Consider the following 57,671-nt stretch of genomic DNA (forward strand, 5'->3'; position numbering starts at 1 on the left):
GTCACGGACAGTGATTCTATTGCTGACACGTTAGCGGCCATTAAAGCTGATTTCGGCGATCTTGATGTGCTTGTTAATAATGCCGGTATCACCCGCGATAACCTCTTAATGCGCATGAAAGACGATGAGTGGCAGGACATTATCGACACCAACTTGTCGGCTATTTATCGTTTATCGAAAGCGGTGTTGCGGCCAATGATGAAGAAGAAGTCAGGGCGTATTATTAACATCGGCTCGGTTGTTGGCACCATGGGTAATGCTGGGCAAGCAAACTATGCCGCTGCCAAAGCGGGTGTTATCGGTTTTTCAAAATCCTTGGCCCGTGAAGTGGCTTCGCGCGGTATTACTGTAAACGTTGTGGCTCCAGGTTTTATTCAAACAGATATGACTGATGAGCTGACTGATGAGCAAAAAGCGGCTACGCTTGCCAATGTACCGGCAGGACGTTTGGGACACCCGTCTGAGATTGCCGCTGCGGTTTGTTATTTAGCCTCTGATGCGGGCGCATACGTTTCTGGTGAAACTTTGCATGTAAATGGCGCAATGTACATGGTGTAAAGGCTAAAACAGCCGTAAAAAGGTCGCAAAAACTCGGCTCAAAACGTTGAAGTTTTTGTGATCTTGCTTTAAACATACTTGAAATCGCTGTGAAAATGGGCGATAAAAGGGCAACTTTTGAATCTTAGAGGTTTGACCAGCCAAAAAACTCTGGGCAAATCCTTGAATCAGACAAATATGCTGCGTAAACTACGCCGCAATCTGAAAAATAACGCAATAGCGTTTAAATAAAGGAAAGAAGAATGAGCGACATCCAAGAACGCGTAAAGAAAATCATCGTTGAGCAGCTAGGTGTTAAAGAAGAAGAAGTAAAGCTTGAAGCGTCTTTCGTTGACGATCTAGGTGCGGACTCTCTTGATACTGTTGAGCTAGTAATGGCGCTAGAAGAAGAATTCGATACTGAGATCCCAGACGAAGAAGCTGAGAAGATCACTACAGTTCAAGCAGCTATCGATTACGTTACAGCTCACGCTGAGTAATCAACGCATTTCTATTTAAGGGCAGCATTCAGCTGCCCTTAGTCTATCTGAGACTCCCATCACATATTCCCTTTTGGAGGACACCGTGGCTAAACGTCGAGTCGTAGTGACTGGCTTAGGTATGCTAACGCCGCTGGGTAACGATGTAGCGTCTACCTGGCAAGGCTTATTGAATGGACAAAGCGGCATTGGCCCTATCACCCATTTTGATACAACAGATTTTGGCACCAAGTTCGCCGGTTTAATTAAAGATTTTGATGCCACTGATTACATGGCAAAAAAAGATACCAAGAAAATGGATTTATTTATCCAATATGGTATCGCTGCAGGCCTTCAGGCGTTGGACGATTCTGGCTTAGAAATCACCGAACAAAATGCTGATCGCGTTGGTGTAGCTGTAGGTTCTGGTATTGGTGGCTTGTCTCTGATTGAAGAAAACCACGAAAAGCTGCTAAATGTAGGCCCGCGTAAACTGTCGCCTTTTTATGTGCCATCGACCATTATTAATATGATCTCTGGCCATCTTTCAATTATGAAAGGTCTGCGTGGACCGAATATCTCTATTGTTACTGCCTGTACGACCGGTTTGCACAATATTGGTCATGCAGCGCGTATGATTGCCTATGGCGATGCCGATGCCATGCTTGCCGGTGGTGCTGAAAAAGCATCTACGCCAATGGGTATGGGCGGCTTTAGCGCCGCACGAGCGCTCTCCACTCGCAACGACGACCCGCAAGCGGCGTCACGTCCGTGGGATAAAGACCGCGATGGTTTTGTACTCTCTGATGGTGCAGGTGTGATTGTGCTCGAAGAGTATGAGCATGCTAAAGCGCGAGGCGCTAATATTTATGCTGAGCTCGTCGGTTTTGGTATGAGCGGCGACGCTTTCCATATGACTTCGCCGCCAGCGAATGGTGCTGGCGCCGGTTTATCAATGGCCAATGCTATAAAAGATGCAGCCGTGAACCCAGAACAAGTGGGTTATATCAATGCCCACGGAACGTCGACTCCAGCAGGTGATAAGGCAGAGACCCAAGCCGTGAAAAACGTCTTTGGTGATGCCGCCAATAAAGTCATGGTCGGCTCTTCGAAATCGATGATGGGCCACCTTCTAGGTGCGGCGGGTTCTGTTGAATCAATCATCACTATCCTATCGCTGCGCGACCAGCAGGTGTCACCGACCATTAATTTGGATAACCCGGACGAGGGCTGTGATCTTGATTACATTGCCCATACTGCGCGAGATGCAAAACTTGATTATGCACTGTGTAACTCGTTTGGCTTTGGTGGTACTAACGGTTCATTGTTATTCAAAAAAGTATAAAGTGAATCCCTAGTTACGGCGTAGACCGCACTAGGGCGATACTGGTACTATAAGCTCGGTTATGACCGAGCTTTTTTATATGGATAAAACAATAATAAATGGCCAAGTGGCCACTTCTTTAAGTATCAATGATCGTGGGTTGAATTATGGTGATGGTTTTTTTAGCACCGCTAAAGTCAGCCAGCGTGAGGTTGAACTGTGGCCTTTGCATATTGCTCGGTTGCAACAGTGTGCAACTCGCTTAGGTTTCCCTGAATTAGACATAGCTGCGCTCGAAGTAGACGTAGATGCTTTAATAGCAATGGCTCCAAGCGATGACCATGTTCTTAAAATAGTGTACACACGCGGCAGTGGCGGGCGTGGTTATGCTCCTCCAACAGATGCCCACATCCAGCGTATTGTGCGATTAATGCCGTACCCCACTCAGTATCAAACATTGGCAGAGACCGGCTTGAGCTTGTCGATTGCGCAGACCCGTTTAGCACAGCAGCCGCTGTTAGCAGGGTTGAAAACGCTTAATCGTTTGGAGCAAGTATTGGTGAAGCAAGAAGCCGCAAAGGCACCCAGTGATGATATGCTAGTACTTGATACAACCGATAATGTTATTGAGACTTCCAGCGCTAATTTGTTGCTGTATCAACAAGGCCAGTGGCTTACCCCAAAACTTGACCAAGCGGGAGTAAAAGGGGTGTATTTAACGCATTTAAGTCAACATTTAGCTGTGCGCGAGCAACGTGTAAACTTGGCCACACTCTTCAGTGTGGATGCCTTGTATTGTTGTAACAGTTTGATGGGAGTGATCCCTATAAAGCGCTTGGCACATCACGACTACAATGTAGATATTAGTAAAAGCGTGCTCACCAAAGCACTGAATAATAAGGGATTGGGTTAATGTTACGGGTGGTCATATCGGTGTTGTTGTTAGCCATTGTTGCGACGGCAACGGGTTACTATCAAATTAAACAAGCTATGGTGGCACCACTGCATTTACCTGAATCTCAGTTGGTGGAGGTACACAGTGGCACCGGGTTCAATCAACTGTGCCGCCAGTGGCAGCAAAAGCAATGGCTTGATAGCTGCTGGCGATTCCAAGTATTAGCCAAGCTTGACCCCACGTTAACTGATCTTAAAGCCGGACTTTATCAGCTCAATCCGGGCACTGCACTTGCCGCATTTAGACAAATTAGCCAAGGCAAAGAGCACCAGTTTAGCTTCACCATTATTGAAGGCGACAACCTGCGCCAGGTGCTAAGTCGACTTCAGCGCGCTCCCTATATAGAAAAGCCGTTGCATTGGGGCGACGAATTTCTTGGAAAGCCACTGGATGAGCAGTTGGAAGGGCGCTTTTTTCCCGATACGTATCATTATCATGGCGGAGACCATGCCGTGCAGGTGCTGACTCGCGCCTATCGTAAAATGGAAATTGAATTAGACCAAGCGTGGCAGCAACGTAGTAGCAGTTCGCCACTCAATAGTGCTGATGAGGCATTAATTTTAGCCTCAATTATAGAGAAAGAAACCGGTGTTGCTGGGGAGCGGCCGTTAATTGCATCGGTGTTTGTTAACCGTCTTAACAAAGGCATGCGCTTGCAGACTGATCCTACGGTTATCTATGGTATTGGCCCTGAATTCGATGGCAATATTACCCGCGCCCATCTACGTGAAAAAACGCCATATAATACCTATCGTATTGATGGCTTGCCGCCTACCCCCATTGCCATGCCGTCAAAAGCAGCCTTAGTGGCTGCGGTGCAACCGCAACAATCAGACTATTATTATTTTGTCGCCAAGGGCGATGGCAGTCATCAGTTTTCTAAACGGCTTGAAGATCATAACCGAGCCGTACGTCAGTATCAGTTAAAGAGTCGAAATGACAGCTAAGTTTATTGTAATTGAAGGCCTTGAGGGGTCGGGAAAGTCGACGGCAATGAAAATTTGCGCCGACACGTTGGCACGCGCCAACATTGACTATATTACTACCCGCGAGCCCGGTGGCACGCCCGTGGCTGAGCAGCTGCGCACTATTGTTAAACATGCAGAGAAAGAATCCATTAGTACGCAAACCGAGTTACTATTGATGTACGCTGCACGCTCGCAGCTATTGGAAAATGTGATTCGCCCGGCGCTTGCCAGTGGCCAATGGGTGCTTGGCGATCGTCACGATTTATCATCACAGGCTTATCAAGGTGGCGGTCGACAAATTTCTTGTGAAGTAATGAACTTCCTTAGCCAGTATGTACTGGCCGGTACTCGCCCTGATCTTACTGTGTATTTAGACATCGAACCTGCTTTAGGTTTGGCTCGTGCTCGAGGCCGAGGTGAGTTAGATCGCATCGAGCGTGAAGACTTAAGTTTTTTTGAGCGCACACGCGCGCGCTATCTTGAACTTGCTGAACAGGATGAACGTATTGTTGTTATTGATGCCTCTCAAGCAATTGAAAAAGTGCATCAGGATATTGAGCAAACGCTCTGTGAGTTTATAGCGAGACGATAATGTACCCATGGTTAAGTGCTATTGGGCAACAGTATGCCCGCCAGTTTGCGCAAGGGCGTTTGCACCACGCACATTTACTCTACGGTCCACAGGGCGTTGGTAAAAGGGCACTTGCTGAGTATTTAAGTGAGGCGCTGTTATGCCACCATAATGAGGGCATGCACCCCTGTGGACAATGCAAAAGCTGTCAGCTCAACCAAGCAGGCACACACCCAGATAGCTTAGTGTTGAGCGATGAGGGGGCCTCTATCGGGGTCGACAGTGTGCGCGCCATTAGTGATTTCGTGCATCACAGTGCGCAGCAAGGCGGGGCTAAGTGTATCATTGTCCCTGAGGCTCAACGCATGACGGTGGCGGCCAGTAATGCTTTGTTAAAAACCTTGGAAGAGCCTAACGCGCACTGTTACCTGTGGCTATTAAGTTCAGACAGTGCCACGTTGCCGGCAACGATTCTAAGCCGCTGTGCTAAGCAACACGTATATGTTGATGATGAGCATGCAGTGCAGCAGTGGCTAACTCACCATGCGGCGATGGCAATGGCAAGCGCCTTTGCAAAGCACTTTATCTCGCAACCTTTGTTACTAAAGCACTGGCAAGATAATGATGAGCTAGAGCAAATTCAAACCTTGTATCAGGCAGTTAGCCAGCTACAAAATGGCACAGATGGGCACAAGTTAGTTGATATTTTGACGCAAAACTCACAATATATTGCTATCTTTAGGCTGTTTGTCAGCCAATTTTTATTGCAACAGTCTCAAAAAGGGGCCAGTTTTGCGTCGCTGCAACGTTGTGAACAGCAATTGCAACGCTTTAGTGAAACGTTAACACAGACCTCAGGACTAAATATTACTTTGGCGGTGTCGCAGTTGCTGCGCACCCTAAGACGAGAATTCCAATAATAAAGGAGCCAATGTGCAAGAGCTACTTGTAGAATTAGACGATTTGGATGAGTTGTATCGTTGTTATATGCCTTATATAAAAAGTGGCGGCTTGTTCGTGCGTACCAACATGAATTACGAAATGGGCCAATCGCTGGCGCTACGCGTTACCTTGCCAGACTCGCTCGAAGACGATGTGGTCACCGGGAAAGTCGTATGGGTGACGCCGATTGGCGCGCAGAGCTCTAACCCCCCGGGTATCGGCATCGGTTTTATCGACGACAAAACGCATGTGCGCGACAAGATCGAAAAAATGCTCGGCACTATGTTAAACTCCGGCAATCCAACGTACACCATGTAAGGCCCAAGGCCTTACATCAACCAAGCAGTATTCCATGATTGTAGATTCGCATTGCCACCTCGATAAACTTGACTTTGATAAGCTAGACACAGACTTAGACGGTGTTTTACAACAGGCGCGAGAGCGTGATGTTGAACACTTTTTGTGTGTTAACGTGACCTTGGATAAATTTCCACAAATGCTTGAGACGATTGCTCCTTACAGCGATGTATCGGCATCTTGTGGGGTGCATCCATTGGACCAAAAAGACGCGCTCAATATTGACCAGCTCCGACAATTGGCTGCCAGTGATAAGGTCGTTGCCGTTGGTGAAACCGGTCTTGATTACTATTACAGTGCTGAAACCAAGCCAGTACAACTGGAGAGTTTTGTCGGCCATATTGATGTCGCCAACGAGTTGGATAAACCGCTTATTATTCACACCCGAGATGCGCGCGAGGACACCATTAACCTCATGCGCGAACACCACGCTGAACGCTGTGGTGGCGTGTTGCATTGCTTTACTGAAGATTACGAGATGGCAAAAAAAGCCATGGATTTGGGCTTTTATATCTCTATCTCCGGAATTGTGACATTTCGCAATGCTGAGCAGTTACGTGATGTCGTTAAGCAAATTCCGCTCGACAGGTTACTGATTGAGACCGACTCGCCTTATTTGGCACCTGTGCCGCATCGTGGGAAAACCAATCAGCCTGCGTATGTGCAGGATGTAGCTTACTTTATTGCTGAGCTTAAAGGCATCAGTTATAAAGAGCTGGCAACGGCCACTACAGACAACTTTTATCGCTTGTTCAACCGTATTCCTCGGCGTTAATTAGGGTAGGGCCGGCGCAATGACATCGTTACCAGTGTTGCTTTTAGGCCCTGTAGTGCGCCGCGCTGAGAAACAGCAAATCCGCATCCAGCTAGCGACTTCCCAGGCGTTAGAGCCAGTGTTTAAGCTTCATCAGCACCCCACTGAGCAACACACCGAAACACTGCGCCTGGGAGAGCATTTATACCTCCATAACTGCACCCTTACGCCAGTGAGTGGCGCATTTAGTACCGATATCCACCTCGCTTACAGCCTGTATTTTGGTACTGAAGCCCATGATTTGGCTGATTATTGTTACGCTGATACCCGGGCGCCAAGTGTACTTATCCCGGAGCAACTGCGCTCTGTGCTTCATGGCTCCTGCCGCAACCCTCATCACTACAGTGAAGATGCCCTCGTGCAGGGCGATAAGTTAATGCAGCAAAGTCATAGTAATGCCGAGAAAAGACCCCAGCTGTTGCTCCTTAGCGGCGATCAAATTTATGCTGACGACGTGGCTGGGCCGATGCTGCTGGCTATCCACCAGCTGATTGAGCGTCTCGGCATTTATCGCGAGGGTGAGCAGCTGATAGCGCTCAGCCAACAAGTACAAGATGACTTGTATAACCGTGCTTGTAAATTGCCCCATACGCCATGGCAAAAGCGCTCGAAGTGGCAATTAGGCTATTGGCTGCGCCGCGACGAGCCGCACTTTAGTAGTGTTAAAAGTGCCAACCACTTGGTGTATTTTGAAGAATTCATAGCGCTTTACCTATTGAGCTTGGGAGCACCGTGTTGGCAACTAATCGACACCGAGCAACTCCAACTCAGTGACAGTCACCCCCATTACCAAACCTTCCAACAAGAGCGCATCCACGTGCTTGAATTCGCTGCCTCGCAGCCTTATGCAGCGCGGCTATTTGCTCATGTGTCGAGTTTGATGATTTTTGACGACCATGATGTGACTGATGATTGGAACCTTACCGCAAATTGGGAGCAAGCGGTGTATACCCACCCGGCTAGCCGCGCGATTATCGGCAACGCCATGCTCAGCTATGCGTTGTTTCAGGGTTGGGGGAACTGCGCCAGTGACACACCATGGCCGTTCTTTGAGGCATTGAAAAAAGCCCGAGGGGATGGCTTTTGGCATTTAGCACCACTGTATAAGCCATTATTAAACTACGACTATTGGCACTATGAACTGCCAACCAGCCCTAAGGTTGTGGTACTTGACACGCGTACCCATCGCTGGCGTAACGAGCAAGATTTTAACGAACCTTCAGGGCTATTAGATTGGCAGCGACTACTGGAGTTGGAGAACAGTCTTCAGGGCTCGGAGCAAGTATTACTGGTATCGCCCGCGCCGGTATTTGGGGTTAAGTCCATTGAAGCTATTCAAGCTGTGTTTACTCTGTGTAATCAGCCGCTGGTGGTGGATTGTGAAAACTGGATGGCACATGAGGGATCAGCTAAAAAGCTGCTGAATATTTTCCGCCGTTTGGATACGCCCCAAGAAACCATCATTCTCTCTGGCGACGTTCATTATTCGTTTTGTTTTTCGGTGCGGGCGCGTTTCTCTGAACGAGAAAACCGCATTTGGCAACTAACCGCTAGCGGCATTAAAAACGAATTTCCACGAAAGCTTATTAACGTGCTCGACAAGCTTGATTCGATTTTGTACTCACCACGAAGCCCACTGAATTTATTCACTAAACGCTGGCAAATGAAAGTTGATAAACACGACACCACCTCGGGGCCACAAAAGCATTTGGTCAGTCATGCAGCGATTAGTCTTGTGGAGCTAGAGCACGGCAAATTGTGTCGTTATCGACTGTTACACAGTGACAACAGTGTCACCGAGTATGAGCTTGATTAGCCCTTAGCTACGCTGTAGGCACTGAATGATGCTTTGCGCCAAAACTAAGCTGGTTTGCGGTAAAGTGCTGAGAGAGTTTGCTAGCGGTTGATAGTTTTCGTCGCTGTTATTACAGGTATCTAGAAGAGTGAGCTTGGGCGCTGCAGCAGAATAGCTGCGCTGCTGTAAAAATGCGTAACTGTCTGAGTCTTTGCTGTATTTGGGCGCCACTTGCGCGTGCATCTGTGCATCAATACTGCGCTCAACCAAAATTGGAGGGATCACACCGATAAGACCAAATAGACCAAATGCGTACACTGTGTTTATTATTTTATCCTTCATCGCTGTTTTCCTCTGTGTTTGTAAAGTTTTCGCGGACATTGAAATTTTTATCAATAAATGTCGCTAAATAGCGACATTTTTCGCCTTTGCACGGTTAAGTATCAAAAACAGTGCCAACTTAGTTCAACGTGTTCTATTCGCGCTGATAATAGTGTGAAAGCTCCTGTTGGCGACCTGGATAAAGTGGCAAAAGCTCGACTTCCCCCCAATGTGCTGGTGAAAAGGCCAGCAAAGTGCAAACATAGATTGGTGATGTACGCATTTCATTCGCTGAAGATGATCAACCAGAGGCTAAAGCACAAGTGATGCGCTTTGAAAATGGTGAAACAGCGATGCAGGGAGATATGACTATTGTGCTCAATAATGCCGTGGCGTTAGCAGGTAAAGTGACGTTTAACTTTAAGTGATTGGCAACGCCTTGACTAAGGTGTACGCATGCTCGCAGCATTAGTGCGAGCGATAAGACAATATAACTAGCTGAGGATATGGCCATAACTGACTAAGTTCAGTTTGGACGCCTTATTAACCTGAAGTCCAACCGAAGTTATGGAGCCGTACGATTACTGCGTACATAGTCGGCGACCTCGCTAACAGTGCCTACCCAAAAGCCATTGTCGGGGTCGTTAATATACGCGAGCAGTTGCTCCAACGCTTGTGTGTCGACGGTATAAGGGCCCCGTTTGCCAATATCGTGGCCCGCTAAGATAATCCAGCTGTTATTCTCGCGATAGCGCTCCAGTAACTTTTTGATTTGCGCAAAACGCAGACCATCAATACGTATACCAGTGAGCTGGGCAAAGTCGGTAAAGTTGGGATTGTTAGCAGTTTCATCATTCCAAGTGCGGCCGGTGTCAAACAGGGTCGCTACCAAGGGCACATAGCTTTGTGTGTCTTTACCCCGGCCAACAAAAGTATGACCACAGGGATAGGCAAACGCGCGAGGGGTGACACCTAAATGTTTCTTAAAATAGTGGTTAGCCTCTTGAATGTCGTTTTCTAACCAGGCTAGGGTGGTCTGCTCTAGAGACAGGCCTTTTTTACGCAGCCATTCAAAGTTACCAGAGCATAAATGGTGGCTTGTGTGATTGCCTAATTCATGGCCATTGTTAATCGCCGCTTGCCACTGCGCTAAGCGCTCAGCAATGGGCTCAGGCTGGGCATAGAAAGTCGCTTTTACTTGGTATTTGTCTAAAATGGCCATGCCCACATCAACTTGAGAGTGGCGACCATCATCAAAACTTAGACTGATGGCATTGGGCTTCCCATTGGGGTAGCTAAACCCGCTATAAAGACCGCTTTGTTGATCTTGGGCCTTTGCTTTTGCGTCACTCATTCCCAGCGCAGCACTCAGCATAGCAGTTACCAACAAAACTTTTCGCACAACCATAATAACTCACTCCCCATCAGAACCTTATGCCACTATATTAAGGGAGTGTGGGCGCGGCTAGAGAAAAAGGGTAAAAGCAAAAAATTTCATGTTCGCAGTGCCTTTTAAGGGAACGGGCGCACTGTGTTATTGCTCAGGTAAGGAGTAGACTGCTATGGGCGGCTAGACGTGCCCAAGCAACCGAAGGTTGAGGGAAGTTGCTTTAACTTTCAATGCTTTAAAATATTAGAGTCGGCTTTCAAATAAGCGTAAGGCGAAAAAATGCCCAGGACGAATCCGCATTGTCCTGGGCCCAGGGGAATGGCTCATGATGAGCCGTGCGCTAACTAATAAACTTTACACATTCATACGGGAGAAGCGAAAGTTCTTATAATTGTAGTTAACGCCGGGCAAAAATGGAAATAAAAACCTAGTATTAAATTACTATAAAAAACAACTTATTAACTAAACTCTGTAAATAATTGTAAAAAACTGGCCAGTGTTTCTTAACCGTTTATTACCAAGTTATACCCAAGTTATTAACTGCCCATCCATCACTAAATCGCGGGCCAGCGCATTCTTAATTTTCTGCCCTTGCCATTTCCCTAAGCCTACGGGCGCGCCGTTAAGCGTGAGGATCACCTCACCTTTGTGCTTGCTCGGCTCATCTAAGCGGATATCCTGACCGTGAAAGTACTGCTGAGCTTGCTGTGGGTTTAGCGCCATGGTATTGCGCGTTGCATACTGGCCTAAACAGGTTGCGAACTCATGCTCTAGCCGCACCCCATTTCTGTGGGTGGTGCCTATTTGAATACCAATGCGCGAGTATTTTATGGCTGTAAATAATTGCTCATCGTCGATGTCGGGGAACAACCATACTTCCTTATCGCGTTGCATCAGTCGGCCAGCTAATTTATCCATGGCAAATTGTTGCTGCACATATTGCTGCAGCTGCTGTTGGGCCTTTTTCTCCATTGCCTTAAAAGGGAAGCGACCTTTTTTGGTTTTCGGCGTACAGCTACTTTGACTGCCCAATTTTTTAAAGCGGGCGATAAAAAAACCTTCACTATCGAAAAGCTGTGGCCACACATGTAAATAGCCTTGCTCAGTGCAGGCTTTATTGGCATCAGGGAATAGCCCATGCAAGGGTTCAATCTCGATAAGCCCTGGAAACTGAGCGAGCAAATACGCGCATACCGCATGATTTTCTACCGGGGTGAGTGTGCAGGTAGAATAAACTAGTGTACCGCCGGGTTTTAAAGCATGAAATGCGCTTTTGATCAGCGTTTTTTGTACGTCGCTAATATCAATATTGGATTGCAGTGACCAGTTCTTTAATGCGTCTGGGTCTTTGCGCACGGTGCCTTCACCGGAGCATGGTGCATCGAGCAAAATGGCATCAAAGCTTTCCTGCATATAATCGCCAAAAACGGCACCATCAAAGTGCGATAAGCCAACATTGCGAGCGCCCACTCGTTTGAGTGTGGCACTGAGTGCTTTTAGCCGCGATGATGACAGTTCGTTAGCCACCAGCAAGCCTTGGTTATCTAATAGCGCCACTAATTGCGAGGTTTTACTGCCTGGTGCCGCCGCCATATCGAGCACCGTTTCAGCGTCTTCAAGGGCATCGGCTAGGGCCATCGGCGGCAACATGGAGCTGGCCTCTTGCACATAAATACAGCCACTTAAGTGAACGTCGGTGCGGCCAATGGGCAACGCCTGTTCTTCCTCTTGCGGGCGAGTGAGCCAAAATCCCTCAGGGCACCATGGAATAGCAGTAATGTGCCACTGTTTGTCGGCGCAATAATCGCGAAATGCTGCCACCGACATTTTTAATGTATTCACCCGTACCGCACGTTTCAGCGGGCGCTGGCAGGCAGCAACGAAGTCTTGTAATTGCAAGTGTTCGGGGAAGTAGGACGCAACGTCGTCCAAAAAGGCATCGGGAATATAAGTATGCTTATCCATCGCGATTTTAACTACAGCGGCTGTGACGGTGAGCTATAGTTTATCGCATCCGCTTTGGCATTGCTTTGCTTTTTAAGCTGTCGACACTTTTATGTCATAAAGCGAGTTTACAGTGTGTATAACGCTATAAACTGTGTTTATGTCGACAATTAAAGGTAAGGGTTATTGACAATTACCGGCATCGATCCCATAGTACAGGCCTAGATTGTCGACAATTTCGAGAAAAGCCGTGAGCGAACAGCTGCATTCACATCAACCTATTACCACTGCTGCCGATCAAGTGTTTGTTGATCTGCGCCGCGCTATTGTCGAGGGCGATATTGAGCAGGGCTCAAAAATATCCGAGCCCGAGCTGGCCAAACGCTTTGGGGTGTCACGTGCCACCCTGCGCGATGCTCTTAATCGCCTAGAGGCCTGTAATCTGGTCGAGCGCAAAGCCAACGTCGGTTGTCGCGTGGTGGCGCTTACGCCGGAGCGGTTAATTGAAGTCTATCAGGTACGCGCCGCACTCGAGGGGCTAGCCTGTCGCCTTGCCGCCGAAAACATGGCTGATGAAGAAATTGCCTCGCTGAAAGGCTTATTGAATAAACACCTTAACGAGCAACGTGTTAAAGAAGGCGAATCCTATTACCAAGAAGCGGGTGACTTGGATTTCCATTATCGCATTATTAAAGGCTCTAAAAACGAGCATTTATTCAACTTGTTATACAACGACCTATATCAGTTGATCCGCATGTATCGGGTGCAAATGGGAATGACAGGGCCAAGGGTATCCAAAGCCTTCGACGAACACCTTGCCATTATTAATGCCATTGACAATCGCGATGGCGAGCTTGCCGAGTTGCTGATGAAACGTCATATCAGCTACTCCATGAATAATATTGAAAATAAGTTTAACGCGGCCCACTCAGGGTAACCGCGCATCTAACAGGAGAACCCCATGTCCGCAGGAAAGAAATTTAGACAAGCATTGGCGGCAAACAAGCCGTTGCAAGTAGTGGGCACCATCAATGCTTACTGCGCCATTATGGCCAAACAACTGGGTCATCAGGCAATTTACCTCTCAGGTGGTGGCGTAGCCAACGCCTCTTATGGGTTGCCCGATTTGGGCATGACCTCATTGAACGACGTAATTGCCGATGTGCAACGTATTACTTCGGCCTGTGACTTACCTCTGTTGGTTGATATCGATACCGGTTGGGGCGGCGCATTCAATATCGCTAAAACCATTCGCGATATGGAAAAAGCCGGGGCCGCAGCGGTGCATATGGAAGATCAGGTGGCGCAAAAGCGCTGTGGTCACCGCCCGAATAAAGAAATCGTCTCAGTTGATGAAATGGTTGATCGCATTAAAGCTGCCGTTGATGCGCGCACCGACCCTGACTTTTTCATTATGGCGCGCACCGACTCGTTTGCTCAAGAAGGTTTAGAGGCCGCCATTGAACGGGCAAAGGCCTACGTGGCCGCCGGTGCCGATGGCATATTCGCAGAAGCGGTGCAAACCGAGGAGCACTATCGCGCCTTTGCTGAGGCCCTTGATGTGCCGATTCTCGCCAATATCACCGAGTTTGGTAAAACCGAGCTTTGGAATCGCAAAGAGCTAGGCGAGTGGGGCGTGGATATGGTGCTTTACCCGCTGTCGGCGTTCCGTGCCATGAATAAAGCGGCGGAGAATGTGTATAAATCAATTCTTGAAAATGGCGATCAAAAAGCGGTGCTAGATGAGATGCAAACACGCATGGATTTATACGATTATTTGGGCTATCACGAATACGAGAAAAAGCTCGACGCCTTGTTTGCCGAAGGCAAAAACAAGTAACGCATTGACAGTTTCAACAGGAAAAAATTCAGGAGCAAGAAAATGGTAGATAAAGCATTAGGTGGCGCAGGCTTGCGCGGACAAGTGGCCGGCGAAACGGCGTTGTGTACAGTAGGCAAAAGTGGCTCAGGGCTGACCTATCGTGGCTACGATATCAGTGAGCTGGCTGACAAGGTGCAATTTGAAGAGGTGGCGTATTTATTATCGCGCGGCGAGTTGCCTAACCAAGGCCAGCTGGTTGAATACAAAGCCAAATTAAAGTCGTTACGGGGCCTACCGCAAGCGCTGAAAAGCGTGTTAGAGACCATCCCTAAAGATGCACACCCGATGGACGTGATGCGTACCGGCTGTTCTATGCTCGGTAACCTAGAAACCGAAACTGATTTTGCCAATGCCGATGATGCTATCGACCGCATGGTGGCTATTTTCCCAAGCATTATCTGTTATTGGTATCGCTTTACCCATGACGGTGTGCGTATTGACGTAGAAACCGATGATGACACTGTGGGGGCGCACTTCTTACATCTGTTACATGACAAAGCGCCATCACAACTGTTTGCCGACGTAATGAATGTGTCGTTGATCCTGTATGCTGAGCATGAATTTAACGCCTCAACCTTTACCGCTCGTGTGTGTGCCTCAACCTTGTCAGACATTCATTCATGCGTAACCGGTGCCATTGGCTCATTGCGTGGTCCACTGCATGGCGGTGCCAATGAAGCGGCGATGGATATGATTGAAGGCTTTAAAGACGCCGAACATGCCGAGCAAGAGTTAATGGGCATGCTGGCACGAAAAGACAAAATCATGGGCTTTGGCCACGCCATTTATCGTGAGAGTGACCCACGCAATGTGATCATTAAGAAATACTCAGAGCGCTTGGCGAAAGAGGTGGGCGATGATGTGCTTTATCCCGTGTCGGTGCGCTGTGAAGAAGTAATGTGGCGCGAGAAAAAGCTGTTCTGTAATGCCGATTTCTTCCATGCCTCGGCGTATCACTTTATGGGCATTCCTACTAAGCTATTCACGCCTATTTTCGTGATGAGTCGCGTTACTGGCTGGACTGCTCATGTTAAAGAGCAGCGTGCCAATAACCGTATTATCCGTCCAAGCGCCGAATACACTGGCCCGGATTCTCGTCCCGTGCCCGCGATGAGCGAGCGCTAAACACCGTTTCTTTATGGCAGCCTTTGGGCTGCCTTTTTCTGCAATGTAGAGCGAATTATGAATTCTTTATACCGTAAGCCGCTGCCCAACTCGGATCTGATTTACTACGATACCCAAGAGGCGGTGGATGCCATTGAGCCGGGGGCTTATGCCAAGCTCCCTTACACCTCAAAAGTTCTGGCTGAGAACCTTGTGCGTCGCTGCGAACCAGCGCAGTTAACCGCGAGCTTAGAGCAACTTATTTACCGTAAACGCGATTTGGATTTTCCTTGGTACCCAGCTCGGGTGGTGTGTCACGATATTTTGGGGCAAACCGCGCTGGTGGATTTAGCTGGTTTGCGTGATGCTATCGCCGCGAAAGGCGGCGATCCGGCCAAGGTTAACCCTGTGGTGCCAACCCAGCTGATCGTTGACCATTCACTGGCGGTGGAACATGCAGGGTTTGAAGAAGATGCCTTTGAGAAAAACCGCGCCATTGAAGACCGTCGCAACGAAGATCGCTTCCACTTTATTAACTGGACCAAAACAGCGTTCAAAAACGTCGATGTGATCCCCCCGGGCAACGGCATTATGCACCAGATTAATCTGGAGAAGATGTCGCCGGTGATCCAAGCCCGTGATGGGGTTGCCTTTCCAGATACCCTAGTGGGCACCGATAGCCATACCCCGCATGTGGACGCGTTAGGCGTTATTGCCGTAGGCGTTGGCGGCCTAGAAGCCGAAAGCGTGATGCTCGGGCGAGCTTCCTATATGCGCTTGCCTGATATTGTTGGTGTGGAGCTAACCGGTAAGCCCCAACCTGGCATTACCGCAACCGACATTGTTCTGGCGCTCACCGAGTTTTTACGTCAGCAGCGTGTTGTTTCAAGCTACTTAGAGTTTTTCGGCGAGGGCGCAAGCCACCTTACTTTGGGCGATCGCGCCACCATTTCCAACATGACACCAGAATATGGTGCCACGGCGGCAATGTTCTATATCGATGAGCAAACCATTGATTACCTTAAACTCACCGGTCGTGATGACGAGCAGGTACAGTTAGTTGAGCAGTACGCGAAACACACAGGTTTGTGGGCAGATGCGATGACCCAAGCTCAGTATGAGCGGGTATTGCGTTTTGATTTAAGTGCCGTGGGTCGCAACTTAGCTGGGCCATCAAACCCTCATGCTCGCCTTGCGACCGCCGATTTGCAAGCACGAGGCATAGCCAAAGAAGTTGAGCAACAGCCTGGGTTAATGCCCGATGGAGCGGTGATCATTGCCGCCATCACTAGTTGTACCAATACCTCAAACCCACGTAATGTGATAGCTGCCGGGTTGTTAGCGCGTAACGCCAATAAACACGGCTTAATGCGTAAGCCTTGGGTGAAAACCTCACTGGCGCCGGGCTCAAAAGCGGTAAAACTCTATCTTGAAGAAGCCAATCTACTACCCGAGTTGGAGCAGTTAGGTTTTGGTGTGGTCGGTTTTGCCTGTACATCCTGCAACGGTATGAGTGGCGCACTCGACCCGCAAATTCAAAAAGAAGTGGTGGAGCGAGATCTTTACGCCACAGCGGTGCTCTCAGGGAATCGTAACTTTGATGGTCGTATCCATCCCTACGCTAAGCAAGCGTTTTTAGCATCACCGCCTTTGGTGGTCGCCTACGCCATAGCCGGTACCATTCGCTTTGATATTGAAAAGGATATTCTAGGTCATGATAGCGATGGCAATGCCATTACCTTAAAAGACCTATGGCCAAGCGATGAAGAAATCGATGCGGTGATTGCCAAGAGCGTTAAGCCGGAGCATTTCCGTCAGGTCTATGAGCCGATGTTCGATTTAAGTGTCGACTATGGCGAGAAAAACGACCCGCTCTATCAGTGGCGAGAAAAAAGCACCTACATTCGTCGTCCGCCTTACTGGGAAGGCGCGTTGGCAGCAGAGCGTACACTCACGGATCTGCGCCCTTTAGCGGTATTGGGGGATAATATCACCACCGATCACCTGTCGCCATCAAACGCCATCCTCGCCAGCAGTGCGGCGGGGGAATACTTAGCGTCGATGGGGGTGCCGGATGAAGACTTTAACTCTTATGCCACGCACCGTGGTGACCACCTAACCGCTCAACGGGCCACCTTTGCTAACCCAAGACTACGCAACGAAATGGCCGTGGTTGACGGGGAAGTGCAAGAGGGCTCACTGACGCGTTTAGAGCCGCAAGGCGAAGTCATGCGTATGTGGGAAGCAATAGAAACCTACATGCAGCGCAAACAGCCGCTGATTATCGTCGCTGGTGCTGATTATGGTCAGGGCTCATCACGAGACTGGGCCGCCAAAGGTGTACGCTTAGCGGGTGTGGAAGTGATCTTAGCCGAAGGCTTTGAGCGCATTCACCGCACCAACCTGATTGGCATGGGCGTGTTGCCGCTGGAATTCAGTGCCGGTGAAAATCGCAAGACCTTGGCCCTTGATGGCAGTGAAACCTACAGTGTGGTGGGTGAGCCAGCACCGGGAGCCAGTCTTGAAGTGCGCATTACCCGTGCCAATGGCGACGAGCTCACAATTACCAGCAAATGTCGTCTCGATACCCAAGAAGAGCTGTCGATTTACAGCGCCGGCGGGGTATTGCAGCGCTTTGCGAAGGACTTCCTCGAGGCCACCACCTAGCAAAAATAGGTGGGCTGCGGCCCACCTTCACTGAGGTAGATAAATGTTACAACAAATAAAAATACCGGCCACATACATGCGCGGCGGCACCAGCAAAGGGGTGTTTTTCGCTCTCGATGACTTACCTGAGCCAGCGCAACAACCCGGACCTTATCGTGATGCCTTGTTGCTCCGTGTTATCGGCAGTCCCGACCCCTATGGTAAACACACCGATGGCATGGGTGGGGCGACATCCAGCACCAGTAAAACGGTGATCCTCTCAAAAAGCACGCAAGCCGAGCACGATGTTGACTATTTGTTTGGTCAAGTGGCCATAGATAAAGCATTCATCGATTGGAGCGGTAACTGTGGCAATTTAACCGCAGCGGTGGGCGCGTTTGCCATCAATAATGGCCTAGTCGATAACCACCGAATTCCTGAAAACGGCATCGCCGAGGTGCGTATTTGGCAGGCCAATATTGAAAAAACCATTATTGCCCATGTACCCATGCAAGATGGGTTAGTGCAAGAGCTGGGTGATTTTGAGCTCGATGGTGTTACTTTTCCTGCCGCAGAGGTCAAAATTGATTTTATCTCGCCGGTGGGTGAGGAGGGCGCAGTGCTACCAACGGGTAATGCAGTGGATAGCCTAGCGGTGCCGGGCGAAGGAGAGCTTAAAGCCAGCTTTATCAATGCTGGGATCCCCACTATTTTCGTTAATGCCGAGGCGCTGGGGTATCGTGGTAATGAATTGCAAGAACACATTAATGGCGACCCTGAGGCGCTGGCTCGTTTTGAGCGTATCCGTGCCTATGGCGCCTTAAAAATGGGGCTCATCAAGAATATCGACGAAGCGCAAGCGCGTCAGCATACACCGAAAATTGCCATGGTCGCACCGCCGAGCGATTATACCGCCTCCAGCGGTAAAGCAATCAATGGCGATGACATTGATGTGCAAGTACGCGCTTTATCAATGGGCAAATTACACCATGCGATGATGGGCACCGCCGCCGTGGCCATTGCTACTGCTGCCGCGATTCCCGGCACCTTAGTGAATATTGCCGCCGGTGGGCAAACGCGCAACGGCGTGACCTTCGGACACCCCTCAGGGACTTTGCATGTGGGAGCGAAGGTGACGATGCAATCCGAAGATTGTGACGTGCACAGCGTCAGCATGAGCCGCAGCGCGCGACGACTGATGGCAGGCTGGGTTTACGTTCCTGAACCGCAATCGTGACACTCAAAAAAACCGAGCACCTTGAGGGTTGCTCGGTTTTTTTGTACCCAGAGCTGATCTCTGCTACCGTAACTGCCGTACTGAAAAACAGTCAATAAAGCTTTGCTATCAAGCGATTATGGCTGATTCTATTGCTTTTTTGGGTTTTATAAAATAATCTAAATGATAGCTATTAACATTACGGAGAAAGGTATGTTTAAATCTCTCACTGCCATTGCGGCTTTGTTCTTTTCGTCAATGACCTTTGCCAATTGCGAGTTTACCATCGAAGGTAACGACGCAATGCAATTCAACAAAAAATCAATGGAAGTCCCTAAAAGCTGTGAAACAGTTAAAGTCACGCTCAAGCACACAGGTAAGATCCCTAAGAAATCTATGGGTCATAACTGGGTGCTAACCACTAAAGGTGACATGCAGGCTGTAGCCAGTGCCGGTATGGGCGCGGGCTTAGACAACAACTACCTGCCTGCAGGTGATGAGCGCATTATTGCTGCTACCGACATCATTGGCGGCGGAGAGCAAACCACGGTGGAATTTTCTACCAAAGATATGAGTGCTGACGGCGAGTATATGTTTTTCTGCTCGTTCCCTGGCCACTCAGCGTTAATGAAAGGCACTTTCAAGCTTATCTAACGCCGAACAAGCCGAGCACCTGCTCGGCTTTGCTCTCTTTCCCACCTTTACTTCTCGCTCTTGTTATTTTGTGCAATATAAGCGCTCGGCGCTTGCCCGTAGTACTGCTTAAAGCTGCGGCTGAAATGACTAATACTATTGAACCCACAGGCAAAGCAAGTTTCGGTGACGGCTTTAGAGCGCTCTAGCATTAAACCTGCATGTTCTAAACGGCGCTTAAGAATGTAAGCATGGGGAGTCATGCCCAAATGGCGGCGAAACTCACTAAAGAATTTGCTGCGGCTCATACAGGCGAGGCGAGCAAGGGTATCCACATCGAGTGGGGCGGCAATATGCTGCTCAATGTGGCTTAAGACTTGATGAAGAGCGGTTGCCTGCGGGTCGTGTAAAGCGCAGCGCAATAACGCGTGATGATCTTGTTCGCGCAGTAGCCGCACAATCAGCTCGGTGGTTGCCAGCTCAATCAGTAAGGCTCTATCGCTTTTATTTTCCGTAAATGCCCCGGCCAAGCGCTGGTAGATAGCCTCGGTGGTGGTGCTATGGGTAAGCTGCAAGGTTGCAGGTTGCTGCTCATGATAGCTGCACTGGGCGCTTAATGACATTTGCTCGGCCACGTTGGCGATGCGCTCGGCGTCGACTTCAAGGGTCAGGCAACGGGTTGGACGCGCTAGGGTCGCTAATGGAAAGTCGATGTGCACCTGCTCATCGGCGGCGATAACAAAACTTTGCCCTGGGGTGAAATCCCGCGCCTGCTGTAAGCTTTGGTGATGCATTACCTTTTTACCCTCGACCATGGCACAAAACATCAGCTCATCGGTGCGAAAGGGGACTTGTTCACAGCGCTCAAAGGTTTCATACATGCACAATTGAATGCCAGGCGCATTCACGACACTGCGATGGTCAATAAGAGTGTGGACGCTGTCGAAAGCGCTGGGGTTGCCATATAACATGTTTAATTCCTTTGCTTTGTGCTTGCTCTAGCATGGCTAAAAAATGGACATTTAGTCAAGCGCTTTGGATGTAAAGACAACCGCTTCACGGGCAAAGTTGTGTAGTTTTGCAGTGATGCAACAACAAGGACAATAACGATGATATACGCAAATCCTAATACTCCCGGTGCGGTGGTTGATTTTAAGCCGCAATATGAGAACTACATTGGTGGTCAATGGGTAAGCCCGGTGCAAGGTCGGTATTTTGATAACACCACACCGGTGACTGGGGAGGTTATTTGTAAAATCCCGCAATCGTGTGCAAAAGACATTGAACTGGCCTTGGATGCGGCGCACCAAGCGCAGCAATCATGGGGCAAAACATCGGTGACAGAGCGCAGCAACTTATTGCTGGCGATTGCTCAGCGGGTGCAAGAGCACAGCGAGCAGCTGGCCGTTGCTGAAACCTGGGATAACGGTAAAGCGGTGCGCGAGACGCTGAATGCCGATATTCCCCTGGTGGCCGATCACTTTCGGTATTTCGCCGGCTGTATTCGCGCTCAAGAGGGCAGCATTGGTGATTTAGATGAGCACACCGTGGCCTACCATTTTTACGAGCCTTTAGGGGTGGTTGGGCAAATTATTCCCTGGAATTTTCCGTTGCTGATGGCGGCGTGGAAACTAGCACCGGCACTGGCAGCAGGGAACAGTGTGGTGCTCAAACCGGCGGAGCAAACCCCAGTATCCATTTTGAAATTTATCGAACTCATTGGCGACATTTTGCCTGCGGGGGTGCTTAATGTGGTCAATGGCTATGGCGCCGAAGCGGGTCAGGCATTGGCCAGTAGCACGCGCATTGCAAAAATTGCCTTTACTGGCTCGACCCCGGTGGGAGCGCATATTCTTAAGTGTGCCGCCGAGAATATCATTCCCTCCACGGTGGAGTTAGGCGGTAAATCTCCCAATGTCTATTTTGCCGATGTATTGAACCAAAGTGATGAATTTATCGATAAGTGCGTTGAAGGCGCTGTGCTGGCCTTTTTCAATCAAGGGGAAGTGTGTACTTGTCCATCGCGGTTATTAGTACAAGAGAGTATGTACGATGAATTTATCGCCCGGGTGATTGCCCGCACCGAGCAAATTAAACGCGGTAATCCGCTCGATACCGACACCATGGTTGGCGCTCAAGCCTCCCAGCAGCAATTCGATAAAATCATGAGTTACTTTAGCATCGGTAAGGAAGAGGGTGCCGAAGTGCTTATCGGCGGTGATGCCGAACGCTTCGACAATGAGCTTAATAACGGTTTTTATATTCAGCCGACCTTACTCAAAGGGCATAATCAAATGCGGGTGTTCCGCGAGGAAATCTTTGGTCCTGTGGTCAGTGTCACTACCTTTAAGGACGAACAAGAAGCGATTGCCATTGCCAACGATACCGAATTTGGGTTGGGCGCAGGGCTTTGGACGCGGGATATGAATCGTGCCTATCGGGTTGGCCGAGCCATTGAAGCGGGTCGGGTGTGGACCAATTGTTATCATCATTATCCTGCCCATGCCGCGTTTGGCGGTTATAAAAAATCGGGCGTTGGCCGCGAAACGCATAAGATGATGCTTGAGCACTATCAGCAAACCAAAAACCTACTGGTTAGCTACAGTGATAATGCCTTAGGGTTTTTCTAACTCACCATCACCCATAACGTCTTGATATATTTCCTTGGCAAGACAACAAAAAAGGGCAGGTAACCCCTGCCAATAACTGACTCATAGTGCGCTATCAGTGCACCTTATTTGGTTTTGAGTAACCATTCGCTTAGTAGCCTGACCCCGTAGCCGGTGCCGCCTACATTCACTTCACCGTCAGCCTTGCTTGCTAACGCATTACCGGCAATATCGAGGTGAACCCAGCGAGTGTCTCCAGCAAAGTGTTGTAAGAATGAAGCCGCCGTGGTTGCTCCCGGGCCTCCTGAGCCGATGTTTTGAATATCAGCAATGTCTGACTTTAACTTGTCTTTATAGCCTAAAGGTAAGCGCCATACTTGCTCGTTCACCGCTTTGCCTGCTGCCGTTAATTCGCTGACTAATTGCTCGTCATCAGAGAAAATTGCGCTATAGCGATTGCCTACGGCGCGTACTTTTGAGCCAGTGAGTGTGGCTACATCCACCATAATCTGCGGCTTAAACTGGCTGCGCGCATACCACATGGCATCGCTGAGCACTAACCGGCCCTCGGCATCGGTATTGAGTACCTCGACACTTAAGCCTTCAGCGGTGCGCAGGATGTCTCCCGGCGCTATGGCGGTTTCAGACACCATGTTGGCGGCCATGCCCATTACGGCAACGACATTAACATCGGCTTTGCTCAGCGCCATGGCTTTCACGGTACCTAGCACCGCCGCAGCACCGGCCATGTCGGATTTCATCCGCGCGATTGAAGCGCCGGTTTTAATGCTATAGCCGCCCGAATCAAAGGTAATGCCTTTACCAACCAAAGCAATGGGTGCGTCATCGCTGCCTTGGTAATGTGCAACCACCAGTCGAGCACCGTCTTTGCTACCTCGGCCAACGCCTTCCAACGCCCCCATGCCGAGAGCTTTAATCTGCTCAGGCCCCAATACCTCGACTTTAACACCGAGCTCGCGTAGTTGCTGGGCTGCTTGTGCAAACTCTACAGGGGTTAAGGCGCTCGGCACCTCGGAGGTGAGGTCACGGGCTAAAAATACACCTTGCTCGATATGACTTAAGGCTTGATATGCCTGCTCAGCGCGCGCTTGATCAGCAACATCAAAGTGATAGCTTAGCGTCGTTTTTTCTGCATCGCTTTGTTTATAAGTGTCGAAGCTGTGGTCGCGCAGGTTAACGCCATGGGCAAATTGAGCCGCTAATTCGGTATTAGATAGCTGCCCATTGATAGTGGCAAAATCGATGTTTGCCGTCGTTACCTTCATGCCCTCAAGCAGGCCATGCACGTTGCCACCGAGTTTGGCGGTACGCGCTGCATCAAGCTCATCCTGAGCGCCAAGGCCGACGACAACGACGCGTTCATAGTTTGAGTCTACAGGGGCTAGAAGCTGTACATGCTTATTATACTCGCCGTTAAACTGGGCGGTGTTAAGTGCTTTTTGTAATTGTTGTTGTGCTTGTGGTGATAATACTGAAGTATTGAGCGTTTGGTCTTGCTCTTGCAGCAACACCAAAGTGCCATTACTTGCTAATTCGCTTTGGAATTGGATATCGGCCCCATGGCTGCTGGCTGCAACCATGGCTAACGACAATGCACTGAGTTTAAGGTACGACATAGACTTTCCCTTTAATACGTTAAATCGCTGCCTTTTTACCTTATTTCAGTGCATTTGATAACAGTTTGTCGTTCAATCGCGGGTTTCTGCCGATTAACGCCCTGATTGTGAGCGGCGCTCATGCTTCTTGCGCTGCAACCAGCGTCGGCGCGCGAAACGGCGCATGTTAGCAATTTGGTCGGTTTCATCCAAAATAGCTTGGCCAATAATGGTTTCTATGATGTCTTCTAAGGTGATTAAACCTTGCCATGAGCCGTATTCATCATACACCAAGCACATGTGTTGCTGCTCCTCAATTAACTGGCTTAACAAGTGTTCCACGCTGATGTTATTGGCAACCACTTTAGCCTTACGCGCCAGCTCAATAGCGTATTCTTTGTCGCCGGTGGCAATTAAATCACTTTTAAATAACACCCCATGTGGGGCTTCATCGTCATCAAGCAGTGGGAAGCGAGAAAATTGGCTCTTGATTACTTTTTCACGCACCTCGCTAAGATGGGCATCGGGTTTGAGTGTTTCACATACAATGCGCGGCGTCATAATATCGCGCACCTTGATGGTATGGAGGTCAAGAATGTTGGCGATAGCGCGGTGCTCACTGTCATCAATACTATTTATTTCTGCTCCCAGTGATGCCAAGGCTTTTAACTCGACGCGCAAATCTTCCTCAGTGGCGCTGCCGCCAAGCAGTCGAGTGATTCTGTCTGATATCCAAATAAATGGTTTGAGTACCCATATTAAAAAGTTGAGCAGTGGAGGCATGGCCACCGCAATTTGCGGCCAGAACCGCGCACCGAGGGTTTTCGGGATGATCTCCGAGAGCAATAAAATAAGAATGGTCATCACCGCTGAGGCAATACCTAAGTAACCATTCCCAAACACCACGGTGACTTGCGCACCGACACCCGCAGCGCCGACGGTGTGGGCTACCGTGTTTAAGGTAAGAATGGCAGCCAAAGGTTGGTCGATGCGATCTTTTAAGCGCTTGAGTTGGGTGTAACGCTGTGGGTGTTCAAGCTTTTGCTTGGCGATAAAGCTGGGGGTAATGGATAGCAATGCTGCTTCAAGAACAGAACAAATAAACGACACGGCGATAGATAGCACCGCGAAAGCGATAAGTAATATCATGGTTGCTCTGGGCAATCCTTCTTAGTTAGTTGAAAAATGCTATACGCAAAGCATGTATATTGAGGTCAAAAACAATAGATCAAGCGCGACCTTATGACAATATGGCAATCAAAATAACGCGGGCTAAAACTTATGTTCAGCCCGCGTTTGGGACTAGCCTGCCAGCTTGGCTTGGGTGCTGTGAATAACCCAATATGCCCCGGTTATTACTGCAAGTGTGGGCAGCGCTAATTTGGCAAAATGAACTATCAGCGGCTGCTCAAGGTGTGTGAATACGCTTAGCAAACCATACAGTGTGATGAGCATTGCCAAGGCCAGGGCATTGCGTAAACCTTGGCTTTTAGTCATGTAGGTCACCAACATCCCCGTCAATATGCATGCGCTAGCGCCAATGGCTAAGGTCAGTGCAGTTAAGCTCATATCTCGGCTCGCTAAGCTTTGCGCCTGAGCCATATCCACTCCTTCGGGCAGCCAAACTTGGATTGCTACGGCACTGGCGATTGCGGTAACCAACAGATAAGCTAAAAAAGCCAGTATTACAGATTTTATTACTAATTTGTCGTTGAACATGGTGCTCTCCTTTTTGTTAATTGAATCAGTTAGCAAGGAGTGCAGGGCATGAACTTATAAGTCGAATTTAAACACCTGTTTACGCCAACCGCGATAACAAATAACCGCGATAGACAATAACAGCGTGATGGCAACGGTATCTTTAAGTAGGGTCATGGTCTGTTGGTCAATGCTGCCACTTTGAAAAGCGGAGTATATCCCCCAAAAACCAAAACAGTTTGCGACAATCACCGCCAGCAGCCCAATGAAGTATTTTACTCGCAGGTGTTGCGATGCAGGTAAAGGTTGAGAAGGTATAGGCTGTGATGGTGGCACAGGTGCCTGGGTATTGCTCGTTGTCGATTGCGCAGCCAGTAATTGCTGGCAATCTAAATCAAGGGCGGCAGCAATGCTTTTAATGGACTCCCCAGAGGCCACGCCTTTGGCTTCTATTCTTTGCACCGTGCGTAAGCTCAATCCGGCTATTTCGGCAAGCTGCTCTTGTGATAGGCAACGTTTATCTCGTTGGTTTTTAATTTCTGTAGTATTGACGTTCATTTTCATTGTTATGGTCTCCTTGCTAACTGAGCCTTTAAATTAGCAAGTGACCCGCTCCTACTGTACGTTAGCGATGTGTTATCTACCCGACACTTTTACGACACTCAAGCGCCAGCGCCTGTCATTAGTGGCTTTTACAAGCCTTGCATGCAATTTAAACAAATGCAACTTGGCGGTAAACATACGGGTTGCTCGATCGTTTTTCCGGCTTTTTTCGTACTAAGTCACAGTTTTAGGATCACAATAAACACGCAAATGAGTAAAGATAAAGCAGTGCCCACTTCCAAGTTCTCCCGGGCCTTACGATTTGGTTCATTGGCCGGGCGAGTGGCCAGCAATGTTGCCTATGGCGGCTTAAAATCCATGGTCACGGGGCAAAATAAAAGCACCAAAGAGTTAGTGTTAAACAGTAAAAATATTGAGCAATTGGCGGAGCAGTTAGCACATTTGCGTGGTGCGGCGATGAAACTCGGTCAGTTATTGTCGATGGACGCCGGCGAACTATTAAGCCCAGAGCTCAGTGCACTGTTGTCGCGGTTGCGTAATAAAGCCACACCCATGCCACATAAGCAGCTGACCCAAACCCTAAAGCAGCAATGGGGAGCTCATTGGCTAGACGGTTTGGCTAATTTTGAGCTGCGTCCTTTCGCTGCGGCATCCATCGGCCAGGTTCACCGTGCATACACTGATAGCGGCACAAAGTTAGCCGTGAAAGTGCAATACCCTGGGGTCGCCAAAAGCATTGAAAGCGATGTGGATAATGTCGTGAGGCTGCTTAAGCTCACTGATTTACTGCCAAAAGGATTGGACATTGACGAGCTAATTGCCGAGGCGAAAGCTCAGCTGCTTAATGAAGCGGACTACACCCTAGAGGCGCATTACATGAGCCAGTACCAAGAAAAGCTGGGGCCAAGTTCACACTTTGTGGTGCCAAAAGCGCAGAGCGAGCTGTGCACTACGCAGATTTTAGCCATGGAATTCGTTGAGGGCGAGGCCATTGAGCAGGCGCTTAGCTGTACGCAAGAAGAGCGCAATCGTTTAGTGATGCATTTACTCACCCTGTTTATGCATGAGCTCTTTGACTTTCGCTTAATGCAAACCGATCCCAACTTTGCTAATTACCTGTATCAGCGCGACACCGGTCGTATTGTACTGCTCGATTTTGGTGCGACTCGCGTCATTAGTGAGCCCATTAGCCGGGGATATTGGCAGCTTATTCAGGGCGCCATAACAGGCGATCGCGGTGTCATGGCGCAAGCGGCCCGTGATATCGGTTATTTTAGTGATGATGTGGATAAGGCCTACGAGCATAACGTGCTCGATATTTTTGCTTTGGCCTGTGAACCGCTATCGGTAGGCGGTGAGTACGACTTTGCCAGCAGTGATTTGGCTGCGAGAATCAAGCAAAAAGGCTTGGCGATGAGCAGTCGCGAACAGCAATGGCATAGTCCCCCGGTGGATGCACTGTTTATTCACCGCAAACTCGCTGGGCTATTCTTAATTGCAGCTAAGTTGCAGGCGAAGGTCAACGTTAGCGATATTTTGGCTAACTTCAATGGTAAGACACGGTAGGCTTTAGCTGCGAATTTTGCTGTAATAGGGCCAAGGGAATGACATTATTGCAAGGAAGAACGAATGGGTTTTAAAGTAAACCATTACGCAGCAAAAACGATCAATCGCACTTTTAGTACCGATTGGGAAACACTCATCATAGAGTTGATCATTGGCGGCATCTGCGCCGTATTGGCGGTCGTTGGCTATCAAGCAAGTTTACTACTGGTGTTTGGCCCTGCAGGGCTCATTAGCGCCATTTGCTTTTTGGGCATTACCTATAACCTATACCAGTATTGGCAGGATAAGCGCCACTCGGCGAAAGGTGATTAGAGAGGCTGTAGGCTCAAGGTAATTCGACGTTAGACTGCCCAATGCTGAGTGAGTAGGCTTTCCAGAGCAAAAGTAACCATGAGCGATACGCCTAGCAAAAGAGCATTTGTCGTTGCTCGAACCAACCAAGGGGCGGCTGTATAGGAGAGCCTCTTGGGGGTTGATACTAATGCCAGTGCACCCATCAAGCCAAACCATGGAGTGAAAAACACAATTAGCTGCCATTTGATCAGGGAGACCGCTAAATCATGCAGCGCACCACTGAACAAAAACGTAATCCACACAGCTAACGCCTTAGGTAAGTAGATATTAAGAGGGCGCATAATATAACGCGACAAGTAATAGCCCCAGATGGGGTTCCAGTAGTGCCAAAAGGTCGCGAACGAGCCTGCTCCAAAGGCGCGATAAAGCATATTCCTCAATGAGTGCGTTGCCCCCATGGGCACGCCATTTGTTCTTTTAACATATTGATGAAGTGACAGCATAAAGGCCTTTATCATAGAAATGATGGACATAGCCACGTACAAAGCGGGCTCGTGTGAACTAACGTCAGCTCACAACCGATTAGATCAAACTTACCATCAGTGCTGCTATGTGCCAATTTTAACTATTGTTTTATAAAGTTTTACGAGTTCGGCTATACACCTGCTATCTCTAGCCCAATACACATACCAACGAATAGTCTGTTAGCCCTTAGACTAAGTGAAAACTGGTGAACAGGTACTGGGATTCAGCGGTTTGAATTGTTTCTGGGCCCAGAATCCCACAAGGAATTTAGAGTAACTGGCTGGTGGATGGTGTACTGTTAGGGAACGAATTAGTGGCTAGATTGTTATAGCAAAGTGCGTTTAAAAAAATCAAAGCAGTGTTTAACTACTGAATTACTAAAGAAATTTCGAGATGAGTTATGCAGGATATACTAACAAATTGATTCTAGGGGGGAAAAAATGGTCGGCATAGCAGGATTCGAACCTGCGACCCCCATGAAAATTAGCTGTGTTCAAACTTGTACGATCATGAAAAAACTTGGCCATCGTGAAGTATCCACATAGAAGCCCCGAATTTAGATAATAAGTGCACTGTAAATTATACATAGTGAATTAGCGTGCACAGACTCATCGGTGAACATTTGGTCGCTAAAAAACTTTTATTCGATATTCGTATACATTAGATAATGAATATTTAAAGGAACGCTTATTCGGAAAGGAAGTAATTTGCTGTAATAATCAAAATAGTTATATTGGTCTAAAGTTAGTCTATTCAAGTGAATTGAAACAAAGGATATTGCTAACTATGACTAAACGCTTGCTTCCAGTAATATATTTAATCGTACTAGTTACAGGCTGCTCCTCCTATCGACCTTTGCCAGTTGATGAATTAAATATCGACAGTAGGCTCACAGCTTACAAAACCAACCATGGTTCAATAGGGCTCTCAATTGCTGAAAACCCTCAATCCTCGGTTACTAATATGAAAAAGTATTCGGATTGGTATTTACTTAAAGCAACTGACCTTCAAGAAAAGTTATATAAACATTCCGACTATTCCCTTGGTTTCGGTGTTGCAGGGCTAATAGCCGGCGTTGCTGGTTCGCCAGAAGGGGCTGCAATCGGCGCATTATTGGCAAGTAGCTCGACTATTCCAGCCGAAAGATATTCATTAGCAGTGCAGGCTCAAAATTACCAAAAAGCTTCAGATACACTCAACTGTATGTATCGCCACTTAGCACCTCATAAGCAGGGTGAGCTCCCTCGAGTAGAGATCCTCAATGATGCAATATATCAAATACGCATTCAGTTACGTAAACTTCAGTCATCAATAACATTGGCTGATCCGGATATGGAGAAGCTTAAAAATTCATTAGCGACTCTCATGACAAAAGAGAAAGAAAGAAAAGAGGCTAGGGCTCAGAAAGACAATGAAGTAGCTTTGTTGGACCTGGCTAAAAACCAACACAATATTTCAGGTGACTCAAAAAGCAAGGCGACACTGGATGCTGCTCAAGTTAAGCTTTTGGGTACGAAGGTGAATCTGGAAACTAAGATCCGAGAACAGAATGAAGCACAAGTCCGAACATGCTTAGCTACTTTTGTATCTTGAGGTTAACTGTAAAATTTAGTTAAATCTATCTATACATATAAAGCCAATGCATTCATTATCGAACGAATTACTCCAAGTTTAGAGGTCTGTTAAGTTACTGAATTACGGTGTATAAGCAAAAATCTATATGGCGTTTTTCTTGCGCTACATACATGTTAGACAATAGAAGCGCCAATATACAATGAGTATTCCATTACAGCGGTCGTTTTGCGGCTAAAGGCTTCTCGAACGAAGGCGTCTAGCAGTTTGCTCGATATGAGAATGTCGAAGGTAGCTTTTAGCCAATAAAATTCTGACACCATTTGGAAGGTTCGCCAAGCTGCGGATCTTAGGAGACACCTAACTCCTTGCAGGTGGTAGTGATTGCTTCATTTGGGTTCTTTCCGAAGTTCAGAAAGCAGAACTCGATCTATTGCTTTACCGGTTCTTTATCCTCTACTTCGTCGAGCTGTGCCGGGAAGAGCCATTGAATGTTCAGAAAGCGGCCAGAGCAATTTCACGTTGGGTTACCAGTTAGAAGCGATGCTCTTCCTCTATCAATTTACTATACTCGATTTCCAGCTTTTTAACCGAGATTGCATCATTTAGGACCTAAACACATTTGGCCTGACATACATCACATTGCTTCAGCAAAGTATAGGTAACTACCAAGGCGAACTGTACGCTAATAATTCACGTATCATTGAGCTTGAACACGACAACTCGGAGTTGCGCAAGCAGTTGAAATTGCATTAACCTAGGCTTAACGAGGTTATATAAGAGCGGCCATTGGTGCTCTTTTTTGTTTGTGAGGGATTATGAATAAGAGACTTGCTGCATGGTTGTGTTTAGCTGCTTTAACGGTGATGTTGGCTCCCGTGGGGTGGGGATTTGGTGGTTTAGTTTCGGCCTGGGTTTCAGTCAATCACCAGAGGACTGGGCTTACTTTGCAACGTATGTTAGCGGCCTTACTTTGCCAATACTTACAGTTGGTTCGGTTATTGGTATATTATTTACGCTACTAGAGCAAAAGCGAGGCAATGGGGAGCAAAGCAAAGCCAATGAGAATGCGGAAGCTGATAGGCTTAAGTCTGCTAGGTTAGCGGACGCAATCGAAGACAAAAAGGATAGACGACATAAAGAGAAGATATTGGCTGATGTTCAAGTGGAATGTGTTAAAAGGATTGTCCGCATAGCTGATAAGATTTATGAGACTAAACTTAGTACTAATGATGAAGGCGTAAGAAGGGATCAATATATTGCGCTTGTGTTAGGCAAGGTAAGCGTTGATGTGTTGTTTTTTAAAAACTCGATACCTACGGATTTGGAATCCTATCCAGAACCACTAAAGCAATTGGTCAGTACCTCGCTAAAAGCGACTGTTGGGTATCTCAGTGCATTGCATAATAATTTCAAAAACATAAACTCTCACGGAATACCTGAAACGTTAGAGGGGCTCAAGTCAGACTCTAATGCTCTTAAAAGCAAGTATGGTTGGTTAATACAGAATTCCAATTCTTAACAATCAATTACTTTCGCCTATCACATAGCCAAGCTTGGCATATTTCACCTTGCTAACTAAAACTGTCCTTTGTGGCGGTTTTTCTTTTTAAATCCAAGTTTAATAGCGCACTTGCCCGAGCTGTTTTCAGTTCGGGCTTTTCTGTGCCTGAAAAAAGGTTGGTTGGCTATGAAGCTTAACAAACTCAAAGCGCTCGGCCTGACTGCGGCACTTGCCTTTACAGGCGTATCGGTGTCGCAGTTTGAAGGTGAAGAGCTCACAGGTTATCTCGATCTCGTTGGTGTTGCTACTGCCTGTTACGGCCACACTAAACCGCCGAAGTGGGCAAGCGTTATACCGAAGATTAATGCCTAGAGCCGATTGTTCAAGACCTCAGTAAACACAATGCCGAATATTGCAGGTGATTACTGTGCCGCTTTCTCAGGGGGAGTACGTTGCGTACTTTTTGTACAATTAATATAAAGATTGCTTATTTTTTGTACGGAATAATATCCAGCGCATGAAAGAAGATAAAAACATTGGTCCGGGCAGGCCGAAAAAAGATAATAAAGCCAGCGCTCGGTGTGAGTTCCGAGTGGAGCCCGAGCTAATGAGCAAGGGCTTAAACTTGGTGCTTGGTTAAAGGGGTGGGCTGATAAAGATTGTGGAATTGATGGCTAGTTAATTCCTAGATAAATTAAATCGCCATAACCCCACACTAAAGTGCCAATAACTGGCATGATAACCACAATCACCCTTGATAAAATTATCAAACTGCCGTTGTTTTTGAGAGAGTTGATCTCCCCAAGATCCGCGAAGCCTTGCGGACTTCTATATAAAAATAAATCGCACGCTATAGCCATCAAAGTAACAAGTGACCCTGCTCTTTGAAACCAAATGCTAGTTGGTTCAGTGTCAGGCTTTATTAATCCGCAATATGCCCCAGTTAATACCACCAATGACGCAATAAACATTAACAGTATTAAGCCTAGGCTTTTTCGAATTTTTTTATCGTAATAGTCTGTTTTAATACTCACAATTAATTCTTTTTAGTCAATTAAATTATGCTTATTCAGGAAAGGTCTGAGAGATTTAAGTAGAGCGCACCAATCATCAATGGTTCTGGAGTCATACATATTTAGTTGACCGCCATCCCTCATGACACTCTCAAACATCGCTAGATCACTACTTAGCTCTGTATCTTTCTCACCAAAAAGGCAATGCCACTCTTTAATTTGTCGGTATTCAACCTTGTTACTCATTCTTTATTCCGTAATTATTATTTTATGAAAGATTAGCACAGTTGGTAATCATTCAAACAACACACTCAACAAAACAAAAACACCGCAAACCAAACCAAAGAACCAGAAAAAACCTCTTGTCGTGCTCGCCATCGAGCGGAACCTGCATCCAAGAAGAATAAACCCAAAGCGGAAACTGGCAGGCCAAGCTACCAAGAAAAGTTAGTGCCTATTGCTAGGCCTATGATCATAACCAACAGCATTGCGATGATGTGCATGATGACTTACCCATTAGAAATAGTTATCAACTAAAATTGGATTTTATGCCATTTTTAGAAATTTATTTTAATACTGAATTACTAACGTAATTTAAGCATTACAGGAGCAAAAGAGGGTAAGTTATTAATAGGGTAAGGAAAAGAATGGTCGGCATAGCAGGATTTGAACCTGCGACCCCTGACACCCCATGACAGTGCGCTACCAGGCTGCGCTATATGCCGACTTGGATTGCAATAGTACGGAAATATTTTGTAAATGCAAGCATCGGCTGATGCGTTTGCTTATAAAACATTCATATTCGCCGATTTAATTACAAAAAAGAAAAAAGCGCTAATTTTCAGCGCTTTTGTTGAGTTATTTTGGTGTATCAGAGGCTATTTTTTCAGCCAGTTACTGATTTGTGTTTTCATAATATCCCGTAGGATCGGCTGCGCCTCAGCATTAGGGTGAATGTTATCGTTTTGCATTAATTCACCGTTGGTCGCCACTTGCTCTACAAAGAAGGGCATCAAGGTCACTTGCTTTTCCTTAGCCACATCAACAAAGCTTTGCTCGAATAACTCGGTATAACGGCGGCCATAATTGGGTGGAATACGAATTTGCATTAACGCCACCTCAGCACCGGCCTCTCGGCTTTTATCTATTAGTGCATGCAGGTTGGCTTTCATTTTAGTGACGGGAAAACCACGCAAGCCGTCGTTCCCGCCAAGCTCAATGAGCACATGGGTAGGGGTGTGCTCTTTAAGAATCGCATCAAGGCGGCGCAGTGCTCCCCCTGTGGTTTCACCGCTTATACTGGCATTAATCAGGGTAGTGGGCGTATTTTGTTGTTCGTACGTATCTTGTAACAATTGCACCCAGCCTTGGTGTTGTTTTAACCCATAGGCTGCGCTTAAGCTGTCACCTAGGACTAGTATCTGATTGTCAGCCCAAGCGAATAATGGTTTAGTGACAAGCAGTAAGACGATAAAAACATGTAGGATTGAAGCACTCATATGTCAGCGTTATCTCAATTAAATATTATTCAAGTCAAAGAATTAACTAAGTCCGTTAATACGCTTGACGGCGATTTAACGATCCTCAGCGACATTACCTTTAATGTCAAGCCGGGCGAGTCGGTGGCCATTGTTGGCGCCTCGGGCTCGGGTAAATCCACATTGTTGAGCTTGTTAGCAGGGCTTGATGTGGCAAGCTCGGGAAGCATTACCTTAGATGGTGATGCCTTGGAGCAACTTGACGAAGAAGGGCGCGCGGCCTTGCGTGCGCAAAAAGTCGGGTTTGTATTCCAATCCTTTATGCTGGTGCAAAGCCTCAGTGCACTTGAGAATGTGATGTTGCCAGCTGAGCTTGCTAACCAAAGTGATGCCAAAGACCAGGCGCTGGCGCTGTTGGAGAAGGTCGGTTTGAGTCACCGCGTTGAGCATTACCCTTCGCAGCTTTCGGGTGGTGAGCAGCAGCGAGTTGCTATCGCTCGTGCCTTTATTGGCACGCCGCAAATTCTGTTTGCTGATGAGCCTTCGGCAAACTTAGACAGTAAAAATGGAAAAATGATTGAAGAGCTGTTGTTTGAGCTTAACCAACAGCAAGGCACCACGCTGGTGCTAGTTACGCACGATGAAGCGCTGGCACAGCGATGCGACCGTATTTTGCACATCGAAGGCGGCAGTCTAACCGAACTGAGTGAGCCGAAGGAGCAGGTCAATGTGGGCTAAACTGGCATTTAGACTGTTTTTGAGAGAGCTGCGCCGAGGCGAGCTCACGGTGATATGTGCAGCCATTGCGTTGGCAGTGATGACGGTGTTGACCTTGTCCTCGGTAACTGACCGTATTGGTCAGGCCATTTTGCAAAAATCCAACGCTTTTATCGCCGCCGATAGAGCGCTGGCCAGTAACCATGCGTTGCCAGATGAATACCGCCAGCAAGCACAGAAAATGGGCTTGAAAACGGCGCAGCTCACGTTTTTCGATACCATGCTCTTTGCCAATGACCGCATGCAACTGGCGGCAATAAAAGCAGCGTCATCGGCCTATCCTCTTAAAGGTGAGCTACTCATTAAAAGCGATTTTGATGCCCAAGAGCAAGTGGCCGAGGGCGGCCCTAAAGAGGGCAACGTTTGGCTCAATGAAACGGTGATGTATTCATTGGATCTGCAAGTGGGCGATGAGGTTGAGTTAGGTGCTGCCACCTTTACCGTTAGCCATATTTTGAGCGAAGAACCGGATGCGCCGTTCAATATTTTCTCTGGCAGTCGCCGGGTGTTGCTTAATGAAGCTGATATCGCCAAAACTGAGGTGATCCAACCGGGGAGTCGGGTGTTCTACCGTCAACTCTATGCTGGCGACGGTGACGATGTCGAAGCATTTTATCAATGGCTAAAACCTCAACTGGCCGAAAACCAACGTTGGTATGGGGTGAAAGACAGGCAGTCGCCCATAGCTAATTCGCTAGAGCGATCGGAGCGCTTTTTACTGTTGGCAGGTTTGTTGGGCATTATTCTCGCGGCAGTGGCTATTGCGGTATCAGCAAAGCGTTATTGCGAGCGCCAATACGACCCAGTGGCAATGATGAAAACCCTAGGCGGGGCTCGTGCACAAATACGCGCCATTTATTTGCTGCACTTGTCACTGGTGTGTGGTTTTTCACTACTTATTGGCCTTGCTGTAGGGTATTCGCTGCAGCACGTGGCCGCCGACTACATGGCTAAAAGTATGGATATTAGCCTTCCGCCTGCGTCGCTGCGCCCATGGTTAAGTGCGGTATTCATCGGGGTTGTGTGCGCGGTGATGTTTTCTATTAAGCCGCTGCTCGATTTATTTGATATTCCGCCGTTACGGGTATTGCGTCGAAACCTCGGTGACAGGTTGGTGGTTAGCAAAATCCACCTCGCGCTCTCGGCGTTAACGGTTTTTGGGTTAATGTGGTTATTCAGCGGTAAAATCAAAATTACCCTAATCTTATTCGCCTCATCGGCCCTTGTTGTAGTGGTGCTGTTTGTCGCCTCAAAAGTGATTTTTGGCACAGGGCGAAAGCTCGGCCTCAGCCCCGGTAACAGTTGGTCTTTAGCGCTGGCTTCAATTCAAAAGCGGGCTAATGCCAATGCCGTGCAATTAATCAGCTTTGCGCTGGCGATTAAGCTGTTACTGTTTCTCATTGTGCTTAAAAATGACATGATCAATGACTGGCAATCGCAATTACCAGCGGATGCGCCTAACGCGTTTCTTGTTAATATTAGCGAGCAAGAAAAACAGCCCGTGGCTGACTATCTCGCGGCTAATAACATTGAGGTGTCGCGCTTTTATCCGACCATTCGTGGCCGCGTCAATGCCGTCAATGGCGAGAAAGTCGCGCGAGAAGTGTCATTAGAGGACAACGAGAAAAAAGATGAAGAAGCACGCTCTGGTGTGGGTCGTGAGCTGAACTTGACGTGGGTTCGCGATATGCCAAGCCATAACACCCTAACCAAAGGGCAGTGGTTTACAGAGCAAAGCCAAGGAGAAGTCTCTATTGAGCAGTCAATGGCTGAGCGGTTGGAGATTCAACTGGGCGATACCATTACCTTTTTAATCGGCTCGCAAAGCTTTGATGCCGAGGTTACCAGCTTTCGCGAGGTGAATTGGTCCACCCTAAAACCAAACTTCTTTATGATCCTAAGCCCAGACTTGCTCGCTGAATTTCCGGCAACCTATATTGCGGCAGCACGTATTGATGACGGTGAAAATAAAGCCTTTACTCAGCTATTGCGGCAGTATCCGACCATTACGGCTATCGATGTCGACAACTTTGTCGAACAAATTCGCTCAACCATCGAGCAGGTGTCGTTAGCCATTGGGTTTGTGCTGGCAATCGTGGTGGTCTGTGGTGCCTTGGTATTAATTTCGCAAGTCCAGGCGAGCTTGGGTGAGCGGATGCAAGAGGTCGTTATTTTACGCACCCTGGGAGCGCGCGGAAAGTTGATCCGAGGAGCCACCTTGTATGAATTCTTACTACTGGGGTTGATAGCTGGCGTAGTTGCCGCCTTAGTGAGCGATGTGGCGCTTTTCATTGTGCAGCGACAGTTATTTGAGCTACCTGGAAAGTTCCACCCTGATATATGGTTCATCGGCCCTGTAGCTGGTGCTTTGTTTGTGGCACTGTTGGGATACACTATGATAGCGCGAACACTCAACAAGAACACCAGTGGTTTGCTACGCAAACTGATGTAGACAAAAAAGCCGCTTTAACAAGCGGCTTTTTTAATTGCGGTTAAGGAGTTGAGCCAGGGCAGGTTTGAGTTCGGGGTGGCGAAAGCGAAAGCCCTCGTCTATCAGCCGCTGGGGTTGAACATTTTGCCCATAGAGCAATAAATCGGCCATTTCTCCCATCATCAGCCGTAATGCAAAAGCGGGCATGCGCACGATGGCGGGGCGGCGCAATACTTCAGCGAGCGTTTTAGAGAATTCCTCATTATTGACGGGCTTAGGCGCAGTGGCGTTGATGGCGCCGCTAATATATTCGTATTTTATTAGGTACATAATTAGCTGCACCATGTCATCAAGGTGGATCCAAGACATGTATTGTTGGCCATCTCCTATGGGCCCACCGAGGCCAAAGCGAAATGCGGGGAGCATTTTTCCTAAGGCACCGCCTTGGGCACTTAGCACAATACCGGTACGCAGTAAGCACACACGGGTTTGTGCTTTGTTTGCAGCTGCCTCCCAGTCGCGACAAAGCTGGTGGCTAAATTCATCATAGCAGTGGCTGAAGTCTTCGGTGATCTCCACATCTCCTTGGCGGCCGTAATAGCCAATGGCGCTGCCCGATATTAGCGCCTTCGGTTTGTTGTCTGCGGCATTTATCTTGGCCACGATAGCTTCGGTGGTATTGAGTCGGGAGTCGTAGATACGCTTTTTTTGTTGCTCGCTCCAACGCTTATTAACGATGGGCTCACCGGCGAGATTGATCACGATATCGACATTATTAAAATCAACCTCATCCAAGCTTTGGATGGCTTCAATACGATGACCCAACTTTATGTACGCCCGTGAGGGGGAGCGAGTGAGTACCGTAACCCTATGGTGGTTAAGTAAATGCTTGTAAAGTTCGCTACCTATGAGCCCTGTGGCTCCGGTGATCAATATATGCATGGGTGCCATCGTGTTGCTAATTCACTTTGTTTCTAGTTTAGTTCAAATACTACGAAACTGGCGAATTTAAGATCATTTCCTATGGCCAATCAATGGTTTATTTTCAATCGTATCTCACCTAAACTAGCATCACTTGTCTGCTTTAAGGAAACGAACTGTGCCCAGCTTCACTGGAGCGAGTAAAAGCCTCCTAGTTATGGCCGCCTTGGTGGTGGTTTTGGCAGGGGTGAAAACCGCAAGCGCCTTGGTGGTGCCTTTTATTCTATCGGTCTTCATTGCCATCATCTGTAACCCTTTGATTGATACTTTAGGTCGCTACCGAATTCCCAAAGGCGTGGCGGTGAGCATTGTTATACTGCTGGTGGTCGCCGTCCTTTTGAGTATTGGCGGCTTGGTAGGGCAGTCGGTGAATGATTTCTCGCAAAACCTGCCGCAGTATAAAGAGCAATTAAAGAAAGAGTTTGTTTGGGCGGTAAACACGTTAGCGCAATACAATATTTTCCTAAATAAAGAGCAACTGATCTCAATGTTTGACCCTGGGAAGATGATTGATGTAGCCACCAACATGTTAACTGGGCTAGGCGGGGTGATGGCTAACCTGTTTTTAATCATCATTACCGTGGTGTTTATGTTATTTGAAGGCCCCAGTATTAGTCGCAAAATTCACTTAGCGTTAGATGACCCAGATATGAAAATGGCGCAAATAGACCGTTTTCTTGAGTCCATTAACTCGTATTTGGCGATTAAAACCTTAGTTAGTTTAGCGACAGGCTTTTTAGCGACCATGTTATTGTGGGCGCTGGACGTCGACTACTTTATTTTGTGGGGCGTGGTTGCTTTTATGTTTAACTACATTCCCAATATCGGCTCTATTATCGCCGCTGTGCCGCCGGTATTGTTGGCTTTGATCACGCAAAACCCATTGACTGCGGCTTTTGTGGGCATGGGATACTTAGTCATCAATGCGGTGATGGGCAACGTGGTCGAGCCTAAATTCATGGGTCGGGGATTAGGCTTGTCGACCTTAGTCGTGTTTTTATCGTTAATCTTTTGGGGCTGGTTATTGGGCACAGTGGGTATGCTGCTGTCTGTGCCTTTGACTATGGTGGTGAAAATAGCCCTAGAAGAGAGCGAAGAAGGGCGCTGGCTTGCCACCTTACTTGGCGCCGACGTAGACGACGCTAAGCAAAGTGACCAAGGTTAATCCAGTGGTACGCGATAACTGTCGATGCGCTGCTCAATAAGCCGTAACTCACAATGCTTATATGCCATCGCCGCAGCCGCAGCGTCGGGCATCACACGCAGATAACGCCACCGACAGCTGTCTTCAAGATAGCTGTCAAAGCTCTGCTGCGAGCGTAAATAAATATCCAATGGCTGAGTGATCCCCGATTGCTTAGCGAAGTTTTCGAGCTGCAGCTGACGCTTATTCTGCCACGCAGTCAAATCTCGGCGCAAAAGCTCTAACTGGCGGTCAAGACATTGGATATAGTCACGACGACTATCGGGTGTTTCGCCTACCGGCGCGCATTGCGCAATTTCATTGGCATCAACAGTATTGAACAAGCAGGCGCCGAGGCCAATGGTTAACACAAAAAAGTGACGTTTCATAATGACGTTAGGTTATCTCTTGGTAATCAAACTCAAGCATAAAGCGAGCGCCGCCCAAGGGGCTGTCGTCGATGCTTAAAATACCATGATAGCCGTTTACGAGATCAGCGACAATGGCCATCCCCACACCGTGTCCGCTTTCATAGCTATCAAGGCGGGTACCACGTTGCAACAGCAACTCACGCTTCTCCTCAGGCACGCCAGGACCATCGTCTTCAATCATCAGTTTAAGACGCTTCTTACGCTGTTCAACCTTTAAACTCACCTGCGAGACACAGGCTTTACAGGCGTTATCAATGAGGTTGCCAAGCAGCTCCATTAAATCGGTTTTATCGCCCAAGAAAAAGTGTTTGTCGCTCACATCGACACTGAATTCGATGTCTTTATCACGATACACTTTACTCATGGCATTGAAGATAGAATCTGCTACCGGCTTAATATGCGTTTGTTTTTTCCATGTATCGGACGCACCCGTCGCAGCGCGCTTTAATTGGTGTTCGATCATCACATTGATGCGGTCCAACTGCTCTTGGGCATCGTCATCGCTGGCCATAGGGCTTGACTTAAGTACAGCCAAGGGGGTTTTCAGAGCGTGGGCAAGGTCACTTAAAGACGCGCGATAACGCTCTTTTTGCCGCTGTTGCGATTCCAACAGTAGGTTCAAATCGGCTTTTATATTTTGCAGCTCAACGGGGTAGTTGCCTTTGATACGCGTGCCTTCGCCCGATTCAATGGCTTTTATCTCTTTATCTAAGCGATGTAATGGACGAGAGTTCCAGATGAAACCGATGATCATCAACACGGTGATCACCACACCCATAATTAACATCCAGTTTATTGATGTCTCCTTAAACCCTTCCATCAGCCTTAATAAACCATCGTTACTTTTAACCACAATGAAGCGGGCTTCAATGGTTTGGTCGAGATTCGCGAGGATTCCAGTGAGTGACAGTTGCCAGTATTTGCGACCATTGACGGTCACGAGGCGAAAATCCGCTTTACCGGTTTCGGTGATCACTAAGTCCGGTTTGTAATCAATATTTAAGGCGGACTCACTTTGCCAGACTCGCTCGTTGCCATTATAAATCATGGCATAGGTGTCTGATGTGACGCGGTTCAGCTCGGGGGCAAGAATACTGCGTGGCATTTCTACACCACGTTCACTGTATTCAACTTCAGATATTAATGAGTATAAATGCGCTTCGAGGGTTTTTTCAGTGGCCTCCACTAATGAGGCACGATACGCGTTGCCAATCGAAGCAAATAAAATAGGCATGGCTACGATCAACAAAAAGACAAGGATAAATCCTTGTCTTATTTTCAGTGAAACTTGATTTCCTACCACTGGGTGCGCAGCCTGTATCCTCGCCCACGTAGGGTCTCAACGGGGTTCAGGGTGCCTTCTGGGTCCAGTTTCTTGCGCAGACGCAGAACAAATACTTCTATCACGTTAGAGTCGAGATCAAAGTCTTGGTCGTAAATGTGCTCGGTCAATTCCGATTTAGAAATCACTTTTTGTGGATTCACCATCAGATATTCCAACACTTTATATTCGTAAGCGGTCAGATTGAGCTCGCGCTCTTCTACCCATACCTGCTGCGAGCGCGTATGAATACGGATTGGGCCGTTTTCAATTTCAGGGTTAGCCTGACCCGCACTGCGACGAATTAATGCGTTACAACGAGCGATTAACTCTTCCACATGAAATGGCTTGGTAAGGTAATCGTCGGCACCGGCATCGAGGCCTTCGACCTTATCCTGCCAACGATCGCGCGCAGTCAAAATTAAGATAGGGATGTCGACGCCATTTTTACGGGCTTGTCTGATAAGCTCAATACCATCAATTTTTGGTAAGCCTAAATCAACCACCGCCATATCCAATGGGTATTCACAAATATGGAAAAGGCCCGCTTCTCCATCATTGCACAAATCAACGCTGTAGCGCTCTTTTTCTAAGGCACTACGCAGGTTATCTGCCAAATGTAAGTCGTCTTCAATTACTAGTATGCGCATTAATTATTTTCCTTCTCTACCTGCCCGGTGCGTTTTGAGACGCTGACGTCAACCACACGGCCCTTGGGCTTTAATATACGAACAATAAACTTTTCCCTTTGTTCAGATATCTTTAACACTTTACCGTTTTCGGCTTCTTTGGCAATTGCCACTGCCTGCTTTTTATCAATGTCTTTGGGGGGCGTTGAGCCAGCCTGGGCCACTGACGTGGCTAAAACAAAAGCAGTAAATATAGCGGCTATATATTTAAGCATGGTTCAAAGAACTCCCAATTGATCTTTCGTTGCGCAACATACACTGCACTTGCAGCGGCAATGTCGCAAGCATACAAAAAATCAATTAACCTTTACTGAATTACGCTGGAAGCACCTTTTTGAAGGGCTTGACTACTGAGTTTTCATATACACCAGCGGCGATGTAGGGGTCATCAGCGGCCCATTCCCGTGCATCTTCTAAGGATGCAAATTCAGCCACCACTAATGAGCCCGTAAAGCCAGCTCCGCCTGGGTCGTTACTGTCCGTCGCTGGAAGTGGCCCGGCAAGGTGTAAGCGCCCTTGGTGCTGTAACTCTTGCAAGCGTGCAAGGTGCGCTGGACGCGCTTTAAGACGCTGCTCGAGCGAATTTTCCACATCGGTGGAATAAATCATGTACAACATAATAATAACCAAGTACTTGGTATCGATTACATTTATGATAGCCAGCAATGATAGGCGTTGTAAATTAATATCGTTGTTTAAATGGGACCGCACCCACCAGCAGCCGTTAAAGCTTGAAAAGCTTTGTTTAACACTGGTAGAGTCGGGTTAAAACAATAACAAGGTTTTTCTATGAGCGAAAAACGTGAACATTTTAGCTCTCGCTTGGGCTTTATTCTCGCTGCTGCAGGCTCTGCGGTAGGTATTGGCAACCTCGTTGGGTTTCCTGTTTCGGCCACCAAAAACGGCGGTGGTGCCTTTCTTTTGGTTTATGCACTGTTTGTGGCGTTTATTTGTTTGCCGGTCATGATGGCGGAAATGGCCATGGGCCGAAAAGCGCAAAAAGACCCTTATGGTGCATACAAAACACTGTCGGATAATTCACCGCGCTGGCGCGGTGCAGGGGTTCTTGCGGTACTGACGCCGTTTATGATTGCAGTGTTCTATATGGTTATTACGGTGTGGATTTTCGGTTATCTGGCACAAACAGCCATGGGCAACCTTGATGCGCTTGCCGACCCCGGTAACTTTGGCCGCTTCATTAATGAATACAGTATTTTTGGTTACATGGTGGTGGTCGCCATTGTGGTTAACTTAATCCTCGTCGGTGGCGTCAAAGAGGGCATTGAAAAGGCTGCGAAGTTTTTAATGCCAGCTCTTTTTGTGCTGCTCATCGGTTTGGTTGCCTATGTGTTGACCTTGGATAATGCTATGGCGGGTGTGCGTTATTATGTGGTCCCGGATTTCTCCAAAATGAATGCCAGCGTACTCAATGGTGCCTTATCACAAGCGTTTTTCTCGCTGTCGTTAGGGATGGGGATTTTGATGACCTACGCGTCCTACATCTCGAAGAAGGATGATATTGTTGGTGGCGCAAAGATGGTCGCCATCACCGATTCACTGGTGGCTTTTACCGCTGGCTTAATGGTGTTGCCAGCCATTTTTAGCTTTAATCCGGATACTGATCCAAGCCAACTCTCAGAGTCGTCGGTGTCGATGATATTTGTTTATTTACCGAAGATTCTTTTGGCACTGCAAACCGATATTGGTTATATGGGTGCGTCTATGGTGGCGTTTGTATTTTTCTTGTTGGTGTTTTTCGCTGCCATTACGTCGTTGGTGTCGATTGTCGAGGTGCCCACAGCAACGCTTATTGAGGAAAAGGGCTACAGCCGCAAAAAAGCACTGTTAGTTTTAGCAGGCGCTATCGGCTTACTCACCATTGGCTGTACCGTATCATTTGGCATGGTCGATTGGTTGACTCAGTTTACCCACTACGGTGATGCTGATAAGAGCTTCTTTGATGTGGTTTATGACGTGTTTTATGACACCATTTTACCACTTAACGGCTTGATGGTGTGTTTGTTTGTTATGTATCGTTGGAAGAAGGCGCGTTTGAATGATGAGCTTTCGCAAGGCTGCGCTAGTTACGAAGGCAGCTTTATGCAAAAGTACGTGAATTTCTCACTATCAACTTTTATCCCAGCGATTTTGCTGCTGATTTTTATCAATACTGTGGCAACCAAGTTTTTCGCCATCAGTATCTTCGGCTTTTAAATTGCCGGTCGGGGGCTAGCCTAAATAGCCCCCGAATCTAAATAACTGCCAAGCCCCAGAGTAAACATCCACAACCCCCACAAACTATGTTCCAGTACACACACAAGTGTGGAGCGTGAGTGCGCATAGGTATAAGAAAACAATAGCCCACCGCAAAACGACAATACTATCGCAACCCAATTCCCATAAACCATGTGTGCCAAAGAAAATACGCTTGCACTTAACCAAATACGCCAAGTTTTGCTAGGAATGATGGGCTTATAGCGGTGAAAGAAATAGGTGCGAAAAATCAGCTCTTGTGGCAACACAGAGAGCAGCGGGTATAACACCAGTAGCATTAACCAGCTCAATGGTGATTGCAGCGGGTAGCTAAACCAGTTTTCCTGGTTGAGAATGCCATAGAGCACACCCGAGAATAATGCTCCGGTGAGAAAAAACGTGGCAATGCGCTTACGCACCGCTGAGAACTGCCCCATGGATGTGATGCGAAAGCGTTTAAAGTGGGGATCGGTAAGCAGAATAAAACAGCATACGGCAGTCAGGGTGATCAACGCAGGGATCAGCCAGTTATGCAAATACTCGCGCATCAGCAAGCCGGCAACCGGCAATAGGATAAAGATACAGAACAGTTCTAGCCAGCGATACTGCGCGTTATTCAATGTTTCAGCCCATTGCTACACTCAATATGTACTCAGTGTAGCAGGGCTGTACGACAGCTTTATGACTCTTCTTCAGGAAAGTAAGGGTAAAGACGCATAATCGTGGCAATAATAGCCACAAAGGTGATGCCGATAAGGCCGAACACTTTGAAGTTTACCCAAAAGTCGAGCGAGAAATTGTAGGCAACATAAATGTTGAGCACTGCAATAACGGCAAATAAAATAACCCAGAAAATGTTTAACTGCTCCCAAATCCGCTCTGGTACCGCAATCTCTTGGTTTTGCTCACCGCCTTGTTTCTCTTCTACCGACTTGAGCAACCCAGTGAGTGCCTTTTGAACTAGGTTCTTTTTGAAAAACAGCCGTGCGGCTAATAACACCACCGCTAACAGCGCATAAATGAAAGTGGCCTTCCATTGGATAAAGTGCTCATCTCGAAACAGAATGGTCATGGTTCCTAACACCAGGGCGATAGCGAAAAACACCCAATGACGCTTAGCAATATGGCCCTCTTTGAAATAGCCATAAGCAAGCTGCAGGGCACTGGTGCCGATTAATACGCCCGTCGCCCAGTAGATATCAACGAGTTTATAAACAGCGAAAAATAAAATTAGCGGAATGTATTCAATTAAAGTACTCATTCACGACGTCCATTACATTAGGTAGCAGCCGTTTTACCAGTATCTGAGAGCAAGCTCAAGCATCAGTGCGACATTGACATTTTCATTGTCGCCTTTTAGGCTGCGCGGCTTTGAGTTTTCAGTAGGTAGCACCGTGAACAAAAAGCAACTAATTGACGCCATGCATGGGCGCAGTGGATTAACTAAGCAGCAATCTGCGGCAGCGTTAACATCGCTCATTGAGGCGATAACGCGGTCTTTACACGAAGGGGATGCGGTATTTATACCTAAGTTTGGTAACTTTTCGCTTAGCTATCACCCGGCGAAACGCGGTCGTAACCCGCAAACAGGGGAGGAAATAGAAATAGCAGGGCGAAATAAAGTGGCCTTTAAATGCGCCAAGGCATTAAAAGACCACATACAGCCAGGCTAACCCTTGGTAGCCTCTTTCATGGCGATAGTAAACACTTTCAGCTCTTCACACATGGCCTCTGGGTGGTCCAGGTTGGCGGCAATAATTTTTACCACGGCGGAGCCACTGATAGCCCCCGCAGCACCACTGCTCAGGGCTTGGCTCACATCATCCGGAGTGCTGATACCAAAGCCAAGCAACGCGGGTGCGGCATGATATTCTTTCAGCTTGGCAATCATCGAATCCGCCGGCATTTGCGCTTTGGTTTCAGTGCCCGTGACGCCTGCACGGGAGAGCAAGTAGGTGTAACCGCGCCCGTAAGAGGCGCATTGTCGAAGGGTGTCATCATCGGCATTGGGGGTGGCGATAAAAATCGGCTCAATGCCGGTTTCAGTGGCCGCTTGACGGAACATTTTCGACTCATGTAGGGGCACATCAGCGACCAAGATTGAGTCTACCCCAGCGTCTTTGGCTTGTTGGTAAAACTGCTGCGGTCCACGAGCTAATACCAAGTTAGAGTACAGTAGTAAACCAATTGGAATATCTGCGTCATAGGCGCGAATTTCGCGAATGATGTCAAAGCAATCATCGGTGCTAATGTTCGCCTCTAAGGCGCGAATATTGGCGGCCTGAATCACCGGGCCATCGGCAATTGGGTCGGAGTAGGGGATGCCCAACTCTAATGCGTCGGCACCGCCATCAATCAGGCTTTTAATAACGGCAATACTTTGTGCTTTACCCGGATCGCCCAAGGTCACAAATGGCACAAACGCGCCTTCATTGTGCTCGGCGAGGTTGGCGAAGGTGGTGGCATAACGACTCATGATATATCTCCTTTAGCAGCAAGCACTTGATGCACATGGGCCAAGTCTTTGTCACCTCGGCCGCTGAGGTTTACAACAATAATACACTCTTCACTTTGTTGCTCCGCATACTGGAGGGCATAGGCCAGTGCGTGGCTCGACTCAAGTGCCGGTATAATGCCTTCATGGCGTGCCAGCGCCTTAAATGCATCGAGCGCTTCATCATCGGTGATACCCACATATTGGGCGCGGCCGCTTTCATGCAGATGCGCGTGCTGAGGCCCCACTGCGGGGTAGTCTAAGCCTGCCGATACTGAGTAAGACTCTTCAATTTGGCCTTGCTCAGTTTGCATGATGTAGGTGTAAGCGCCATGCAAAATCCCTTTGCTACCACGACATAAGGTCGCGCCATGTTCACCGCTATCAAGGCCCTTACCTGCGGGTTCAACGCCGATCAGCTTAACGCTCGGCTCATCAATGAAATCGGTAAACATGCCAATGGCGTTAGAGCCGCCGCCGACACAAGCAATGACCGCATCGGGTAAACGCCCTTCGGTTTCAAGAACCTGTTGTTTGGCTTCTTCACCAATCATTTTTTGGAACTCGCGCACCACCGTTGGGAAAGGGTGGGGTCCGGCAGCGGTGCCGAGCAGATAGTGCGCCGTTTTATAATTCGCTGACCAGTCACGCAGCGCTTCGTTCACGGCGTCTTTCAAGGTGCCAGAGCCGGCGGTAACGGGTATCACTTCAGCGCCCATCAAGCGCATACGAAATACATTAGGCTGCTGGCGCTCGACGTCTTTAGCGCCCATATAAATGCGGCACTTTAAACCCAACAGCGCACAGGCTAAAGCCGTAGCCACACCGTGCTGACCAGCGCCGGTCTCAGCGATGACTTCCTCTTTGCCCATGCGTTTGGTGAGCAACGCCTGGCCCAACACTTGGTTGGTTTTATGGGCGCCACCGTGAAGTAAATCCTCACGCTTAAGGTACAGTTTGACCTTGGGGTTTTTCACCAAGTTACGGGTTAATGTTAAAGGTGTCGGACGGCCGGCATATTCATTGAGCAAAGAGTGAAACTCTTTTTCAAAAAGCGGGTCGTGTTGTGATTTATTAAACTCGGCTTCTAGCTGTTTAAGCGCCGGCACCAAAAGCTCCGGCACAAACATGCCGCCAAAATCGCCAAAATAGGCTGAATTACTCATAACCACCTCAATAATTCCGAATTGCCGCAAAGGCAGCATTAATTTTCTGTGTACATTTTTTACCGGGTGCGGTTTCTACGCCGGAATTAATATCCAGCCCGGTTGCGTTGTGTGCTAAAGCGTCAGCAATATTGCTAGGGGTCAAGCCGCCTGCCAGCATGAAAGGGGACTCAGCCTGCGCCAGCAATTGCCAGTTAAATTGCTCACCGGTACCACCTTTCGCTTGTTTGCTATACGTGTCATAGAGAATACGGTCGACGCCCGCGAGCGCTTTAGGCAGCTGCGCAGCCACCGCTTGGGCTTTCCAAATTTGGCACGATAACGGCAGCGCTTGGCGTAACGACTGAATATAATGCTCATCCTCCACTCCATGCAGCTGCACGGCGGCCAGTTTTAATCGCGTGGCATAGTCGCTGACTTGCGCAATCGGTGCGTCAACGAAAACCCCTACGTAATGCAGCGGCGCACTATCAACAATGGCCTTAGCGCAATCAATGTCAACATAGCGGGGTGAGCCTGGGTAGAAAATCAGGCCACCATAATAGGCACCAGCTTGATATACCGCTTGTGCGTCTTGTGAGCGCGTTAGACCACAGACTTTATGCTCGCCAAAAATTAAGGCGCGACAAGCGCTTTCAATATCTGCTTGGGCCATAATAGAACTGCCAACCAGAAACCCGTCACACAAGGGGCTTAAGCGCTGCACGTCTTGATGGCTGTAAATGCCCGACTCAGAAATCACCACTTTATCACTGGGGATCAATTGGCGAAGCCGTTCAGTGGTCGCCAAATCGGTCGATAAGTCGCGTAAGTCACGGTTATTGATACCGATGATCTCGGCGTTCAACGCCAGCGCCCTAGTTACTTCCTGCTCATTACTCACCTCAGTTAATACATCCATATTCAGTGACTTAGCCAGTTTGCTAAGCGCCGTATAGGTATCGTCATCAAGCACTGAGAGCATCAATAAAATAGCATCACCGCCGTGTAAACGAGCCAAATAAACTTGATAAGGGTCGATAAAGAAATCTTTGCAAATCAGTGGCTGGCTGACTTTCTGTCGTACCTGGGTTAAGTAGTCAAAATGGCCTTGAAAGTACTTTTCGTCGGTCAGCACACTAATACAGCTGGCGTACTTTTTATAGACGGCAGTGATTTCATCCAGGTTAAATACATCGCGAATAAGCCCTTTTGAGGGCGATGCCTTTTTGCATTCCAGAATAAAGCTCGTTGGGCTCTGTTTCAGGGCACGATAAAAATCACGGTCGCTCGCAGTGATGTCGTCAATAAAGCTCGCTAACGGTTGCGTGCGTTGACGCTGCGCTATCTCATGGCGTTTATCGGCAACAATTTTTTCTAATACATTAGCCATGACTGACCTCAATGATGGTATCAAGCGTGCGTTGTGCTTGCTGGGATTGTAAAACGTCTTGAACCTGCGCGCTGGCCTCTTTGAAATTAGCCGCTTTGCCGGTCAATACTAATAACGCTGCGACATTGATCACCACCGCACTGGTGTGCGCTGGCTCTCCTTGGCCGCTTAAAATCGCCCGCGTGGCATTGGCGTTGTAGTCTGGCCCTTGACCACTGAGTTGCGCAAGTGAATAGTTTGCAAGTCCGAAGTCACTGGGGTTTAAGGTGTACTCATGCAGTTGCCCTTGGTTGAGTTCAACCACTTGAGTCTCACCGTGTAAGGCGATTTCATCGGTGCCGGCACCATGGACGACCATCGCCCGTTTGCATCCTAAGGTTTGCAGGGTCTTTGCCATAGGTAAGCATAAGGCAGGGTCGTACACCCCGAGTAATTGATAATCCGGTGCCGCCGGGTTAGCAAGCGGCCCGAGAATATTAAACAGGGTTCGTGTTTTAAGGGTGGTACGCACCGCCATCGCGTGCTTGACCCCTTGGTGGTAAAGCGGAGCGAACAAAAACGCAAAGCCGGTTTGCTCAAGCATCGCGGCGGCTCGCTCTGGGCTCATATCGATATTGATACCCAGGCTTTGTAACAAATCAGACGACCCTGAGTTACTCGATACACTGCGGTTACCATGTTTGACCATATTAACTCCACAGGCGGCGGCTACAAGCGCTGCCGTGGTGCTGATATTAATAGTGTTGGCACCATCACCACCGGTGCCACAGGCATCGACCAAGTGTTGCGCCGAGGTGTTAAAGGGCAGAGCATTGGCGCGCATAGCAGCGGCGGCCCCGGCAATCTCGTCGGCGCATTCACCCTTAATTTTCAGCGCGGTAAGCATGGCCGAGAGGGTGATATCATCAATATCGCCGCGCATTACGCTATCGAACAGTTGCTGTGACTCTGCAAAGGTTAAGTCCTGCTGCTGATACAGCTTATTCATTACATCCATGAGTTACCCCTGTGCTGTTAAGTATTCAAGGCTTTGCTGCAATAGTTGCGCGCCATGAGGAGTTAGAATCGACTCTGGGTGAAACTGATAGCCAAGCACCTTATCTTGATGCTGACACACAGCCATTGGCATGCCCTGGTACTGCGCGATAATCGCTAATTGCTCACTTACCTTGGTTGCAACTAAGGAATGGTAACGGGCCACCACAAGGTGCTCGCCAAAGCCGCTAAAAGCGGGGTGAGGCGTTAAGCTAATGGTGGACGATTTACCATGCACCGTTTGCTGGGCATGACCGATTTCACCCCCATACGCCTGCGTTAATGCTTGTTGTCCGAGACAAATCCCAAGCATCGGGAAACGTCCCCGACACAGGTCAATGAGCGCCATTAAACATCCCGCGCTGTCGGGCGCGCCGGGCCCGGGGGAAAGCACGAGCACCACCGGCTGGGTTTCTGCGCACATGCGCTCGAATATGACTTCCGCTGCCACGGTATTGCGATACACCACCAGTTCTTGGCGCAACTGCGCAAATTCATCCACCAAGTTATAACTGAAAGAGTCTTCGTTATCTAAGAAGTAAATCTTATAATTCATGCGTTTGTTGCTCCTTGGCTGGTGGCGATAGCGCGCAGTACGGCGCCGGCTTTTGCGCGAGTCTCATCGGCTTCACTTTGCGGGTCTGAGTCATAAACCACCCCAGCACCGGCTTGCACATGGGCCAGGCCATCTTTGACAAAAGCACTGCGGATAACAATACAGGAGTCCATGGCTCCCTCACCCGTGAGATAGCCGACGGCACCGCCATAGCTGCCTCGGCGTTTCTTTTCTACCTCACGAATTAAGCGTGCAGCGCTGACCTTGGGGGCGCCAACTAAAGTGCCCATATTCATACAGGCCGAGTAAGCGTGCAGTGCATCAAGGTCTTCTTTTAACTGTCCTACCACCCGCGAAACAAGGTGCATGACATGGGAGTATCTATCGACTTTGAGTAGCTCTTTAACGTGACGTGTGCCGGCCTGGCTGATACGAGCGACGTCGTTACGCGCTAAATCGACAAGCATGATGTGCTCGGCGCGCTCTTTGCCATCATTGCGCAAATCGAGCTCGATGCGCGAATCGAGGTCTAAATTTAAACGTCCATCGGCATGTTTACCACGCGGGCGCGTGCCCGCTATCGGATACACCTCAACTTGATTGCTCTGGGCGCAGTATTTTAAGGCCGATTCAGGAGAAGCGCCGAACAGCGTAAAATCTTGGTCGCGCAAATAGAACATATAGGGGCTGGGGTTTTGTGTTTTCAGCTGTGCATAGGCCGCTAATGGCTGTTGGCAAGGCAAGGTAAAGGTTCGTGATGGCACCACCTGAAAAATATCACCGTCGATAATATGTTGCTTTAGTTGGCTAACCTGCGCCTTGAAGTCTTCGTCACTGATATCGACACTGGCTTCTACAGGCTGAGCCGTTGCCTGCGGCGCTGGTAGTACCTCCACATCATCACAGAGGGTGTTTAAGCGTTCAACTTTTTGTCCTACCTCAAAGCAATTGGCATGCACTTGCGGGCCATTGAACACGTTACCGATAATTTCAGTGCTCTGTGCTTGGTGATCAACCACCACTAGGGTTTCAGCAAGGTAAAAAACATAGTCTGGGCAGCTGTTATCTTTTGCCTCGACGGCGGGAAGTTGCTCAACATTCGCGACCATGTCGTAGCCCATTACGCCGCCTAAGAAAATGGCAAACGGATTGTCAGAGTTGTTGCTGATGCGATTAATGCACTGACGTAGGGTATCGAAGGCGTTGGCCGCTTTGAGCTTAGCATGCTCATCTAAGTCGCTGGCCACGGGCGGGTAGCTGATTTGCAAGGTGGTGTTATCGAGTGTGGTGGTGCCGGCATCGATGTGGCGCTGCAAATAAGGCAGCAGTTGCGCGCCGTTATTTGATAGCGCGACGACACTGACCTCGCTGCCGTTACACTCTATGCGCAATGCGCTATCAACTAATACGATACTTTTTAAATTGGCTTTGGAGTCTATTTCTGCGGACTCCAGTAGCAAGCTATTATCGGTATCGAGCTTGGCGAACAGGCTCAGCGCAGAGGGGATATAGTCTCGCCGCTGGCTAATGCTGGTCACCTGACCGGGCTCGGTCGAGATGTGGCTAAAAATCATAAAAAGTCCTCATTCCCAAAATGTATTGCCATCGGTTTTATTGCTGCCAGCAATGATGATGGCCTAAAAACAAAAAACCCGCATACTTCGAAAAGCTGCGGGTTGCAATTATGCTCAGCCGTAACAAGGCCCACCCGCTATCTCGAGTGCCACCACCAAATTACTGTTACGAACTGCGTTAAAATCATGTCACTTACCTTTGTTTAGATACAAAAAAACCCGCTTGCTGCGGGTTTTGTTAATCAGGCAGTACTCACTGCGCACGACTAATTCCACCCGCGATTACGAGTGCCACCACCATGTCATATGTGTGTTGTTAGCCTGTGACTGCATGAGCTTGATAACCCTAATTAATTGATGGCTGTTAGTTAAACCTAGCTGAGCATCAGTGTCAACCATTTTATAAATAAAAAGTTATTGCCGCGCTGCGGGGTGAAAAATGATAAGCTAAGGGCATTATTGATAGCTGTTAAGAGGGCTGTGTGCTTAAGTACGATTTACATTGCCACAGTAATTTTTCCGACGGGACTTTAAGTGTTGATGAGCTGGTATCGAGAGCCGCCGACAAGGGAGTTGATGTGCTCGCGCTCACCGATCACGATACCATTGCCGGTATCGCTCCAGCGCGCGCCGCGATTGCTACACAAGCGCTCGACCTAGAATTGGTTGCCGGAGTCGAAATATCCACGCGCTGGCACAGCTTTGAAATTCATATTGTTGGCTTGCAGGTTGACACCCAGGCTCCGGAACTGACAGCGCTGTTGGCTGAACAGCAGCAAAAGCGCAGTGAACGAGCGATAAAAATAGGCGAACGTCTGCAAAAGGCAGGGTTTGAAAACACCTATGAACAAGCCTGTGAGCTGGCCGCTGAGGCGCAAGTAACGCGTGCCCATTTTGCCCGGGTGTTAATGGCGCAAGGCGCAGCGAAGACCTTTCAAGGCATCTTCAAAAAATACCTCAGTCGCGGCAACACCGGGTATGTACCAAGTACGTGGTGTGACATACACACCGCCATTAAGGCCATCGCCGCAGCAGGCGGGCAGAGTGTGCTCGCGCATCCGGCTCGATACAAAATGTCGAATAAGTGGCTGCGCAAATTAGTAAACGAATTCGCCACGCTCGGTGGCGATGCAATGGAAGTGGCCCAAACCCAACAAGCGCCCTGTGAAAGGCAGTTTTTAGGGCAGCTAGCGCGTGAGCATGGGCTGCTGTGCTCGCAAGGTTCTGATTTCCATTTTCCTTTACCTTACATAGAATTAGGAAAGAACCTATACTTACCTAAAGACTGTGAAGGCGTATGGCAGCGTTGGCAGTAGTCGTTATCACAAAGCAAGGATAAACATGAGTCAATTTTTTCACATTCACCCGCAAAATCCGCAGCCACGGCTGATCCAACAAGCGGTGGATATTGTGCGCAAAGGCGGCGTAATGGTCTATCCCACTGATTCTGGGTATGCCATAGGGTGCCAACTAGGGGAAAAGGCCGCGCAAGAGCGGATCACCCGAATTCGGGGTATCGAAAAGCACCATAATTTTACTTTGATGTGTCGCGATTTATCAGAGCTTGCGACCTATGCGCGCGTTGATAACCAGATGTTTCGGTTGATCAAGAATAATACGCCAGGCCCTTATACCTTTATTTTCAAAGGCACTAAGGAAGTACCACGACGAGTATTAAACGATAAAAAGAAAACCATTGGTATTCGCGTCACCGATCATCCTATTAGTAAGGCGTTGCTTGAAGAGCTTGGCGCACCCTTAATGTCGTGTTCATTGATTTTGCCAGGCGCTGAATTTACCGAGTCAGACCCCGATGAAATTCGCGATCGTTTAGAGAAGCACGTCGATGTGATCATCCATGGTGGTTTTTTGAGTGAACAGGCCACTACTGTGGTGGATTTGTCCGATGACGCAGTGGAGATTTTGCGTGTCGGTTGTGGTGATCCCAGTCCCTTTAAATAATGACCCAAGATACTTTGGTAGAGCAGCAAAAGCTGCCGCTGGCGTTTATTCGCGGCGAGGCCGTGGTTGAAAAGCCAGAAGATTTATATATTCCACCGGATGCCCTAGAAGTCGTACTCGAGACTTTTGAAGGGCCTTTGGACTTGCTGCTTTATCTTATCAAAAAGCACAAACTCGATGTTCTTGAGCTGTCTATTTTTAGCATCACCGAGCAATATATGCGCTATGTGGAAATGATGCGTGAGTTTCAATTGGAGCTCGCCGGTGAGTATTTGGTGATGGCGGCGCTATTGGCGCAGATAAAATCACGTTTATTGTTACCTGTGCATGAAGAACTCGGTGAGGAAGAGGAAGACCCTCGCGCCGAGCTGGTCAGACGGTTGCAAGAATATGAGCAGTTTAAAAAGGCGGCGGAGCAGCTCGATGAATTGCCGCGCATGGAGCGCGATATTTTTACCGCTCACGCGTTGGTTGAAGAAGCGGCTATGCCTGAGCCTTTATTTCCCGAGGTAGCACTAGAAGAATTAATGCTGGCACTCAGTGATGTCATGGCCCGAGCCAAAACCTTTGAACATCATCATATCACCCCTGAGCAGTTATCGACCCGAGCACGCATGAGCGCTATTTTAGCGCAATTACAAAACCACTCCGGTTATATTGATTTTGCCTTGCTATTTACCCCACAAGAAGGGCGCGCCGGTGTGGTGGTGACCTTTATAGCCATATTAGAGCTCACCAAAGAAGGGCTTATTCACTGCCAACAAGCTAATAGCGAAAGTGCCATTCATGTGCGTTTAAAAGAGCATGCTGCAGCGTGATTTGCATTGCCTTATGGTGTAGCTCTGCCATAATAGCGCCCGCGATGGAGGTCTGAGCATGAGCACGCGACGCATTAGTGACGAGCAGCTTATAGAGTTGCTAGAGGCGGCAATTTTCGTTGCCCCTAAACCGCTGACAAAAAAACAACTCAAAGAAACTGTACTCAGTGATATTAATGTGTCTTCTAAGCGCGTTAATGAAGCTTTAGAGGCCATCAGTGCGCATTATCAAACCCGAGGGATCCGCTTAGTGCACGTTGGCTCAGGCTATCGCTTTCAGGCGTGCAGCAGCTTAAGCCCTTGGCTCAGCAAGCTATTCCAAGAACGGGCACCGAAATATTCAAGGGCGTTAATGGAAACCCTGTCACTGATAGCCTATCGTCAACCTATAACCCGAGGCGAAATAGAGCAAGTGCGCGGTGTGACTGTTGCTAGCAATATTATGAAAACATTGCAGGAGCGCGGTTGGGTGAAGGTGATTGGCCATAAGGAAGTCCCTGGTCGCCCCGCGTTATATGCGACGACGAATGAATTTTTAGATTATTTTTCGCTATCTGGCTTAGAGCAATTACCGCCGCTCCCTGAGCAGCAGCAAAGCCAGATAGATAAGTTATTACACGATCCTTCTGTGAGAGAACCATCTGAATGAGTGAAAAGTTACAAAAAGTCCTAGCCAGAGCCGGCGTCGGCTCCCGTCGCGAGATGGAAAAGTACATCGAGGCCAACCGCGTGAGTGTTGATGGCAAAGTGGCGCGCTTAGGCGATCGCGTTGAGCCCAACCAAACCATTCGTGTCGATGGTCACATAGTCAAAGTTGAAGAGCCACAAGAGCGAGTGTGTCGGGTATTAATGTACCACAAACCTGAAGGTGAGCTGTGCACCCGTAAAGACCCTGAAGGGCGTCGTACGGTATTTGACAGACTACCGCGAATTGAAGGCGACCGCTGGATTGCCATTGGTCGTTTAGATATTAACACCTCAGGGTTGCTGTTATTTACCAACGATGGAGAGCTCGCCAACAGGGTGATGCATCCGAGCTACGAAATTGAGCGTGAATACTCGGTTCGCGTATTTGGTGATGTAAGCAAAGAAGCAGTTCGCAACCTCACCAAAGGCGTGGAGCTTGATGATGGGCCGGCACGTTTTCATAGTGTTAAGCCTATGGGCGGTGAGGGGATCAATAAATGGTTTAACGTTACATTGAGCGAGGGGCGCAACCGTGAGGTACGTCGTATGTGGCAATCTCAAGGGGTGGAAGTATCGCGCCTGATCCGCGTACGTTATGGCGAGCTGGAGCTCAATAAGCGCTTACCACAGGGTGGCTGGGAAGAACTTGAACTCAGTAAAGTGAATTACCTGCGTAAGACCGTTAAGTTAAAGCCTGAAACACAAACTAAGTTATCGGTTGATCCTATCAAGCGAAAAGACAAACGCGCTAAAGTGAACCGCATTAGAAAGGCTGTTAAAAAGCATAATCAGCGCGTGCAACAACAAAAGAAACGCCGTTAATTCAGATACAAAAAACGCCGCAATCAACGCGGCGTTTTTTACATCTATGATGTGCTAATTATTTCTTTTTAATTTGCGCATCCAACGACTGACCATTAACGTCGCTAGAGTCATCACTCATTAAATAAAGGTACGTGGGCATCAAGTCTTCAGGCGTTGCTAGCTTGTCTTTGTCTTCTCCCGGGTAAGCACTGGCACGCATACTCGTGCGGGTGGCACCTGGGTTAATACAATTGATGCGAATATTGGTTTTATCGACTTCTTTCGACCATGTCTGCATCATGCCTTCGGTGGCAAATTTAGAAATAGCATAAGCCCCCCAAAATTCGCGGCCTTCGCGGCCAACGCCCGACGACGTAAACACAACCGATGCATTGTTTGATTTCTTTAATACAGGAAACAACGCTTTGGTCAGCATTGCTTGCGCAGTGACATTGACCTTCATGATGTTCTCGAAAGTGGATGTACAGAAATGTTCCATCGGGCCTAATGCACCCAGGATACCCGCATTGTTTAATAAGCCATCGAGCTTACCAAATTGCTGATCAATAGTGGCGGCCAGATCACGGTAATTTTGCTGCGTGGCGCCTTTTAAATCTAATGGAACAATCGCTGGTTGAGGGCCACCTGCAGCGACGATTTCATCGTAAACGGCTTCGAGTTTTTTAGTTGTTTTACCTAATAAAATTACTGTAGCACCGTATTTGGCATAGGTTAACGCGGCAACCCGGCCGATGCCGTCGCCAGCCCCAGTAATTAATATGACTTTTTCATCTAATGCATTTGCACTTGCTTGGTAGTT

General features: G+C 48.2%; 58 protein-coding genes and 1 tRNA gene (2 of these 59 only partly in view). 32 read left to right on the plus strand and 27 right to left on the minus strand.

Annotation, left to right across the window (positions count from 1 at the left end; genetic code table 11):
* From fabG to MHM89_RS01095, 10 genes are all read left to right on the plus strand, one after another.
* Positions 1-558, plus strand: partial view of a 3-oxoacyl-ACP reductase FabG gene (fabG, locus tag MHM89_RS01050; protein WP_022945957.1) — the 3' portion only. Its footprint begins 189 nt before the window's first position; 558 of the gene's 747 nt are visible here — the last part of the coding sequence; its start codon lies beyond the left edge, outside the window; the stop codon is at positions 556-558.
* 242 nt (positions 559-800) lie between these two features.
* Positions 801-1,037, plus strand: a complete 237-nt coding sequence (gene acpP, locus MHM89_RS01055) for an acyl carrier protein (RefSeq protein WP_022945956.1) — start codon at positions 801-803, stop codon at positions 1,035-1,037.
* Positions 1,038-1,122: 85 nt separating this feature from the next.
* Entirely contained in the window at positions 1,123-2,361 is a 1,239-nt protein-coding gene (gene fabF, locus MHM89_RS01060; RefSeq protein WP_239407860.1) for a beta-ketoacyl-ACP synthase II, read from the plus strand.
* 79 nt (positions 2,362-2,440) lie between these two features.
* Complete coding sequence (gene pabC / locus MHM89_RS01065; RefSeq protein ID WP_239407861.1) at positions 2,441-3,253, plus strand: aminodeoxychorismate lyase; 813 nt, start codon at positions 2,441-2,443, stop codon at positions 3,251-3,253.
* On the plus strand, positions 3,253-4,242 hold the full coding sequence (gene mltG / locus MHM89_RS01070; RefSeq protein ID WP_239407862.1) for an endolytic transglycosylase MltG: 990 nt from the start codon (positions 3,253-3,255) through the stop codon (positions 4,240-4,242). Before pabC ends, mltG begins: the two co-directional genes overlap by 1 nt.
* Complete coding sequence (gene tmk / locus MHM89_RS01075) at positions 4,232-4,855, plus strand: dTMP kinase (RefSeq protein WP_022945952.1); 624 nt, start codon at positions 4,232-4,234, stop codon at positions 4,853-4,855. The genes mltG and tmk overlap by 11 nt, the downstream gene beginning before the upstream one ends.
* On the plus strand, positions 4,855-5,754 hold the full coding sequence (gene holB / locus MHM89_RS01080; RefSeq protein ID WP_022945951.1) for a DNA polymerase III subunit delta': 900 nt from the start codon (positions 4,855-4,857) through the stop codon (positions 5,752-5,754). Before tmk ends, holB begins: the two co-directional genes overlap by 1 nt.
* 13 nt (positions 5,755-5,767) lie before the next feature.
* Positions 5,768-6,094 (plus strand): PilZ domain-containing protein, encoded by a 327-nt coding sequence (locus MHM89_RS01085; RefSeq protein ID WP_022945950.1) that lies wholly within the window; start codon positions 5,768-5,770, stop codon positions 6,092-6,094.
* Between the two features lie 34 nt (positions 6,095-6,128).
* Positions 6,129-6,908 carry a YchF/TatD family DNA exonuclease gene (locus tag MHM89_RS01090; protein ID WP_239407863.1) on the plus strand — a complete coding sequence of 260 codons (780 nt, stop codon included), beginning with the start codon at positions 6,129-6,131 and terminating at the stop codon, positions 6,906-6,908.
* Positions 6,909-6,927: 19 nt separating this feature from the next.
* Positions 6,928-8,763 (plus strand): metallophosphatase, encoded by a 1,836-nt coding sequence (locus tag MHM89_RS01095; protein WP_239407864.1) that lies wholly within the window; start codon positions 6,928-6,930, stop codon positions 8,761-8,763.
* 3 nt (positions 8,764-8,766) lie between these two features.
* On the opposite strand, the gene MHM89_RS01100 is transcribed toward MHM89_RS01095, so the two are convergent.
* The 3 genes from MHM89_RS01100 to rsmF all read right to left on the minus strand — a co-directional run bounded on the left by MHM89_RS01100 (position 8,767) and on the right by rsmF (position 12,418).
* Positions 8,767-9,084, minus strand: coding sequence for a hypothetical protein (locus MHM89_RS01100; RefSeq protein WP_045978420.1), 318 nt, complete (start codon positions 9,082-9,084; stop codon positions 8,767-8,769).
* Between the two features lie 544 nt (positions 9,085-9,628).
* Positions 9,629-10,438 (minus strand): polysaccharide deacetylase family protein, encoded by an 810-nt coding sequence (locus MHM89_RS01105; RefSeq protein ID WP_239407865.1) that lies wholly within the window; start codon positions 10,436-10,438, stop codon positions 9,629-9,631.
* Between the two features lie 537 nt (positions 10,439-10,975).
* Positions 10,976-12,418, minus strand: a complete 1,443-nt coding sequence (rsmF, locus tag MHM89_RS01110; protein WP_239407866.1) for a 16S rRNA (cytosine(1407)-C(5))-methyltransferase RsmF — start codon at positions 12,416-12,418, stop codon at positions 10,976-10,978.
* A 229-nt stretch (positions 12,419-12,647) separates the two neighbouring features.
* Between rsmF and MHM89_RS01115 the strand changes: the two genes are divergently transcribed.
* From MHM89_RS01115 to azu, 6 genes are all read left to right on the plus strand, one after another.
* Positions 12,648-13,334 (plus strand): GntR family transcriptional regulator, encoded by a 687-nt coding sequence (locus MHM89_RS01115; RefSeq protein ID WP_022945943.1) that lies wholly within the window; start codon positions 12,648-12,650, stop codon positions 13,332-13,334.
* Positions 13,335-13,358: 24 nt separating this feature from the next.
* Positions 13,359-14,237, plus strand: coding sequence for a methylisocitrate lyase (gene prpB, locus MHM89_RS01120; protein WP_053910898.1), 879 nt, complete (start codon positions 13,359-13,361; stop codon positions 14,235-14,237).
* 42 nt (positions 14,238-14,279) lie between these two features.
* A complete protein-coding gene (prpC, locus tag MHM89_RS01125) occupies positions 14,280-15,404 on the plus strand; it encodes a 2-methylcitrate synthase (RefSeq protein ID WP_022943823.1) in 1,125 nt (374 codons plus the stop codon).
* A 57-nt stretch (positions 15,405-15,461) separates the two neighbouring features.
* The gene (gene acnD / locus MHM89_RS01130) at positions 15,462-18,050 is read left to right on the plus strand and encodes a Fe/S-dependent 2-methylisocitrate dehydratase AcnD (protein ID WP_239407867.1); all 2,589 of its coding nucleotides are present in this window, start codon (positions 15,462-15,464) and stop codon (positions 18,048-18,050) included.
* Positions 18,051-18,093: 43 nt separating this feature from the next.
* Positions 18,094-19,266 carry a 2-methylaconitate cis-trans isomerase PrpF gene (gene prpF, locus MHM89_RS01135; RefSeq protein WP_239407868.1) on the plus strand — a complete coding sequence of 391 codons (1,173 nt, stop codon included), beginning with the start codon at positions 18,094-18,096 and terminating at the stop codon, positions 19,264-19,266.
* A gap of 192 nt (positions 19,267-19,458) precedes the next feature.
* Positions 19,459-19,899, plus strand: a complete 441-nt coding sequence (gene azu / locus MHM89_RS01140; protein ID WP_022943820.1) for an azurin — start codon at positions 19,459-19,461, stop codon at positions 19,897-19,899.
* A gap of 47 nt (positions 19,900-19,946) precedes the next feature.
* On the opposite strand, the gene MHM89_RS01145 is transcribed toward azu, so the two are convergent.
* Positions 19,947-20,849, minus strand: coding sequence for an AraC family transcriptional regulator (locus MHM89_RS01145; protein WP_239407869.1), 903 nt, complete (start codon positions 20,847-20,849; stop codon positions 19,947-19,949).
* A gap of 138 nt (positions 20,850-20,987) precedes the next feature.
* On the opposite strand from MHM89_RS01145, the gene MHM89_RS01150 reads away from it, so the two are divergent.
* Positions 20,988-22,508, plus strand: coding sequence for an aldehyde dehydrogenase family protein (locus MHM89_RS01150; RefSeq protein WP_239407870.1), 1,521 nt, complete (start codon positions 20,988-20,990; stop codon positions 22,506-22,508).
* Between the two features lie 104 nt (positions 22,509-22,612).
* Here the strand turns inward: MHM89_RS01150 and MHM89_RS01155 are convergent, their stop codons facing one another.
* From MHM89_RS01155 to MHM89_RS01170, 4 genes are all read right to left on the minus strand, one after another.
* Complete coding sequence (locus MHM89_RS01155) at positions 22,613-24,124, minus strand: leucyl aminopeptidase (protein WP_235418897.1); 1,512 nt, start codon at positions 24,122-24,124, stop codon at positions 22,613-22,615.
* A 93-nt stretch (positions 24,125-24,217) separates the two neighbouring features.
* Entirely contained in the window at positions 24,218-25,252 is a 1,035-nt protein-coding gene (locus tag MHM89_RS01160; RefSeq protein ID WP_022943816.1) for a CNNM domain-containing protein, read from the minus strand.
* 153 nt (positions 25,253-25,405) lie between these two features.
* Positions 25,406-25,822 carry a hypothetical protein gene (locus MHM89_RS01165; protein WP_045978409.1) on the minus strand — a complete coding sequence of 139 codons (417 nt, stop codon included), beginning with the start codon at positions 25,820-25,822 and terminating at the stop codon, positions 25,406-25,408.
* A gap of 54 nt (positions 25,823-25,876) precedes the next feature.
* Positions 25,877-26,365: a helix-turn-helix domain-containing protein gene (locus MHM89_RS01170; RefSeq protein ID WP_235418898.1), complete on the minus strand. Its 489-nt coding sequence runs from the start codon at positions 26,363-26,365 to the stop codon at positions 25,877-25,879.
* Between the two features lie 249 nt (positions 26,366-26,614).
* Here MHM89_RS01170 and MHM89_RS01175 point away from each other — a divergent pair, with 249 nt between their 5' ends.
* Positions 26,615-27,931: an AarF/ABC1/UbiB kinase family protein gene (locus MHM89_RS01175; protein WP_239407871.1), complete on the plus strand. Its 1,317-nt coding sequence runs from the start codon at positions 26,615-26,617 to the stop codon at positions 27,929-27,931.
* 63 nt (positions 27,932-27,994) lie between these two features.
* A complete protein-coding gene (locus MHM89_RS01180; protein ID WP_239407872.1) occupies positions 27,995-28,243 on the plus strand; it encodes a hypothetical protein in 249 nt (82 codons plus the stop codon).
* Between the two features lie 29 nt (positions 28,244-28,272).
* Here MHM89_RS01180 and MHM89_RS01185 read toward each other — a convergent pair whose 3' ends face one another.
* Entirely contained in the window at positions 28,273-28,758 is a 486-nt protein-coding gene (locus tag MHM89_RS01185) for an MBOAT family O-acyltransferase (protein WP_239407873.1), read from the minus strand.
* A gap of 778 nt (positions 28,759-29,536) precedes the next feature.
* On the opposite strand from MHM89_RS01185, the gene MHM89_RS01190 reads away from it, so the two are divergent.
* The 3 genes from MHM89_RS01190 (at position 29,537) to MHM89_RS01200 (ending at position 32,198) form a co-directional block, all read left to right on the plus strand.
* Positions 29,537-30,343, plus strand: coding sequence for a hypothetical protein (locus MHM89_RS01190; RefSeq protein WP_239407874.1), 807 nt, complete (start codon positions 29,537-29,539; stop codon positions 30,341-30,343).
* A gap of 817 nt (positions 30,344-31,160) precedes the next feature.
* On the plus strand, positions 31,161-31,844 hold the full coding sequence (locus MHM89_RS01195; protein ID WP_239407875.1) for a hypothetical protein: 684 nt from the start codon (positions 31,161-31,163) through the stop codon (positions 31,842-31,844).
* A gap of 168 nt (positions 31,845-32,012) precedes the next feature.
* Positions 32,013-32,198, plus strand: a complete 186-nt coding sequence (locus MHM89_RS01200) for a hypothetical protein (protein ID WP_239407876.1) — start codon at positions 32,013-32,015, stop codon at positions 32,196-32,198.
* A gap of 302 nt (positions 32,199-32,500) precedes the next feature.
* On the opposite strand, the gene MHM89_RS01205 is transcribed toward MHM89_RS01200, so the two are convergent.
* From MHM89_RS01205 to MHM89_RS01215, 3 genes are all read right to left on the minus strand, one after another.
* Positions 32,501-32,860, minus strand: a complete 360-nt coding sequence (locus tag MHM89_RS01205; RefSeq protein WP_239407877.1) for a hypothetical protein — start codon at positions 32,858-32,860, stop codon at positions 32,501-32,503.
* A gap of 627 nt (positions 32,861-33,487) precedes the next feature.
* Positions 33,488-33,564: transfer RNA gene (locus tag MHM89_RS01210), tRNA-Pro, on the minus strand.
* Positions 33,565-33,717: 153 nt separating this feature from the next.
* Positions 33,718-34,338, minus strand: coding sequence for an arylesterase (locus MHM89_RS01215; protein WP_239407878.1), 621 nt, complete (start codon positions 34,336-34,338; stop codon positions 33,718-33,720).
* Between MHM89_RS01215 and MHM89_RS01220 the strand changes: the two genes are divergently transcribed.
* Both MHM89_RS01220 and MHM89_RS01225 read left to right on the plus strand, forming a co-directional pair.
* Complete coding sequence (locus MHM89_RS01220; RefSeq protein ID WP_022943809.1) at positions 34,339-35,055, plus strand: ABC transporter ATP-binding protein; 717 nt, start codon at positions 34,339-34,341, stop codon at positions 35,053-35,055. It abuts the gene before it with no gap.
* A complete protein-coding gene (locus MHM89_RS01225) occupies positions 35,045-37,546 on the plus strand; it encodes an FtsX-like permease family protein (RefSeq protein ID WP_022943808.1) in 2,502 nt (833 codons plus the stop codon). The genes MHM89_RS01220 and MHM89_RS01225 overlap by 11 nt, the downstream gene beginning before the upstream one ends.
* 30 nt (positions 37,547-37,576) lie before the next feature.
* On the opposite strand, the gene MHM89_RS01230 is transcribed toward MHM89_RS01225, so the two are convergent.
* On the minus strand, positions 37,577-38,467 hold the full coding sequence (locus MHM89_RS01230; protein WP_239407879.1) for a TIGR01777 family oxidoreductase: 891 nt from the start codon (positions 38,465-38,467) through the stop codon (positions 37,577-37,579).
* 157 nt (positions 38,468-38,624) lie between these two features.
* Here MHM89_RS01230 and MHM89_RS01235 point away from each other — a divergent pair, with 157 nt between their 5' ends.
* A complete protein-coding gene (locus MHM89_RS01235) occupies positions 38,625-39,671 on the plus strand; it encodes an AI-2E family transporter (RefSeq protein ID WP_045978403.1) in 1,047 nt (348 codons plus the stop codon).
* Here the strand turns inward: MHM89_RS01235 and MHM89_RS01240 are convergent.
* The 5 genes from MHM89_RS01240 to MHM89_RS01260 form a co-directional block, all read right to left on the minus strand.
* Positions 39,668-40,078: a lysozyme inhibitor LprI family protein gene (locus MHM89_RS01240; protein WP_022943805.1), complete on the minus strand. Its 411-nt coding sequence runs from the start codon at positions 40,076-40,078 to the stop codon at positions 39,668-39,670. The genes MHM89_RS01235 and MHM89_RS01240 overlap by 4 nt on opposite strands.
* A gap of 7 nt (positions 40,079-40,085) precedes the next feature.
* A complete protein-coding gene (locus MHM89_RS01245) occupies positions 40,086-41,423 on the minus strand; it encodes an ATP-binding protein (protein ID WP_026110951.1) in 1,338 nt (445 codons plus the stop codon).
* Positions 41,417-42,091, minus strand: a complete 675-nt coding sequence (locus tag MHM89_RS01250) for a response regulator transcription factor (protein ID WP_022943803.1) — start codon at positions 42,089-42,091, stop codon at positions 41,417-41,419. Before MHM89_RS01250 ends, MHM89_RS01245 begins: the two co-directional genes overlap by 7 nt.
* A complete protein-coding gene (locus MHM89_RS01255; RefSeq protein WP_022943802.1) occupies positions 42,091-42,345 on the minus strand; it encodes a PepSY domain-containing protein in 255 nt (84 codons plus the stop codon). Before MHM89_RS01255 ends, MHM89_RS01250 begins: the two co-directional genes overlap by 1 nt.
* 100 nt (positions 42,346-42,445) lie before the next feature.
* On the minus strand, positions 42,446-42,748 hold the full coding sequence (locus tag MHM89_RS01260) for a YciI family protein (protein ID WP_026110949.1): 303 nt from the start codon (positions 42,746-42,748) through the stop codon (positions 42,446-42,448).
* Between the two features lie 171 nt (positions 42,749-42,919).
* Here MHM89_RS01260 and MHM89_RS01265 point away from each other — a divergent pair, with 171 nt between their 5' ends.
* A complete protein-coding gene (locus MHM89_RS01265) occupies positions 42,920-44,344 on the plus strand; it encodes a sodium-dependent transporter (RefSeq protein WP_151172598.1) in 1,425 nt (474 codons plus the stop codon).
* A 20-nt stretch (positions 44,345-44,364) separates the two neighbouring features.
* Here MHM89_RS01265 and MHM89_RS01270 read toward each other — a convergent pair whose 3' ends face one another.
* Together MHM89_RS01270 and MHM89_RS01275 are read right to left on the minus strand one after the other, a co-directional pair.
* Positions 44,365-45,003, minus strand: coding sequence for a CPBP family intramembrane glutamic endopeptidase (locus MHM89_RS01270; RefSeq protein ID WP_022943799.1), 639 nt, complete (start codon positions 45,001-45,003; stop codon positions 44,365-44,367).
* A gap of 59 nt (positions 45,004-45,062) precedes the next feature.
* Entirely contained in the window at positions 45,063-45,644 is a 582-nt protein-coding gene (locus MHM89_RS01275; RefSeq protein ID WP_138507866.1) for an inner membrane-spanning protein YciB, read from the minus strand.
* A gap of 133 nt (positions 45,645-45,777) precedes the next feature.
* On the opposite strand from MHM89_RS01275, the gene MHM89_RS01280 reads away from it, so the two are divergent.
* On the plus strand, positions 45,778-46,056 hold the full coding sequence (locus tag MHM89_RS01280; RefSeq protein ID WP_239407880.1) for an HU family DNA-binding protein: 279 nt from the start codon (positions 45,778-45,780) through the stop codon (positions 46,054-46,056).
* Here MHM89_RS01280 and trpA read toward each other — a convergent pair.
* From trpA to MHM89_RS01310, 6 genes are read right to left on the minus strand one after another with little or no spacing between them, the layout of a single operon-like run.
* Positions 46,053-46,859, minus strand: coding sequence for a tryptophan synthase subunit alpha (gene trpA, locus MHM89_RS01285; protein WP_239407881.1), 807 nt, complete (start codon positions 46,857-46,859; stop codon positions 46,053-46,055). The genes MHM89_RS01280 and trpA overlap by 4 nt on opposite strands.
* Positions 46,856-48,043 (minus strand): tryptophan synthase subunit beta, encoded by a 1,188-nt coding sequence (gene trpB, locus MHM89_RS01290; RefSeq protein ID WP_045978473.1) that lies wholly within the window; start codon positions 48,041-48,043, stop codon positions 46,856-46,858. Before trpB ends, trpA begins: the two co-directional genes overlap by 4 nt.
* Before the next feature lie 7 nt (positions 48,044-48,050).
* On the minus strand, positions 48,051-49,415 hold the full coding sequence (trpCF, locus tag MHM89_RS01295) for a bifunctional indole-3-glycerol-phosphate synthase TrpC/phosphoribosylanthranilate isomerase TrpF (RefSeq protein WP_239407882.1): 1,365 nt from the start codon (positions 49,413-49,415) through the stop codon (positions 48,051-48,053).
* Positions 49,408-50,412 carry an anthranilate phosphoribosyltransferase gene (trpD, locus tag MHM89_RS01300; RefSeq protein ID WP_239407883.1) on the minus strand — a complete coding sequence of 335 codons (1,005 nt, stop codon included), beginning with the start codon at positions 50,410-50,412 and terminating at the stop codon, positions 49,408-49,410. Before trpD ends, trpCF begins: the two co-directional genes overlap by 8 nt.
* A gap of 3 nt (positions 50,413-50,415) precedes the next feature.
* On the minus strand, positions 50,416-51,006 hold the full coding sequence (locus MHM89_RS01305) for an aminodeoxychorismate/anthranilate synthase component II (RefSeq protein WP_138587627.1): 591 nt from the start codon (positions 51,004-51,006) through the stop codon (positions 50,416-50,418).
* Positions 51,003-52,580 carry an anthranilate synthase component 1 gene (locus MHM89_RS01310; RefSeq protein WP_239407884.1) on the minus strand — a complete coding sequence of 526 codons (1,578 nt, stop codon included), beginning with the start codon at positions 52,578-52,580 and terminating at the stop codon, positions 51,003-51,005. The genes MHM89_RS01305 and MHM89_RS01310 overlap by 4 nt, the downstream gene beginning before the upstream one ends.
* Before the next feature lie 482 nt (positions 52,581-53,062).
* Between MHM89_RS01310 and MHM89_RS01315 the strand changes: the two genes are divergently transcribed.
* From MHM89_RS01315 to rluB, 5 genes are read left to right on the plus strand one after another with little or no spacing between them, the layout of a single operon-like run.
* Positions 53,063-53,896, plus strand: a complete 834-nt coding sequence (locus tag MHM89_RS01315) for a PHP domain-containing protein (RefSeq protein WP_239407885.1) — start codon at positions 53,063-53,065, stop codon at positions 53,894-53,896.
* 25 nt (positions 53,897-53,921) lie between these two features.
* The gene (locus tag MHM89_RS01320; RefSeq protein ID WP_022943563.1) at positions 53,922-54,542 is read left to right on the plus strand and encodes an L-threonylcarbamoyladenylate synthase; all 621 of its coding nucleotides are present in this window, start codon (positions 53,922-53,924) and stop codon (positions 54,540-54,542) included.
* Positions 54,542-55,360, plus strand: a complete 819-nt coding sequence (locus tag MHM89_RS01325) for a ScpA family protein (protein ID WP_022943562.1) — start codon at positions 54,542-54,544, stop codon at positions 55,358-55,360. Before MHM89_RS01320 ends, MHM89_RS01325 begins: the two co-directional genes overlap by 1 nt.
* Positions 55,361-55,418: 58 nt before the next feature.
* Entirely contained in the window at positions 55,419-56,009 is a 591-nt protein-coding gene (gene scpB / locus MHM89_RS01330) for an SMC-Scp complex subunit ScpB (RefSeq protein WP_022943561.1), read from the plus strand.
* A complete protein-coding gene (gene rluB / locus MHM89_RS01335) occupies positions 56,006-56,869 on the plus strand; it encodes a 23S rRNA pseudouridine(2605) synthase RluB (protein ID WP_138507858.1) in 864 nt (287 codons plus the stop codon). The genes scpB and rluB overlap by 4 nt, the downstream gene beginning before the upstream one ends.
* 58 nt (positions 56,870-56,927) lie before the next feature.
* Here the strand turns inward: rluB and MHM89_RS01340 are convergent, their stop codons facing one another.
* On the minus strand, positions 56,928-57,671 hold the 3' portion of the coding sequence (locus MHM89_RS01340) for a YciK family oxidoreductase (RefSeq protein ID WP_022943559.1). The gene runs 6 nt beyond the window's last position; the window shows 744 of its 750 coding nt (coding positions 7-750); its start codon lies off the right edge, out of view — the gene reads right to left on this strand; it ends in the stop codon at positions 56,928-56,930.

This window comes from Pseudoalteromonas sp. CNC9-20, assembly GCF_022347875.1.
In the GTDB taxonomy this organism is placed as follows: Bacteria; Pseudomonadota; Gammaproteobacteria; order Enterobacterales; family Alteromonadaceae; genus Pseudoalteromonas; species Pseudoalteromonas ruthenica.

Coding starts and splice junctions, on each gene's coding strand:
- acpP (WP_022945956.1), top strand. CDS start 801: ATGAGCGACATCCAAGAACGCGTAAAGAAAATCATCGTTGAGCAGCTA.
- pabC (WP_239407861.1), top strand. CDS start 2,441: ATGGATAAAACAATAATAAATGGCCAAGTGGCCACTTCTTTAAGTATC.
- mltG (WP_239407862.1), top strand. CDS start 3,253: ATGTTACGGGTGGTCATATCGGTGTTGTTGTTAGCCATTGTTGCGACG.
- tmk (WP_022945952.1), top strand. CDS start 4,232: ATGACAGCTAAGTTTATTGTAATTGAAGGCCTTGAGGGGTCGGGAAAG.
- holB (WP_022945951.1), top strand. CDS start 4,855: ATGTACCCATGGTTAAGTGCTATTGGGCAACAGTATGCCCGCCAGTTT.
- MHM89_RS01090 (WP_239407863.1), top strand. CDS start 6,129: ATGATTGTAGATTCGCATTGCCACCTCGATAAACTTGACTTTGATAAG.
- MHM89_RS01095 (WP_239407864.1), top strand. CDS start 6,928: ATGACATCGTTACCAGTGTTGCTTTTAGGCCCTGTAGTGCGCCGCGCT.
- MHM89_RS01100 (WP_045978420.1), bottom strand. CDS start 9,084: ATGAAGGATAAAATAATAAACACAGTGTACGCATTTGGTCTATTTGGT.
- MHM89_RS01105 (WP_239407865.1), bottom strand. CDS start 10,438: ATGCTGAGTGCTGCGCTGGGAATGAGTGACGCAAAAGCAAAGGCCCAA.
- rsmF (WP_239407866.1), bottom strand. CDS start 12,418: ATGGATAAGCATACTTATATTCCCGATGCCTTTTTGGACGACGTTGCG.
- prpB (WP_053910898.1), top strand. CDS start 13,359: ATGTCCGCAGGAAAGAAATTTAGACAAGCATTGGCGGCAAACAAGCCG.
- prpC (WP_022943823.1), top strand. CDS start 14,280: ATGGTAGATAAAGCATTAGGTGGCGCAGGCTTGCGCGGACAAGTGGCC.
- acnD (WP_239407867.1), top strand. CDS start 15,462: ATGAATTCTTTATACCGTAAGCCGCTGCCCAACTCGGATCTGATTTAC.
- prpF (WP_239407868.1), top strand. CDS start 18,094: ATGTTACAACAAATAAAAATACCGGCCACATACATGCGCGGCGGCACC.
- azu (WP_022943820.1), top strand. CDS start 19,459: ATGTTTAAATCTCTCACTGCCATTGCGGCTTTGTTCTTTTCGTCAATG.
- MHM89_RS01145 (WP_239407869.1), bottom strand. CDS start 20,849: ATGTTATATGGCAACCCCAGCGCTTTCGACAGCGTCCACACTCTTATT.
- MHM89_RS01150 (WP_239407870.1), top strand. CDS start 20,988: ATGATATACGCAAATCCTAATACTCCCGGTGCGGTGGTTGATTTTAAG.
- MHM89_RS01155 (WP_235418897.1), bottom strand. CDS start 24,124: ATGTCGTACCTTAAACTCAGTGCATTGTCGTTAGCCATGGTTGCAGCC.
- MHM89_RS01160 (WP_022943816.1), bottom strand. CDS start 25,252: ATGATATTACTTATCGCTTTCGCGGTGCTATCTATCGCCGTGTCGTTT.
- MHM89_RS01165 (WP_045978409.1), bottom strand. CDS start 25,822: ATGTTCAACGACAAATTAGTAATAAAATCTGTAATACTGGCTTTTTTA.
- MHM89_RS01170 (WP_235418898.1), bottom strand. CDS start 26,365: ATGAAAATGAACGTCAATACTACAGAAATTAAAAACCAACGAGATAAA.
- MHM89_RS01175 (WP_239407871.1), top strand. CDS start 26,615: ATGAGTAAAGATAAAGCAGTGCCCACTTCCAAGTTCTCCCGGGCCTTA.
- MHM89_RS01180 (WP_239407872.1), top strand. CDS start 27,995: ATGGGTTTTAAAGTAAACCATTACGCAGCAAAAACGATCAATCGCACT.
- MHM89_RS01185 (WP_239407873.1), bottom strand. CDS start 28,758: ATGTCCATCATTTCTATGATAAAGGCCTTTATGCTGTCACTTCATCAA.
- MHM89_RS01190 (WP_239407874.1), top strand. CDS start 29,537: ATGACTAAACGCTTGCTTCCAGTAATATATTTAATCGTACTAGTTACA.
- MHM89_RS01195 (WP_239407875.1), top strand. CDS start 31,161: ATGGTTGTGTTTAGCTGCTTTAACGGTGATGTTGGCTCCCGTGGGGTG.
- MHM89_RS01200 (WP_239407876.1), top strand. CDS start 32,013: ATGAAGCTTAACAAACTCAAAGCGCTCGGCCTGACTGCGGCACTTGCC.
- MHM89_RS01215 (WP_239407878.1), bottom strand. CDS start 34,338: ATGAGTGCTTCAATCCTACATGTTTTTATCGTCTTACTGCTTGTCACT.
- MHM89_RS01220 (WP_022943809.1), top strand. CDS start 34,339: ATGTCAGCGTTATCTCAATTAAATATTATTCAAGTCAAAGAATTAACT.
- MHM89_RS01225 (WP_022943808.1), top strand. CDS start 35,045: ATGTGGGCTAAACTGGCATTTAGACTGTTTTTGAGAGAGCTGCGCCGA.
- MHM89_RS01230 (WP_239407879.1), bottom strand. CDS start 38,467: ATGCATATATTGATCACCGGAGCCACAGGGCTCATAGGTAGCGAACTT.
- MHM89_RS01240 (WP_022943805.1), bottom strand. CDS start 40,078: ATGAAACGTCACTTTTTTGTGTTAACCATTGGCCTCGGCGCCTGCTTG.
- MHM89_RS01250 (WP_022943803.1), bottom strand. CDS start 42,091: ATGCGCATACTAGTAATTGAAGACGACTTACATTTGGCAGATAACCTG.
- MHM89_RS01255 (WP_022943802.1), bottom strand. CDS start 42,345: ATGCTTAAATATATAGCCGCTATATTTACTGCTTTTGTTTTAGCCACG.
- MHM89_RS01260 (WP_026110949.1), bottom strand. CDS start 42,748: ATGTTGTACATGATTTATTCCACCGATGTGGAAAATTCGCTCGAGCAG.
- MHM89_RS01265 (WP_151172598.1), top strand. CDS start 42,920: ATGAGCGAAAAACGTGAACATTTTAGCTCTCGCTTGGGCTTTATTCTC.
- MHM89_RS01275 (WP_138507866.1), bottom strand. CDS start 45,644: ATGAGTACTTTAATTGAATACATTCCGCTAATTTTATTTTTCGCTGTT.
- trpA (WP_239407881.1), bottom strand. CDS start 46,859: ATGAGTCGTTATGCCACCACCTTCGCCAACCTCGCCGAGCACAATGAA.
- trpB (WP_045978473.1), bottom strand. CDS start 48,043: ATGAGTAATTCAGCCTATTTTGGCGATTTTGGCGGCATGTTTGTGCCG.
- trpCF (WP_239407882.1), bottom strand. CDS start 49,415: ATGGCTAATGTATTAGAAAAAATTGTTGCCGATAAACGCCATGAGATA.
- trpD (WP_239407883.1), bottom strand. CDS start 50,412: ATGGATGTAATGAATAAGCTGTATCAGCAGCAGGACTTAACCTTTGCA.
- MHM89_RS01305 (WP_138587627.1), bottom strand. CDS start 51,006: ATGAATTATAAGATTTACTTCTTAGATAACGAAGACTCTTTCAGTTAT.
- MHM89_RS01310 (WP_239407884.1), bottom strand. CDS start 52,580: ATGATTTTTAGCCACATCTCGACCGAGCCCGGTCAGGTGACCAGCATT.
- MHM89_RS01320 (WP_022943563.1), top strand. CDS start 53,922: ATGAGTCAATTTTTTCACATTCACCCGCAAAATCCGCAGCCACGGCTG.
- MHM89_RS01325 (WP_022943562.1), top strand. CDS start 54,542: ATGACCCAAGATACTTTGGTAGAGCAGCAAAAGCTGCCGCTGGCGTTT.
- scpB (WP_022943561.1), top strand. CDS start 55,419: ATGAGCACGCGACGCATTAGTGACGAGCAGCTTATAGAGTTGCTAGAG.
- rluB (WP_138507858.1), top strand. CDS start 56,006: ATGAGTGAAAAGTTACAAAAAGTCCTAGCCAGAGCCGGCGTCGGCTCC.